Origin of the sequence: Trichococcus sp. (assembly GCF_049684335.1) — a bacterium.
Classification (GTDB): Bacteria; Bacillota; Bacilli; order Lactobacillales; family Aerococcaceae; genus Trichococcus.
On the sequence record NZ_JBAVFV010000051.1, the window covers coordinates 1 to 47,322 of the forward strand.

The 47,322-nt window shown below is 44.7% G+C and carries 57 protein-coding genes and 3 other annotated features; of the genes, 49 read left to right on the top strand and 8 right to left on the bottom strand.

Annotated features, from left to right (window positions below):
* Window positions 1-46: 46 nt before the first annotated feature.
* From WBM30_RS09235 to WBM30_RS09245, 3 genes are all read right to left on the bottom strand, one after another.
* Window positions 47-295: a GlsB/YeaQ/YmgE family stress response membrane protein gene (locus tag WBM30_RS09235; protein ID WP_086985414.1), complete on the bottom strand. Its 249-nt coding sequence runs from the start codon at window positions 293-295 to the stop codon at window positions 47-49.
* Window positions 296-538: 243 nt separating this feature from the next.
* On the bottom strand, window positions 539-1,762 hold the full coding sequence (locus WBM30_RS09240; protein WP_424900444.1) for a toxic anion resistance protein: 1,224 nt from the start codon (window positions 1,760-1,762) through the stop codon (window positions 539-541).
* Window positions 1,763-1,773: 11 nt separating this feature from the next.
* Window positions 1,774-2,493, bottom strand: coding sequence for a 5-bromo-4-chloroindolyl phosphate hydrolysis family protein (locus WBM30_RS09245; protein ID WP_424900445.1), 720 nt, complete (start codon window positions 2,491-2,493; stop codon window positions 1,774-1,776).
* Between the two features lie 211 nt (window positions 2,494-2,704).
* Here WBM30_RS09245 and WBM30_RS09250 point away from each other — a divergent pair, with 211 nt between their 5' ends.
* From WBM30_RS09250 to WBM30_RS09290, 9 genes are all read left to right on the top strand, one after another.
* Window positions 2,705-3,265, top strand: a complete 561-nt coding sequence (locus WBM30_RS09250) for an NUDIX domain-containing protein (RefSeq protein WP_424900446.1) — start codon at window positions 2,705-2,707, stop codon at window positions 3,263-3,265.
* 1 nt (window position 3,266) lies between these two features.
* Complete coding sequence (locus WBM30_RS09255; RefSeq protein ID WP_424900447.1) at window positions 3,267-3,674, top strand: hypothetical protein; 408 nt, start codon at window positions 3,267-3,269, stop codon at window positions 3,672-3,674.
* Between the two features lie 30 nt (window positions 3,675-3,704).
* Window positions 3,705-4,400: a 5'-methylthioadenosine/adenosylhomocysteine nucleosidase gene (locus tag WBM30_RS09260; RefSeq protein WP_424900491.1), complete on the top strand. Its 696-nt coding sequence runs from the start codon at window positions 3,705-3,707 to the stop codon at window positions 4,398-4,400.
* Between the two features lie 245 nt (window positions 4,401-4,645).
* Entirely contained in the window at window positions 4,646-6,154 is a 1,509-nt protein-coding gene (locus WBM30_RS09265) for a helicase HerA-like domain-containing protein (RefSeq protein ID WP_424900448.1), read from the top strand.
* A gap of 242 nt (window positions 6,155-6,396) precedes the next feature.
* Entirely contained in the window at window positions 6,397-7,350 is a 954-nt protein-coding gene (locus tag WBM30_RS09270; protein WP_424900449.1) for an ABC transporter permease, read from the top strand.
* Window positions 7,347-8,309 (top strand): iron chelate uptake ABC transporter family permease subunit, encoded by a 963-nt coding sequence (locus WBM30_RS09275; RefSeq protein WP_424900450.1) that lies wholly within the window; start codon window positions 7,347-7,349, stop codon window positions 8,307-8,309. Before WBM30_RS09270 ends, WBM30_RS09275 begins: the two co-directional genes overlap by 4 nt.
* Window positions 8,306-9,067, top strand: a complete 762-nt coding sequence (locus tag WBM30_RS09280; protein ID WP_424900451.1) for an ABC transporter ATP-binding protein — start codon at window positions 8,306-8,308, stop codon at window positions 9,065-9,067. The genes WBM30_RS09275 and WBM30_RS09280 overlap by 4 nt, the downstream gene beginning before the upstream one ends.
* A gap of 18 nt (window positions 9,068-9,085) precedes the next feature.
* Window positions 9,086-10,054, top strand: coding sequence for a siderophore ABC transporter substrate-binding protein (locus tag WBM30_RS09285; protein WP_424900452.1), 969 nt, complete (start codon window positions 9,086-9,088; stop codon window positions 10,052-10,054).
* Window positions 10,055-10,135: 81 nt separating this feature from the next.
* Window positions 10,136-10,762, top strand: a complete 627-nt coding sequence (locus WBM30_RS09290; RefSeq protein ID WP_424900453.1) for a DUF1054 family protein — start codon at window positions 10,136-10,138, stop codon at window positions 10,760-10,762.
* A 287-nt stretch (window positions 10,763-11,049) separates the two neighbouring features.
* On the opposite strand, the gene WBM30_RS09295 is transcribed toward WBM30_RS09290, so the two are convergent.
* Together WBM30_RS09295 and WBM30_RS09300 are read right to left on the bottom strand one after the other, a co-directional pair.
* Window positions 11,050-12,207 carry a tyrosine-type recombinase/integrase gene (locus tag WBM30_RS09295; protein WP_424900454.1) on the bottom strand — a complete coding sequence of 386 codons (1,158 nt, stop codon included), beginning with the start codon at window positions 12,205-12,207 and terminating at the stop codon, window positions 11,050-11,052.
* Between the two features lie 63 nt (window positions 12,208-12,270).
* Window positions 12,271-12,900 carry a helix-turn-helix domain-containing protein gene (locus WBM30_RS09300; RefSeq protein ID WP_424900455.1) on the bottom strand — a complete coding sequence of 210 codons (630 nt, stop codon included), beginning with the start codon at window positions 12,898-12,900 and terminating at the stop codon, window positions 12,271-12,273.
* Window positions 12,901-13,069: 169 nt separating this feature from the next.
* On the opposite strand from WBM30_RS09300, the gene WBM30_RS09305 reads away from it, so the two are divergent.
* From WBM30_RS09305 to WBM30_RS09395, 19 genes are all read left to right on the top strand, one after another.
* Complete coding sequence (locus tag WBM30_RS09305) at window positions 13,070-13,270, top strand: helix-turn-helix transcriptional regulator (RefSeq protein ID WP_424900456.1); 201 nt, start codon at window positions 13,070-13,072, stop codon at window positions 13,268-13,270.
* A 45-nt stretch (window positions 13,271-13,315) separates the two neighbouring features.
* Window positions 13,316-13,606, top strand: coding sequence for a hypothetical protein (locus tag WBM30_RS09310; RefSeq protein ID WP_424900457.1), 291 nt, complete (start codon window positions 13,316-13,318; stop codon window positions 13,604-13,606).
* A gap of 51 nt (window positions 13,607-13,657) precedes the next feature.
* Window positions 13,658-13,921: a hypothetical protein gene (locus tag WBM30_RS09315; RefSeq protein WP_424900458.1), complete on the top strand. Its 264-nt coding sequence runs from the start codon at window positions 13,658-13,660 to the stop codon at window positions 13,919-13,921.
* 129 nt (window positions 13,922-14,050) lie between these two features.
* On the top strand, window positions 14,051-14,527 hold the full coding sequence (locus WBM30_RS09320; RefSeq protein WP_424900459.1) for a hypothetical protein: 477 nt from the start codon (window positions 14,051-14,053) through the stop codon (window positions 14,525-14,527).
* Window positions 14,528-14,590: 63 nt separating this feature from the next.
* Entirely contained in the window at window positions 14,591-15,193 is a 603-nt protein-coding gene (locus tag WBM30_RS09325; RefSeq protein ID WP_424900460.1) for a hypothetical protein, read from the top strand.
* Window positions 15,194-15,208: 15 nt separating this feature from the next.
* Window positions 15,209-15,403 (top strand): hypothetical protein, encoded by a 195-nt coding sequence (locus WBM30_RS09330; protein ID WP_424900461.1) that lies wholly within the window; start codon window positions 15,209-15,211, stop codon window positions 15,401-15,403.
* A gap of 8 nt (window positions 15,404-15,411) precedes the next feature.
* Complete coding sequence (locus tag WBM30_RS09335; RefSeq protein WP_424900462.1) at window positions 15,412-16,245, top strand: conserved phage C-terminal domain-containing protein; 834 nt, start codon at window positions 15,412-15,414, stop codon at window positions 16,243-16,245.
* Window positions 16,246-16,258: 13 nt separating this feature from the next.
* Complete coding sequence (locus WBM30_RS09340; protein ID WP_424900463.1) at window positions 16,259-17,125, top strand: ATP-binding protein; 867 nt, start codon at window positions 16,259-16,261, stop codon at window positions 17,123-17,125.
* A gap of 119 nt (window positions 17,126-17,244) precedes the next feature.
* Window positions 17,245-18,375 carry a tyrosine-type recombinase/integrase gene (locus WBM30_RS09345; RefSeq protein WP_424900464.1) on the top strand — a complete coding sequence of 377 codons (1,131 nt, stop codon included), beginning with the start codon at window positions 17,245-17,247 and terminating at the stop codon, window positions 18,373-18,375.
* An 8-nt stretch (window positions 18,376-18,383) separates the two neighbouring features.
* Complete coding sequence (locus WBM30_RS09350) at window positions 18,384-18,701, top strand: hypothetical protein (protein WP_424900465.1); 318 nt, start codon at window positions 18,384-18,386, stop codon at window positions 18,699-18,701.
* On the top strand, window positions 18,698-19,024 hold the full coding sequence (locus WBM30_RS09355; protein WP_424900466.1) for a hypothetical protein: 327 nt from the start codon (window positions 18,698-18,700) through the stop codon (window positions 19,022-19,024). Before WBM30_RS09350 ends, WBM30_RS09355 begins: the two co-directional genes overlap by 4 nt.
* Before the next feature lie 200 nt (window positions 19,025-19,224).
* The gene (locus WBM30_RS09360) at window positions 19,225-19,737 is read left to right on the top strand and encodes a hypothetical protein (RefSeq protein ID WP_424900467.1); all 513 of its coding nucleotides are present in this window, start codon (window positions 19,225-19,227) and stop codon (window positions 19,735-19,737) included.
* 38 nt (window positions 19,738-19,775) lie between these two features.
* Window positions 19,776-20,237: a hypothetical protein gene (locus WBM30_RS09365; protein ID WP_424900468.1), complete on the top strand. Its 462-nt coding sequence runs from the start codon at window positions 19,776-19,778 to the stop codon at window positions 20,235-20,237.
* A 122-nt stretch (window positions 20,238-20,359) separates the two neighbouring features.
* Complete coding sequence (locus WBM30_RS09370) at window positions 20,360-20,701, top strand: hypothetical protein (protein ID WP_424900469.1); 342 nt, start codon at window positions 20,360-20,362, stop codon at window positions 20,699-20,701.
* Between the two features lie 62 nt (window positions 20,702-20,763).
* The gene (locus WBM30_RS09375) at window positions 20,764-21,051 is read left to right on the top strand and encodes a hypothetical protein (protein ID WP_424900470.1); all 288 of its coding nucleotides are present in this window, start codon (window positions 20,764-20,766) and stop codon (window positions 21,049-21,051) included.
* Between the two features lie 131 nt (window positions 21,052-21,182).
* Window positions 21,183-21,707 (top strand): hypothetical protein, encoded by a 525-nt coding sequence (locus WBM30_RS09380; RefSeq protein ID WP_424900471.1) that lies wholly within the window; start codon window positions 21,183-21,185, stop codon window positions 21,705-21,707.
* A gap of 16 nt (window positions 21,708-21,723) precedes the next feature.
* Window positions 21,724-22,593 carry a phage major capsid protein gene (locus WBM30_RS09385; protein ID WP_424900472.1) on the top strand — a complete coding sequence of 290 codons (870 nt, stop codon included), beginning with the start codon at window positions 21,724-21,726 and terminating at the stop codon, window positions 22,591-22,593.
* Between the two features lie 353 nt (window positions 22,594-22,946).
* Window positions 22,947-23,120 (top strand): hypothetical protein, encoded by a 174-nt coding sequence (locus WBM30_RS09390; RefSeq protein WP_424900473.1) that lies wholly within the window; start codon window positions 22,947-22,949, stop codon window positions 23,118-23,120.
* 9 nt (window positions 23,121-23,129) lie between these two features.
* Window positions 23,130-23,549, top strand: a complete 420-nt coding sequence (locus WBM30_RS09395) for a hypothetical protein (RefSeq protein ID WP_424900474.1) — start codon at window positions 23,130-23,132, stop codon at window positions 23,547-23,549.
* A 737-nt stretch (window positions 23,550-24,286) separates the two neighbouring features.
* On the opposite strand, the gene rpsD is transcribed toward WBM30_RS09395, so the two are convergent.
* Window positions 24,287-24,898: a 30S ribosomal protein S4 gene (gene rpsD / locus WBM30_RS09400; RefSeq protein ID WP_086985403.1), complete on the bottom strand. Its 612-nt coding sequence runs from the start codon at window positions 24,896-24,898 to the stop codon at window positions 24,287-24,289.
* A 416-nt stretch (window positions 24,899-25,314) separates the two neighbouring features.
* Here rpsD and WBM30_RS09405 point away from each other — a divergent pair, with 416 nt between their 5' ends.
* The 21 genes from WBM30_RS09405 to WBM30_RS09505 all read left to right on the top strand — a co-directional run bounded on the left by WBM30_RS09405 (window position 25,315) and on the right by WBM30_RS09505 (window position 46,129).
* Window positions 25,315-27,033, top strand: coding sequence for a septation ring formation regulator EzrA (locus WBM30_RS09405; protein WP_424900475.1), 1,719 nt, complete (start codon window positions 25,315-25,317; stop codon window positions 27,031-27,033).
* A gap of 161 nt (window positions 27,034-27,194) precedes the next feature.
* Window positions 27,195-28,331, top strand: coding sequence for a cysteine desulfurase family protein (locus WBM30_RS09410; protein ID WP_424900476.1), 1,137 nt, complete (start codon window positions 27,195-27,197; stop codon window positions 28,329-28,331).
* A 29-nt stretch (window positions 28,332-28,360) separates the two neighbouring features.
* The gene (thiI, locus tag WBM30_RS09415) at window positions 28,361-29,575 is read left to right on the top strand and encodes a tRNA uracil 4-sulfurtransferase ThiI (protein ID WP_424900477.1); all 1,215 of its coding nucleotides are present in this window, start codon (window positions 28,361-28,363) and stop codon (window positions 29,573-29,575) included.
* A gap of 84 nt (window positions 29,576-29,659) precedes the next feature.
* A complete protein-coding gene (gene tpx / locus WBM30_RS09420; protein ID WP_424900478.1) occupies window positions 29,660-30,154 on the top strand; it encodes a thiol peroxidase in 495 nt (164 codons plus the stop codon).
* A 44-nt stretch (window positions 30,155-30,198) separates the two neighbouring features.
* Window positions 30,199-30,423: a binding site (T-box leader), on the top strand.
* 65 nt (window positions 30,424-30,488) lie between these two features.
* A complete protein-coding gene (locus WBM30_RS09425) occupies window positions 30,489-33,137 on the top strand; it encodes a valine--tRNA ligase (protein WP_424900479.1) in 2,649 nt (882 codons plus the stop codon).
* A 95-nt stretch (window positions 33,138-33,232) separates the two neighbouring features.
* A complete protein-coding gene (locus WBM30_RS09430) occupies window positions 33,233-34,543 on the top strand; it encodes a bifunctional folylpolyglutamate synthase/dihydrofolate synthase (RefSeq protein WP_424900480.1) in 1,311 nt (436 codons plus the stop codon).
* Between the two features lies 1 nt (window position 34,544).
* Complete coding sequence (locus WBM30_RS09435; RefSeq protein WP_424900481.1) at window positions 34,545-35,204, top strand: HAD family hydrolase; 660 nt, start codon at window positions 34,545-34,547, stop codon at window positions 35,202-35,204.
* A gap of 60 nt (window positions 35,205-35,264) precedes the next feature.
* Window positions 35,265-35,954, top strand: a complete 690-nt coding sequence (radC, locus tag WBM30_RS09440) for a RadC family protein (protein WP_170100137.1) — start codon at window positions 35,265-35,267, stop codon at window positions 35,952-35,954.
* Window positions 35,955-36,144: 190 nt separating this feature from the next.
* A complete protein-coding gene (gene cspD, locus WBM30_RS09445) occupies window positions 36,145-36,345 on the top strand; it encodes a cold-shock protein CspD (RefSeq protein WP_086628303.1) in 201 nt (66 codons plus the stop codon).
* Window positions 36,346-36,635: 290 nt separating this feature from the next.
* On the top strand, window positions 36,636-37,649 hold the full coding sequence (locus tag WBM30_RS09450; RefSeq protein ID WP_424200974.1) for a rod shape-determining protein: 1,014 nt from the start codon (window positions 36,636-36,638) through the stop codon (window positions 37,647-37,649).
* Between the two features lie 46 nt (window positions 37,650-37,695).
* Window positions 37,696-38,550 (top strand): rod shape-determining protein MreC, encoded by an 855-nt coding sequence (gene mreC, locus WBM30_RS09455; RefSeq protein WP_424900482.1) that lies wholly within the window; start codon window positions 37,696-37,698, stop codon window positions 38,548-38,550.
* Entirely contained in the window at window positions 38,550-39,074 is a 525-nt protein-coding gene (gene mreD, locus WBM30_RS09460; protein ID WP_424900483.1) for a rod shape-determining protein MreD, read from the top strand. Before mreC ends, mreD begins: the two co-directional genes overlap by 1 nt.
* 79 nt (window positions 39,075-39,153) lie before the next feature.
* Window positions 39,154-39,404 (top strand) — a binding site (T-box leader).
* A 104-nt stretch (window positions 39,405-39,508) separates the two neighbouring features.
* Complete coding sequence (locus WBM30_RS09465; RefSeq protein ID WP_424900484.1) at window positions 39,509-40,306, top strand: amino acid ABC transporter substrate-binding protein; 798 nt, start codon at window positions 39,509-39,511, stop codon at window positions 40,304-40,306.
* A 30-nt stretch (window positions 40,307-40,336) separates the two neighbouring features.
* The gene (locus WBM30_RS09470; RefSeq protein WP_424900485.1) at window positions 40,337-41,137 is read left to right on the top strand and encodes an amino acid ABC transporter substrate-binding protein; all 801 of its coding nucleotides are present in this window, start codon (window positions 40,337-40,339) and stop codon (window positions 41,135-41,137) included.
* Window positions 41,138-41,169: 32 nt separating this feature from the next.
* A complete protein-coding gene (locus tag WBM30_RS09475; RefSeq protein WP_424900486.1) occupies window positions 41,170-41,805 on the top strand; it encodes an amino acid ABC transporter permease in 636 nt (211 codons plus the stop codon).
* 15 nt (window positions 41,806-41,820) lie between these two features.
* Window positions 41,821-42,501 carry an amino acid ABC transporter ATP-binding protein gene (locus WBM30_RS09480; protein ID WP_424900487.1) on the top strand — a complete coding sequence of 227 codons (681 nt, stop codon included), beginning with the start codon at window positions 41,821-41,823 and terminating at the stop codon, window positions 42,499-42,501.
* Window positions 42,502-42,676: 175 nt separating this feature from the next.
* Window positions 42,677-42,750, top strand: a sequence feature (ribosomal protein L21 leader region).
* 16 nt (window positions 42,751-42,766) lie between these two features.
* The gene (rplU, locus tag WBM30_RS09485; protein ID WP_086628296.1) at window positions 42,767-43,075 is read left to right on the top strand and encodes a 50S ribosomal protein L21; all 309 of its coding nucleotides are present in this window, start codon (window positions 42,767-42,769) and stop codon (window positions 43,073-43,075) included.
* A 14-nt stretch (window positions 43,076-43,089) separates the two neighbouring features.
* Entirely contained in the window at window positions 43,090-43,425 is a 336-nt protein-coding gene (locus WBM30_RS09490) for a ribosomal-processing cysteine protease Prp (RefSeq protein ID WP_086628295.1), read from the top strand.
* A 34-nt stretch (window positions 43,426-43,459) separates the two neighbouring features.
* Window positions 43,460-43,744: a 50S ribosomal protein L27 gene (gene rpmA, locus WBM30_RS09495; protein WP_068560128.1), complete on the top strand. Its 285-nt coding sequence runs from the start codon at window positions 43,460-43,462 to the stop codon at window positions 43,742-43,744.
* A 130-nt stretch (window positions 43,745-43,874) separates the two neighbouring features.
* A complete protein-coding gene (locus WBM30_RS09500) occupies window positions 43,875-44,888 on the top strand; it encodes a class I SAM-dependent methyltransferase (RefSeq protein ID WP_424900488.1) in 1,014 nt (337 codons plus the stop codon).
* Window positions 44,889-44,938: 50 nt separating this feature from the next.
* Complete coding sequence (locus WBM30_RS09505; protein ID WP_424900489.1) at window positions 44,939-46,129, top strand: acetate/propionate family kinase; 1,191 nt, start codon at window positions 44,939-44,941, stop codon at window positions 46,127-46,129.
* A gap of 98 nt (window positions 46,130-46,227) precedes the next feature.
* Here WBM30_RS09505 and WBM30_RS09510 read toward each other — a convergent pair whose 3' ends face one another.
* Both WBM30_RS09510 and WBM30_RS09515 read right to left on the bottom strand, forming a co-directional pair.
* Window positions 46,228-46,695: a universal stress protein gene (locus WBM30_RS09510; protein WP_086985387.1), complete on the bottom strand. Its 468-nt coding sequence runs from the start codon at window positions 46,693-46,695 to the stop codon at window positions 46,228-46,230.
* A gap of 98 nt (window positions 46,696-46,793) precedes the next feature.
* Window positions 46,794-47,096, bottom strand: a complete 303-nt coding sequence (locus WBM30_RS09515; RefSeq protein WP_424900490.1) for a hypothetical protein — start codon at window positions 47,094-47,096, stop codon at window positions 46,794-46,796.
* Window positions 47,097-47,322 lie beyond the last annotated feature (226 nt).

Sequence of the window (47,322 nt, forward strand, 5' to 3'; positions counted from 1 at the left end):
TTATAAGAAAGCAGACAATTGTCTGCTTATGTTTGGTGGGGAAAGGTTACTTTTTCATGCTTCTCATAGCGAAGGATACGATGAAAATCAGGATGACTGCTCCGACCAATGCAGGCACGATATAGAATCCTCCGATTTCAGGACCCCATGCTCCAAATAAAGTTGTTCCTAACCATGAACCGATGAAACCAGCAACGATATTTCCGATAATGCCGCCCGGAATATCTTTACCCATGAACGATCCTGCTAAAGCGCCTAGGATACCTCCAACAATTAAAGACCAAATTAAGCCCATTTCTTTTCCTCCTCTTTCTAATTACAAGTGCGGTAACAATATAGTTATTTCCAATCAACTATACTCTTATTATATATAAAATGAGTCACATTACAAATAATATGCCCTCGAGATGAGAGGTTTTCTGAAAATGGAAAGAAGAGTATTTTAAATTTCGCTCCCGAAAAAAGAAAGTTTCACCGTACGAGGTTGCATTAAGGAGAAAATAAAAGGCCGTCTCAATTTCGAGACAGACCTCTAATATTAGTTGATTTGTTGTTCCTGTTGGTGGATATTCAACAGTTTAACTTTTAGATCATTCTCCATCAGCGAGAGTTCTTTTTCGGCTTCTCTGCGTTTGATTCGGCCTTCTTGCTGAATCTTCAGCGTCTCTTCCAATGTTTCAATCAAATCTTGCTGCGTCTGTTTGAGTGTTTCGATATCGATCACACCCCGTTCATTTTCTTTCGCGGTTTCGATGGCTGATATTTTCAACATTTCGGAGTTCTTGCGCATCAGATCATTCGTAGTCTGCGATACTTGCCTTTGCGCCGTTACAGCATCCTTTTGGCGCAGAAGGGTAAGGGCGATGGCAACTTGGTTTTTCCATAAGGGAATCGCGGTATGGATCGAAGATTGGATTTTTTCCGCCAATGCCTGGTTTGTGTTTTGGATCAAGCGGATCTGTGGCGCTTGTTGGATTGTCATTTGCCTGGTCAAGCGTAAGTCATGTGTCCGTTTTTCGAGGCGGTCAAGGAACTGTTTCAGATCGTTGACGATCTGCACATCCATTTGGCTTTGGGAAACCTCCGCAGTCTGGATCGCTTTCGGGATCGCATTTTTCTGGAGGTCCTCCATTTTCACTTCACCGGCCGCGATGTAGATGTTTAAGGCCTCAAAATAATCCTTGTTTTTTTGGTAAAGCTGTTCCAAGGTGACATTGTCATTGAGCAGGCCATTCTTTTCTTTATCCAGTTTGATTGCGATTTTGTCGATTTGGGCGCCTATCTTCTGGTATTTTGCCGTCATTTCATAGGCGGATTGCTTTACCTTGCCGAAGATTTTGCGGAAGACATTGTTGTCCTCGGCCCGCAGGTCTTCCGGTTTGGCTTCATTGAGCCTGTACATAAGGTCGTTCAAGGAATCGCCGATTTCACCAGTGTCCTGGTTCTGCACATGGTCCAGCATCGAATGGGAGAATTCCCCCAATTGCTTTTGAGCCGCAGCACCATAGCTGATGATGGCTTGCATATTGTTCTCATCGATTTGGCCGGCTAATGCCATCGCTTGTTTTTGTCTTTCTTCCGGCAACCGGTCGATCAGCCGGTCCGGGTTGATCACCTCGGCCGCAGCTGTAGTTTTATCGGCAACCACTATTGGTTGCGCAAATGGATCCGAAAAAGGATTGGCCAGCAAATCGTCCAATTCTTGATTGACATCCTTGCTGTCTGTTTGTTTGTTTAGTCCGGTAGCATCAAATTGGTCCATCAGTATTCCCCCTATATCTCTTCGTCCAAAGCATTTTCGCTGCCTTTTCCCTCATTATCCCTTTTCAAAACTTGCTTGGCAAGTTCCAACTCGATATCCATATCTTCGATATCATTGGACATGAAGCGCACGTAATCTTCAGCGATCAGACGACACATATCATCGATTGTTTTGGAGCAGTTATCCAAGGCTGTATAGGTTTCTTTCGTCTTGGAAACGTGGCCATCGATTGCAATATATTTTTCTGTCAGCTCTTTCAGGTTGGGGAGATTGGTGTATAGGAATTTATCGACTTCGTGTAGTCGGTTAGGCTGACTGACGATATTTTTGAAGAAATCTTTCAGTATGTCCACCGTATCGTTGCGTGCCGCGATAGCTTTTAATTTTGATCGCTGCTGCAGATTCGATTCGATGTCTTGGATCGTATTTTTGGCTTGATCCATCGTGTTGCGGAAATAGGCAATCTGATCCTTGGTCATCCCTTTTGAATGGTAGAAAGCTTCTTTTTCGGTGCTCACTTTTCCAAGTGCACCTCTTTGTTTTGCGGTCTTCCGTGACCATTGCATGCTTCCGCCGCTTTGGACGTAATATAGGAAGATGCCCAAGCCGATGGTCATCCCGATCGAGGTCCAGAAATCGAATTCGAAGATGAAAAAGAATATCACTAATGCAATCAGGCAAACTACGCTGGAAAACGTATATTTCAATATATCCTTGATGTTGCTCCACATAAATTTTTCCTCCTTTAATAACGTGCTGTTCACTTCGTCTGTGCTTATGCTATTATTTTAGCATAAAAGCCTATTGAGCACCTATCGGCCGAAAGGATGATTTTCAACGTCAGCACCCATTTGGGCTGAATCTCTCGCGGCTCTTGTAAATAGCGGAAAAGATAGGTTATGATAATACATGATCCGGATAGTAGATTGGGAGGAACATAAAATGGAATTTGAAGAAAAAACATTGAAAAGTGAAAAAATATTTGACGGTGTCTTGCTGCATTTGGTGAGGGAAGAAGTATTGTTGCCGAACGGAAAAACTTCAGTCAGAGAGATGATCAGGCATCCGGGCGCTGTAGCGATGATACCATTTACCTCGGACGGAAAAATGGTCATGGTCAGACAGTTCCGCAAACCATTGGATCGGACCGTTGTCGAAATACCGGCCGGTAAATTGGAGACATCCGATGCGGAACCTCTTCTGGCAGCGATCCGTGAGCTGGAGGAAGAAACGGATTATCGTGCGGAAAAATGGTCCGAATTGACGGTTTTTTATCCGACACCGGCTTATTTGGATGAGCGGATCACAATCTATTTGGCGGAAGGCTTGACGAAAGTCGATAATTCTTTGCCGATGGATGAGGATGAATTCATTGAGATCTTGGAATTGACATACGATGAAGCAAAAGTTTTGCAGGAATCCGGAGAAATCTGCGATTCGAAAACAATCTATGCCATGCTGTACTGGGAGATGCGTCTTTTGCGTGAAAGAATAGAGGGATAGTATGTCAGAACCAAAGAAACCGCTGATCACCCGGGAACGTTATCGTCAGTACAAAAGGGACCAAACAACAAAACCGGGGACAGATGAAAAGAAAGTCGCTCCTCGGGTAACAGATACAGCGCGTTCCGCTCCGACAACGGAAAAGAACAATAAGCAGCAAACTGTTTCTGCGGGAGAGAAAAGCAGTGTCCCGACCGAAAAGAAAAGGTCGGAGAACGGCAATAAAGCTAAGGCTGCCAAGCCAAAGGCGAAGCTATTCCGGAAAGCAGACAAACCTGCAACTTCAACGAAGGTGGAGCGTTTGACGGACAAAGAAAGAGGCAGAAAATTGGACAACTATCTGAACAAAGCCATCCTGATCGTCATCTTGTTGATCATCTTGGTTTTTGTGATAGCCTTCGTCTTATGACATAACAATGCAGCTACAAGGAAGGAAACAATCATGATCGGAATTATTGGAGCAATGGAAGAAGAAAATCGTATTTTGTTAGAAAATATGACTGAAAAGATAGAGGAAATACATTTTCATCTCGCTTTTACGCGAGGCAAGATCGAAAATCAGGATGTAGTATTGGTGCAGTCCGGCATCGGTAAAGTCAACTCGGCCATAGCGACTGCCTTCATCATTGATCGTTATCGTCCCGATTTCGTCATCAACACCGGTTCGGCTGGGGGATTAAACACAGCCTTGCATGTGGGGGACGTCGTTGTGGCGGATAAAGTTGCGTATCATGATGTGGATGCTACGGCATTTGGTTATTCTATGGGACAAGTGCCTCAGATGCCCCATTATTATACAGCTGATAAAAAAATCGTTGAAAAGATTACGCGGGCAGCTGAAAAAGTCGGTTTGCATGCTGTGCAAGGGACGATTGTTTCCAGCGATTCTTTTATCGCTTCCGAAAGCGGCACAAACCGCATCAAGGAACATTTCCCTGACGCCTATGCGACCGAAATGGAGGGCGCATCAATTGCCCAGGCTTGCTACGTATTGGGCACACCCTTCGCGATCATCCGTGCTATTTCGGACGGAGCAAGCGAGGGGGCGGCGCTGACGTTCGATGAGTTCATCGTCGAAGCCGGAAAGAAATCTGCGGAAATGGTCATCGAATTACTGAAAAATAGCGAAGAATAGAAGCCCGCCGCGAAAGAAGTCCAGTTGTTTACGAATGGACATTGCACCATGTTGCCGGTTCTTTGGGAACTGAAATCATCAAGTAAGCAAGCCTGAACCACTCAACCAAAATGGCGGAGTGGTTTTTGCTGGCTGCGGCACTTTAGGGCGCTATTATTTCAAAAAAAGAAGGGCTTAATGTTTGTAAGGGTTTTTCAAAATATTGTACAATAAAGATGAGATGTCAGGCTAAGGAGGGGTTTTGGATGCGCCAAGAACTGGTGATCGGGAAAGGGGACAAACCGGCAATCATCCATCTGGACAAGCTGAATCGCCACGGCTTGATCGCTGGAGCGACCGGTACGGGGAAAACGGTGACTTTGAAAGTGATAGCGGAACAATTGAGCAAAGCGGGGATTCCGGTATTCCTTGCGGACGTCAAAGGTGATTTGGCAAGCATTGCGGAACCAGGTGAGTTGAGCGGAAAAATAATGGAGCGAGTAACGAAACTGCAGCCGCAGGATTTTGAGCCGCGCGCTTACCCCGTTGAACTTTTGGATATCTTTGGATCGAACGGTGTACCTGTTCGGACAACCATTTCCGATATGGGGCCAATTCTGTTGTCGCGTCTGTTAGGGCTCAATGAAACGCAGGAAGGAATCATGAACATTGCGTTCAAAGTGGCAGATGAGAAACAACTCTTGCTCATCGACATCAAAGATTTGCGGGCGATCCTGAATTTTGTCGGAGACAACGCCACAGAATTACGCCGGGAATACGGAAATATTTCAAAGCAATCGATCGGCGCAATCTTAAGAGGCTTATTGGTGATCGAGGAACAAGGCGGTGATCTATTCTTTGGAGAGCCGATGTTCGATATCCAGGATTTATTGAAAACAGATGCAGCCGGACGCGGTTATGTGAACATTCTGATGGCGAATCGCCTGTTCATGTCTCCCAAACTCTACTCGACATTCCTGCTGTGGTTCCTTTCTGAGCTGTATGAGCAATTGCCGGAAGTCGGAGATCTTGATAGACCTAAGATTGTGTTCTTTTTTGATGAAGCTCATGTCCTTTTCCAAGACATTCCGAATGTTCTTGAGGAAAAAATCGAACTCATCGTCCGGCTGATCCGTTCCAAAGGAGTCGGTATTTATTTTGTGACGCAAAATCCCACCGACCTACCGAATGCTATTCTGAGCCAATTGGGGAACAAAATTCAACATGCTTTGCGTGCTTTTACACCAAAGGAGCAGAAGACAGTCAAAGCGGTCGCCGAAACATTCCGGCAGCTGGATGGTGAAGAAGTGGACAAAAAATTGACGGAACTGAAGATCGGTGAAGCGTTGGTCTCCTTTCTCGATCCGGAAGGAATTCCTGGATATGTTCAGCAAGTCATGATTTATCCTCCGGAGAGCAAAATGGGTATCCTGGATCCACTCGTCAAAGAAGAAAAAATCAACCGTTCCTTGTTATATTATAAATACAGCGAGACAATCGACAGAGAATCCTCTTACGAACAACTACAGCGACTGTCAGAAATTAAGGCGATTGAGTTGGAGGAAAATGAAGAGCTTGCCGCAAGGGACAAGGAAAAAGCCCAACAGTTGAAGCAACTTGAAAAAGAGCGCCAAAAAGAACAAACCCAACAAAAAAGGTCGAGCAGTTCCCGTGATTCGACAATGGACCGATTCACAAAAAACTTGATGTCGCAAGTAGGCAGGGAAGTGGGTCGCGTCATCTCCCGAGGTATTTTGGGCATCCTGAAAAAATGAATACAGTTCAATAAGACCAGTCCCGCAAGGGCTGGTCTTATTTTTCCTTTTTTCCGAAACATGGGCTGAGCGAACCCGTTCCGCTTTTCTTTTTTTCGCTTACTTTTTTTCATGGAAATCTCATATTTGGTATTGTGTTTTATTTCAGTATCCAGTAGAATAGCACCTATACCTTTAATTGAGAATGGTTCTCAATTGGAATTATTATAATTAAGGAGTTGTTTTTGGAAGATGGTGAATAGATGTTGAGAAAAATGCTGCTCGTTCTGACGTTGGTTGGAGCGATTGTGCTGTCCTTGGGTGTAGGAACTGCTGCGTTTTCGGTGGAACAGTTTCTGGTCGGGAGCAACACGGATCGTCTGATACTGTTTTCGTCACGGCTGCCGAGGACGATTACGGTTCTCTTGGCTGGAGCGGGCTTATCCTTATCCGGGCTGATTATGCAATCATTGACGCAGAACCGATTTGCCGCTCCCGATACAGTCGGTACGGTGGATGCGGCGAGAGTGGGCATGCTGTGCGGCATGATTTTCTTTCCGGGCTTATCCGTTGTGGGGAAGATGACTCTTTCTTTCCTCTTTGCAGCGGCAGGAACCTTCCTGTTTTTGGTGGTCGTGAATCGCTTGCCTTTCAAAAGCCAGATGACGATCCCTTTGCTGGGTCTGATGTACGGAAATATTTTGGGAGGAATCGCCAATTTTTTTGCCTTCCGCTTCAACGTCACGCAAAACCTTTCCGCTTGGATGCAAGGGGATTTTTCATTGGTCATCAAAGGACAATATGAGGGGATGTACCTCATTTTTCTGTTATTTATGGCACTTTATTTTTTTGCCGATCACTTTACGATTGCGCGCTTCGGGAAAGACGCGGCCAAAAACCTCGGCTTACCTTTTGAAGCCGTCTTATTCATCGGGACGCTGTTCGTCTCGTTGGCTGTCGCAGTCATCCTGAGTACGATCGGTAATCTGCCGTTTTTGGGAGTCATCATCCCGAATCTCGTCTCGATGCGCTTCGGCGATAATATCCGCAATACACACGGTAAGGTTGCGCTGGTCGGCGCGATTTTCTTGTTGGTTTGTGATGTGTTCGCGCGATCAGTCATTCCTCCATACGAAATACCGGTGGAAACGGTATTGGGTGTTTTCGGCGGTGGTTTATTCTTGTGGCTGTTGCTGAAGGGAGGGCGAACCGCATGAAAAACGTGTTGAAAAACCGCATCATCATGAAACGGTTGGCTATCATTGCGGTGGTTTTGGCTTTTCTTTATTTTTTTTGGAATCAAGGCAACGGAAATGTATTCATTATGAAGTTGCGAAGCACGAAGCTTTTGACGTTTGCAGTCATCAGCATCAGCACTGCCTTTGCAACAGTCAGCTTTCAGACAGTCGTGCACAGCAATTTTTTGACCCCCAGCATCCTTGGGGTTGAATCCTTCTATCGCCTCCTGCAGACAGTGTTGATGTTCTTCAGCTTCTCGCTGCTGGGCAGCCAATTGAATGCTGAATGGCAGTTCATTTTTCTGTTGTTCCTGATGCTTGGCAGTTATTTTTTGCTGTACCGGCTTTCTTGGAGCCGGAAAAATTACGATATGCAGGTCATCCTGATGATTGGGCTCGTCATGGGTACTTTCTTCAACAGCATCAGTTCCTTTATGCAAGTGCTGATGGACCCGAATGAGTACGACAAACTGCAGACGAAACTGTATGCCAGTTTTCAGAACATCAATGATTCCGTACTTATTTTGGCTGTTCCGGTTGCCGTGTTTTCGATCATCAGTTTGTGGCGCAAGCGGAAGGTATTGGAAGTTTTGGGACTGGGTACGCAAACGGCCAAAAATTTAGGGGTCGCCGTCGAAAAAGAGACGAAGCTCACCTTCATGCATGTCATCCTATTGATGACAGTCTCCGCAGCGCTCGTTGGACCGATGATGTTTCTCGGTTTTGTGGCGGCGAACATCGCTTACCGACTGTTCAGGACGTATTGCCTAGACTACCTGTTGCCTGGAGCGAGTCTGCTAAGTTTTGTGATGGTCGTTGCTGGACAATTCCTGGCAGAGGAAGTCTTCAAGCTGCAGACGAATTTGAGCATTCTGGTCGAACTGTTCGGAGGAATCTATTTCTTTTGGTTATTATGGAAGGAAAGGGGTAAATTATGAAAATCAGTCACGTCAGCAAAGCCTATGAGGATGAAAAAGTATTGGATGATATCTCATTGGCGATTGAGAAAGGAAAAATCACAGCTTTTATCGGTCCGAATGGGGCAGGCAAAAGTACGCTCCTTTCGGTCATCAGCCGCCTGCTGACAAAGGACAAGGGCATATTGACGATACACGGGAAAGAAATCGAGGCCTGGCAATCCGATGAGCTGGCGAAGGAGCTTTCGATTCTGAAACAACAGAATGCCTATCAAGTGCGCATGACGGTCCGTGAACTGGTCTCGTTCGGGAGGTTCCCCTATACGAAGGGCAGGCTGAATGATGAAGATCATGCCATGATCGATAAGGTTTTGGGCTATCTTAACCTGATAGAATTCTCAAACCGCTATTTGGATACGTTGTCTGGGGGGCAACTCCAGCGGGCGGCCATCGCGATGATTTTGGTGCAGGATACAGAGTACATCTTGTTGGATGAACCACTGAACAATCTCGACCTGAAACAAAGCATCGTGACGATGCAGACCATCCGGAATTTGGCGGATGAATTGGGTAAAACCATTCTGGTTGTCATCCACGACGTCAATTTTGCTTCCGTTTTTTCGGACAACATTATCGCTATGAAAAACGGAAAAGTCTTCCGGAGCGGCACGGTCGAGGAAGTCATCCGGACACAAGTTTTGCAGGAATTATATGAAGTGCCATTGGCAGTCATCACGACTGCGGATGGGAAAAAACATTGCACCTATCAAGCAATTTAACATAGAGGAGAATGAAAAATGAAAAAATGGCAAAAGGCAATCATCAGTTTGGCTTCAATCCTTACCCTGGCGGCTTGCGGCGCCCAGGAAGGGGCTGCCGATGCAGCAGATTCAACAACAGCAACATCGACTGCGGAAGCAAAAAATACAGTGACCATAGAGGACGCACGCGGCTCCGTAGAAGTGCCCAAAGATCCAGGAAACGTGGTTGTTTTGGATTTCGGACATTTAGACACGCTGATCGCATTGGGTAAAGAGGATGCCGTCACTGGCACGGCAACCGAAAACATGCCGGCTTATCTGGCGGATAAGGCAGATCAATTCGAGAATGTAGGGACGCTTAAGGAACCGAATGTTGAAGCATTGGCTAATTTGGCGCCGGAGCTCATCATCATTTCGAACCGATTAGTGGACTTTGCGGAACAATTGGAGGAAATCGCACCTGTTGTCGTGCTTAGTGTTGATTACACGGATTATTGGGGGTCGGTTCAAAAGAACATCTCTACCTTAGGGACGATCTTCGATGAAGAGGATGCAGCCGATGAAGCCATCGCTACCTTGAACGATGAGATTGAGGCTGTGCAAGCGAAGACAGCGGGGATAAGCGAGAAAACATTGACGTTGCTGTTGAACGACGGCAGCATGTCCGCCTTCAGCACAGGCTCACGCTTCGGACTCATTTATGATACATTGGGCTTCACGCCTGTCGATGCAGCGATTGAGGATTCCGCGCATGGGCAGTCAGTCGGGTATGAAGGGTTGCTGGAAATCAACCCGCAGATTTTGTTTGTCGTCGACCGCACAGCGGCTATCGGCACAGCATCCGATGAAAACGCGGCGTTGTTGGAGAATGATTTCGTCTACCAAACGGATGCTTATAAAAATAATAAAATCATCAACCTGTCTTCTGACTTGTGGTATCTCTCCGGCGGCGGGCTAGAATCGATCCACCTGATGGTCGAAGAGATTGCAGCGGATTTCCAGTAATCAAAAGCGGAATCAAAAGATTGTCCATCTTCTGGTTTTTTCTCTATAATAATGGAAGGAAACCAGAAAGAGGTGCACGGTTTGGCAGAAAATCACTTCAATAAGGAAGATTTCAACGTTTTTGACATTCAGGGACTCGATGAGAGGATGGTAGGCATCCGCGAACGGATCCAACCCAAGTTCCAGCATTTCGCGGCAGCGGGGGCCCGCCTCATCGTTTCGGAAGAGCACGCTGAATCGGTTCCCGTGCATGTCGCCAAGCACCTGCGCCGCACGAAGTATGCACCCGAGAATACTTGGTGCGCCATCGGTGGGGACGCGAGGGGCTACAAGAAGTATCCGCATTTCCAAATCGGGATTGCGAAAGAGGGGGTCAGCTTTTATCTTTGCCTGATCGATCAACCCGTCAAAGAAAAAGAGATGGCTGCTGCTTTATTGGAACGGATTCCTGAATTGGAGCAGTTGCCGCGCGATTATGTCGTTTCGGTCGACCATACCGTGCCGACTGTGCAGCCGATAGAGGCTGTCGACTGGCAGTCTGTCCTGATCCGGCTACGGGATGTGAAGAAGGCTGAACTGCTGATTGGCCGCAAGTTGGCGCCAGCTGATCCGCGGTTAGCGACGGAAGCAGGCACGCTGGCAGTGATGAAGGAAACGCTCCATGAACTGCTGCCGATCTACCGGACCTGCATGGAACACTATCGCTAAATGCGGAACCCAAGACAAACCAAAAAAGGACTGAACAGCAATCCGCTGTTCAGTCCTTTTCCTTATACAAAAAGAAACGGCAAATTGCTTTGCCGTTTCTTTGATGCAGAGCTGATCTCCGGGGAGATTAACCTAATTTGTTGTTGTATTCAAATGGTGTAAGGTGTTGCCTGTAAAGCTTGATGTTAAAGCATTTTGGATGGACTGCCAATCACGGGATATTTTTTTGACTACCAAATTGACTACCATTTGCATGATATCCTATGAAATGCATCCAAAAATATCTTTTACATGTTCATGTATTGCGCGAACCGTTCGGCGGTTGCCTCTTCCTGGTTCTTCGTAACGTGCGCATATACATTCATGGTGATCTCGATGTTGGCATGGCCGAGCCGTTCCTTTACTTCCTGGATGGATGCGCCTGATTCAAATAATAGGCTGCAATGCGTGTGTCGGAACTCGTGTATCTTGATTTCCTTCACAGCGTACTTCTTGACGATGGACCTCATCCAGTAAATGACGGAACCCGGCCGGATATGCCGATTGTATTGATTTGTGAAAACCGGTTGTGTCTTATGGCTGGTATTGAATCCCAGGGCGAAGTACACTTTCTTTTGCTCTATGCGCCATTTCCTGAGGATATCGAGCGTGCGATCATCCAGCGTTATGTTGCGCTTGGACGTTTTTGTTTTGGGTGTATTGACGATCACGCCTTTTTCTCCGATAGCAAGCGTTTTGTAAATGTTCAACCGCTTGTTAGTGAAGTCCACATCTTCCCAATTTAAGGCTAAAACCTCGCTTTTCCGGGCACCAGTGAAGGCTAAAAGACGAAAGAAGGCTATTTTCTTCAATTCGTTTTCTTTTTCCAGGCACCACATGAAGTGCTGCAGCTCATCCCGCGAATAAAAATCAATTTTCTTTTCATCCACACTTGAGACAACTTTCTTTTTGGCCGGAATATTGATTTTGGCCATAGGATTATCGCTGCAGATCCCCAAGGAAATCGCATATTTGAAGATGCTGGATGCGTAATTTTTAATAGTCTTATACATGCCGATCTGACCGGACCAGGTATTCACGGCTTTTTGGCATCGCTGCACGGTTATTTTCTCTATGCGTAACTCGCCCAGGTGCGGTAAAATATAATCACGGAAAGTGTACTTCGTTTGTCTGAAGGTATTTTCTTTTACGTTGTTCTTATACTGATCTAACCACAACAAATACACGTCTTCAAATGTGGCCGTGTCATTCCTGCGAACTAAGGAGCCGTTCTTTTCTATCTCAAGCTGCAAACGCGAGAGGGAAAGGGCGGCTTCTTTTTTTGTCGCGAAACCTCTCCGGGTGGTCCTTTTGGGCTTTCCGGTGAGCGGATCCGTGCCGACGTACAGACTGTACATGTAAGCTTTGGAACCGTCTTTCTTTGAATATTGTTTGATTGCTGGCATAATATCCTCTTTCTACCCTGGCAACGGCTTTAAGAGGCGCCGGACGGATCCGGCATAATAGTATTATTTCAAAGTATCATCGAATTTCTCTTTTAATTTAAAAATTTTATAAGACGCGTATTCTAGGATGTCGGCTATTTCATTGTATAGATTTTCATCAACCCCATTTTCGCTGTATACTCTAATGCCGTCCATGGTCTTAGATAACTCTAAAGTGGTGAAATTACATAACCCTGTATTTGTTAATTGTGTGTTTTTTATTCTCCTATCTCCAGCGTTTGAAACCTCATTGTATATAAGCATATTTAAAACGTTCATATTACCAACTTCGAAGTAATCTTTTACACCCGGTATCTTCAAGACTTGATTCAATGCAATGCCGATGATTTCGTCTCTATTTTCATCTGTTATGTGAAAATGATTTTCCCAGTCTTTGCTATGTGTGATTGTTTCAATTCTGTCATGAGCATAGTTTTCTAGGCTTCCGAATAATAACTTCTCAACTGAAATCCCGCCTTTTTTAGCAATCATTTCTAACCGTTTACGATTAGGCAAATTCATACCGTTTTCCCATCGAGAAACGATACCTTTTTTTGCCCCGTCTATCATTTCGCCGAATTCCTCTTGCGTAAGATCTAATTTGGTGCGAATATCGAAAATTCTTTTGCCTACATCTTTTAGATTCTCCTTCACAAACTCACCTCCTGCTAAAATTATACTATACAAAATTCATAAAATAAACAAAATGTTATAAAAGTTACATTTATCCATTGACTTATCGAAGGGTGAGCTTTATGATAATAGTGTAAGTTACGAAATATGCAAAGCACATAGTTATCGTTTGATAGAGGAGGTGCTAATGATGAACAATAAAATTGCGGGATACCGCCGAATGATTAATAAAAATCAAAGCGAAATGGCTAAAGAGTTCGGAATCTCTACACAAGCCTATTCAGCAAAAGAAAGGGGTATTACTCAGTTTAAGGACTCTGAAAAGGTGATTTTCAAAGAAATGTTAAAACCGGTGTTCCCAGATATTAAAATTGATGACATATTTTTTTAAACTAAGGTTACGAAAGTTTCGAAAAAACGCGAAAGGGTGATGAATATGGCAAGCAAGCTACTTATAAGCATATCTGAAGATTCTCAAGATACTCTTGATGAACATATTGCAATCAAGGTTAAAGAAGGGATCAAAAAAGGATTTGAGGAGTTTTTCAATAATCCTATCGAAAGGAAGATGTACCTAACTAAGAAAGAGGCTTGCATTTATCTGTCGGTTTCATACGCGACACTGCAAAAGCTTATCGCTCAGGGGATGCCGGTGATTCAGATTGACGGAAAGATTCTTTTATCAAAAGTCAGCATAAACGAGTATTTAAAATCCATCGAGAAATAATACAAATCCCTGGCAACGGAATTTTAATGATTGATGGATGCAGAAAGGAAAGTGAGACCAATGTTGAAAGAGTTCTATTTGAATCATGAGGGCACAGGGCAGCCCGTGATGGTTGGTTACAAGGTCAAGAGCATCGCTGCATTAGAAAAGATGAACTATCGTATAGGGCGCATGTATGAGGACGACTTTATCGAGGCGCGGAAACGTGGAACGGTGTACGCGCAGCGCGAAGGGTTCGACCGCAGGGAAGACCTGGTATATCTCTTCGATCGAAAAGGGATGTGGATCGGTGAAGCGTACAAAATAGGGCAATGAAAGGGGGTGAGGCGGATGAACGGCATACAAGAAGCATATATAGCGGGCTTGTTGGTAGGGTTTTTGACTTACATAACACTTAGAACGGTTTGGAAGTGTATTACTGAAGATTGAAAGGAGAATTGAACGATGGAAAGCGAAAATGAACTAACAAATGTTTCGGTTGTTTTACATGATCTAAACAGAATGTCCATAAATACGTTTCTAAAGGCTAGCGGCTATGAAATCAAGGGGATGGATTGGGGTAAAAAGATCAAATGCGTCTTGCTTGTCATAGATACGATGCAGATGCGACAAAAAAACAAAGGAGCGAACAATATGGGAAAAATTAAGCAAGCATATTTACAAGAAATTGGTTCGGTGGATGCGGTAATAGAATCTCTTAATAATGCGCTGCAGGGAGAAGGTAAAAAATATCAAATTACCACCAACGCAGGTCAATCGGATGAAAGAACTGAATGGATCAATCGAGAAAAATTTCTTGAATTCATGATTGAAAACGCGATTAACGTCTTGTCCGGAAACGTAGGGTATTTGTTCCAGGATGATGAGAAAGAGCAAAAAAAAGACCTTATAGCAAGAGTTGGACGCTCATGGATGCTATAAGGCAAGTGGGTATAAAGCTAGGCGCTTTTGCCCTTATCATACACGATATAAGGGAGATATACTATGAAATTCGTACAAAAAACAGCTGAATTTGAGCAAAAAATGATAAAAATTAACGAAACTATCGAAAAAATTGACAATCAGTTTGGAAGTATAGAATACCTTCAAGCGGTAATCGAGCAGCTGTTGGATAATCACACAGACCTGAAAAGGTTGAGCGATCGAGCCGATGAAGATCCAGGGGAAGCGCGCTGGGTTAAGTTTGAGTTTGACCGCGTTGCCGGGCGCACAGAAACGTTTTTCAACCTCGCTCATGGGCTCATCCGTAAGATTGAAAAATCTTCATATGAAACGCTAACCATCCTTACTGAAATAGCTAATCAAGAAGCGCCCAACGCATTAAGCGGTATTAGTTGTGAGCTAAACGCGTTTGATAAGGCGCTCTTAACTCAGCTATGCAATGCTGCAGATGAAACGGGGGTTACCGTTTTTGATCCGGATAAGCATGCGAAGAAATTCGGCCAGGAAGTGGCTTATATCAGGAATTCGATTTACAGGTTGGAACATTGCCGCTTGATTAACAGAGAAACTTCGTTAGACGGCAACACGTACCAGATACAGATTTGCAATTTTTCAGAGGACATGAGAGAGCCTTTGAACCAATAAAAAGGGGGATGCTGCATGATTGCCAGTAACCTAAAAAAGAAAGTGCGCCAAGGGACAGTGTTTTATGAACTGAAAGATATAAGCGCTGCTGAATGGAATGAGAAGGCCATGCTGCAGCGACAAAGAATCTTTTTAAAAATGTTTGGGTTTGATCCCGAGAACGATATAGAAGCCCAAGAAGGCATAGATAGATATTTAAAAAAGAAGTAGGTGATTAAATGGCCGGATGGGTAAAGATCCACCGTTCTATTCAAGATCATTGGATATGGGAAGATCCAGTAAAACTAAAATGGTGGCTAGACCTTATCATGATGGCTAATCACCAAGAAAATAAAATTTTAATTAATGGTGAATTGGTAATAGTTTCATCAGGAGAAAGGCACACTTCAGAGGATAAGCTTGCTACTAGGTGGGGTGTGAGTAGAAATACCGTAAGAAAATTCCTTTCGTTGTTAGAAAAAGATGGAATGATTTCTATGAAGAAAAGCCGTCAAACTGGAACAACGTACAAAGTCCTAAACTACAACGTTTATCAGGGTTTTTCCGAAGAAAAAAAACATCAAACTGCACAACGGATTGAGCATCAAACTGCACAACAAAAGGACAACGACCTGAACAATGAACTGCACATAAACAAGAATGAGAAGAATGAAAAGAATGAAAAGAAAAAGGATATTGTCGAGCAAGAGCCCGACCCCATCCCATACCGGGAAATAGTCGACTATCTGAATCAAAAAACCGGGAAGAGCTTCAAGCACTCAGCAGCAGGCAATAAGAAAGTAATCAAAGCGCGCTGGAATGAAGGATATAAACTTGATCAGTTTAAGCGAGTAATTGATAACAAATGCCAGGACTGGCTAAACGATGAAAAAATGAGTCAGTACCTACGGCCGGAAACGTTGTTCGGAAACAAATTTGATCAATATCTAAATCAACGCAAAGGCAACAGCAATGGAGCACCTCAGAAATCAGAGGAAGCCCTGATGATGGATGAGTTATCAAGGCGGCGCATGGCTGATATGCCCAAAGTAGATCCATCAGAATTTTTCTAAGGGGTGAGTAAAAATGATAAGCACCAACAAAATAATGAGCAACAGAAAAAAATTCGAGCGGCTGGCCATAGAGAAAGCCGGATTGCTGCCAACAGGGGAACTAAGTACATGTGAATGGCACGGGAAATTCGAATTATTTCATATCCTGGCCACCGATGAGATTGTATGTCCTAAGTGCTATCTGGAAGCCAAAAACAAGCGGTTTGAGGTGGAGGAGACAACAGGCAGCTTGCAATACAAGGACAAAGAGAAAAAACGTTTCTTAAAACGGTATTCAATCTATGGCGGGCGGTCATTCCTGGATAAAGGTTTCAAGGGCTTCGATGCAAAGTCAAAGCAGGAACTGGAAGCAAGAGACGCCGCAATGGTCATCAGCAAAGAGATTGCAGGCGGCAAAGTATTGAATGCCATCCTTACGGGCCCGGCCGGAACCGGCAAGAGCCATCTAGCCCATGCGATTGTATTCAATATCAATGAAATGTCAGCGGATTACAGTAACCAGCTATCCTGCCTTTTCATAGATTTTACCAGCATGATGGAACTGATCATTGCATCTTATAGCAACAATGCCAGCGACAAGAAAACGGCTGAGTACTACATAAACCTGATGAAAACAGCCGATGTGCTGGTGTTGGATGATTTAGGTACAGACGTTGGTAAAACCGATACGAATAAGATGGCGAGCGATCACACCTACAAAACACTTTTTAAAGTCTTGAATGCCAGAGAAGGCACAAAAAGCACGATCATAAGCACAAATCTTACTTATGATCAGCTGAAAAGCGCTTATGATTCCCGAATTTCTTCCCGGCTCTCCATGAATCTGAAAATACTCTATTTTTCAGATATCAACGATAAGCGTCCAGGGTTCGGTTTCTAGTGGGGATAATAAAAAACAAAAATGGATGGATGCATCCAAAATCTAAATAAATCTTCATCCAACCTCTAAAATAAAAACATGGGATATATTCTACCAGCCCATTAGAAAGGATGATAGAAATGGCGAGTTTAAAAAAATTACAAACAGGTTGGCAGTTCCGCGTATCGTTCAAAGACGGCAGCAAGTACAAAACTAAATCAGGCAACGGCTATCCGACAAAAAAGGATGCACAGGCAGCCGCCGCTGAGATCGAGCAAAGACTTCATAAGGGATTGGATATAAAAGCCGGAGACGTGTCTTTTATTGAGTATTACAAGGAGTGGGTAGAGGTCTACAAGCTAGGTAAGTTCAGCTTCGAGACAGACCGCAACTATCAAACGGCCATGAACCTGGTAAACAAACACTTTGCCGGCTACCGGCTGAAGGACGTTTCTAAGCGCGTGTATCAGACATTCATCAATGCATACGCAGAAACCCACTCAAAAGCGACTGTCCGGAAGATCCACAACAAAATAGCCCCATGCCTTCGAGAAGCGTTCCGGAGCGGTGACATTGCGCGGGACGTGGCCTATAAGATTCTAATCACCGGATCCGAGGGGAAAAAGGAAAGCGATAAATATCTGAACCAGCATCAAACAGAAAAATTGCTGGATGCGCTTATGGATGGTCTGCAGCCGAGCGACACCGCAAAGCACGCATGCATCCTACAACTGGCAACCGGCGCCCGAATCGGTGAAATCATGGCTATAACCTTCGATTCCCTGGACTTCAAGCAAAATATGATGATCATTAACAAGTCTTGGGATTATAAGGACTCATTCGGCTTCAAATCGACCAAAAACAAGGAGAACCGGACCATTTCCGTTAATGACAATACAATGGCCCTCATGAAGACATTCGTTGACCAGGTGAAGCGGAACACCCTCAAGAACGGTGTAAAGAATCGGCATCATTTGATATTCGTCGGGGAAGGCGTGAACCCGCTCACGGTGGAGACGGTGAACAAGTGTTTGAAAGGCGCATGCATCAAAGCCGGCATTCCTGCGATTACAAGCCATGGTCTGAGGCATACGCATGCATCCGTACTCTTACATAACAACTTGGATATGCACTATGTTTCGGAACGGTTGGGGCACAAGTCACAGCTCACCACCGCATCCATCTATGCACACGTCATCAAGGAAGCAAAGGAGAAGGGCGACCAGCAAGCGGCGGCCATTACAAACGCGCTATTTGCCAGGGCTAAATGATCAGGTGGATGCATCCAGAATTACAAAACAAAAATATAGGATGGATGCGCGGACAGATTTCGCGCACTATCGAAAGGACAACCAACATGAAAATGAACATTGAATTTATAGACCCATCAAACGCAGCTGTCGAGATCCCCAAAACGGATGCCTATCTAAAATCAGCACAGATTATAGGCGAGAAATTGAACGCTTTAAACCTACCGAACCAACAGCATAATAGTTTTGTGAAGGACTTGGTAGAGCATACAGAGGTAACGCGGCAAGAAGCATTTATGAGCGGCTTTTCAATGGCGTTAGATTTAGTAAAGGGGGCAAAAAAATGAAAGAGCCAAACAAGAATAACGTTACCAAAATAGATAAGTGGGGCTGCTGTTATAACGAGCGCGGCGAAGATGAGGGAAGCTTTGAGCCGATGCCGCTAAGCAATGATGAAATAATCCAGTTATTTACCGAGTACGTAGCGGAGAAATTGCCCGCTTTGGTAGATCAGGAACCAAACGGAACAACCTACACGAATACCACAATCATATTCAGGGATGTTGCAGGGCGGCTACAGGATAAAGGGCTGCGGTTAGTTGAGATCAGCAACAGCATCCATGAAAATTTTGAACTAAGAACCGAAATAACAGGCCTGATCTATTGTTGAAATTCTGGGTGTGTGCCAATTGACACGCACCTAGATTTATCGTGAAGCGCGACACCCTTCAGGAAACTCAATAACGAATCGTTACCGAGCATAGAAAAAAAACAGTGCATGGATGCAAGTTATTCCGTTCGGCAATCGAAGGGATGTGATGATTATCAGATGACAATAAAGAAACGTTGCTTTAGATCGGGGTGCTGTAGGTGATTGATTGCAGTTTAATAGCGTATTACATGAATCTGGCCAAAAGTATTTATCGGCACAAGAAACTGCTGAGGAAATCCCGGATTGGCTTTTTTAATCAAACGATGAGTTCTTATGTCACATCAAACGAACATGAACTTTTCTCTAAAGGGTTCAACGTTGAAAATAATGTTATAGATTTCGTCGATGCCCAAAGGCGGTTGGGTGAAACAATAGAGATATGCGAATTCAAACACAAACATTTTACCGAGTTCCTCCACACGCTGCCGCATGATGATCGGATGTATCTGAAGGAGCGTTACCTGCAGGAAGAGGAAATAATAAATGATCGTGTTGATCGGGAATGCTTCGATATGATCCAGGAGATAGAGGAAGCCGTGTCCTATCGGTTCCTTGGAAATGAGCCGGCCACTTATATAGACGATGCGCCGGACATAGACCAGGTATCCGAGGAAGAATTTGAGGAAGCTTTTGACAATGCGTTTTTAAAAATGATAAGCAGGTTGGGGTGATCAAGGAAAACCAACCAGGAAAAGGGAGCGGCGTATAAATGAGATTTGACCAACCAATGAAGAATCATACAGCAAGGTTTCTTTTGAATAACTGGGTACATTACGAAAAAAACATAGAGGAATTACGGCCGCATGATCTGGAAAACGCCAAAATCTTCTTTGCAGGGTTGCAGATGCTGACAGAAGAGGAGCAAATCTTCCTTGCCAGTAAGCACCGGACGGCGAGAGGTACGCGAATACCCGATAAATACATGGCATTTAACAAACGCATACCACTTGATGCATATAAGCAGCGCAAGGTGGAGTGTGAAACAGCCTTACAGAATGCCATTATGAAATATTGCGAAGAGAACGAAAACATAGCGAATGAAGTGATAGCCGCCATGAGGTACTCTCACGAGATGTTGGCCAAAGATCGATTGTTACGCAAGGCCGTTAAAAGATATTGCACAGAGAACAACAATCGGCCGGATAAGTACAAATATCTATGGGCTAAATAAAACGAATTTCAGGGTGTTTTGCATCCAGATGTGCAAATCATGCGGGGTGGTTGAAATAAGGGGGAATTGTTATCAAATACAATCAGCTGGATGAATATTCAAAACTTACGGAAGATATCGAATTGTTGAAGTGGAAAATCAAGAAGTTGGAAACAGATCTGAGGTTTGAACAACTGTCAAATCCCAACGAGCTGGGAGAAGTCAAAGGGATTAATAACTCTATTGCTTTACGCTTAGAGAATAAAATTAAACAATCCGCGGCCGATCTCGAAGAAAAAGAGCAGGCTATGGAATCCCTGGTAATGATTATTGACCGCTTCGAAGGGCTGGATAATCAACTGTTAAAGATGAAATATATTGATGGAATGACATTAAAGCAAATAGCGGAAAAACTCACTTATAGTTATCAATACATCGTTTATTCACACACTTCGATAATTAAAGCGATAGGGTTAATCGAGTAGAGAGCTGTAGGTGATTGAGTATCTATGGGCTAAATAAAATGGATGAAAAGGGAGCAAAATACATGTCTAGAAGAAGAGCGCTGGATTTAATCGGAACGTTTGAAGAGGAAATCTATACCGGAGAAGTAACGCGGCTTTATATGTTCAAAGATTTATCTTTCGGAAATCATCCGATTGGCATCAAACTAAGACGCGAGTTTATTGATCAGATCGAACTTGGCCAACTTTGCCATATCAAGGTTGAGGTGAGAGTGACCACCAAACCGCTTGAAGATGGTTCTATCAGCCATAGAGTTGTATTGGATGCATTCACACACGAATTGCTGAGATCATTGCCAGAAGAAGCATAGGTGGTGCTGGATGCAGCATAAGCCGAAACGCATAAGGGCCGAACCACTATCGTTTTAACCGAGAGTGGATGCAAAAGAACAGCTGATGCACTGAATCCGTGCATCAGATCAAACCAAAGGGAGATAACCAAATGAGAACTAACATTTCATTATTACCAATCAAGGGTATCAAAACACCGGACTTCAAAGAGCCTAAGGGTGACGAGTTTCAAAAAGTCATGGATGAAATCAAGTGCAAAGTTGAAGAGAAGCGCATAATCAAAAATACATCCGTTGAAAAAATCAATCAAGTAACTGCCGAACTGAACAAGGTTAAAAATGCCATTATCATGGCCGAAGATAAATTTGAGGAGATCGATCTCAAGAAGAAGCGGAAAGCCTTACAGGACAAACTGGAAGGCATTGAGGATTATTCTGGCTTGGATGTAGAAGCCTTTGCCCGGAAACTTATCGAGAATCCAGAGGTTCAACAACTTCAGGAGGAAGCAACGGCTGAACGGATCACGAACAGGGAAGTACTGAGTATCTATGAACAGGCCTTCAAAGAAAATTATGAACGTCTTACCAGAGAAAGTAACCGATATACAGCAGCAGTAAGGAATGATTCCAGTTATTCCGCAGCAAACCATCTTTTCAGCTTATACAAAAACAATTAAAAGGGGACAAACCAACATGGCAAAATTAACAAAGAGATCAGCAGAATACATCGGATTAGAAGAGTTCTTACACTCACAAAAACAATCACGCGCAGGCTTCACTACTACAGACGGTGCAGGGATTATCGCAGAAGAACTATTGCAACCAGCAGAACAACTATCAAACCGCGTTGACCTTACGAAATATGTAACTGAGATTCCAGTCAATACTACATCCGGGAAATATCCATTCGTGAAGGGTACGGATTCTAAACTCGTATCAGTCGCAGAGCTGGAAGGGAATCCCGAACTGCCACAACCGGAAGTCATTCCGATCAGCTACTCTATTGCAACCTACCGTGGAGCATTACCGATCGCGCAGGAAGTCGTTGAAGATGCTGACTATGATGTGGTTGAAGTGGTGGTAACGAATGCCAAGCATGCCGATGTGAACACCAAGAATGACAAGATTGAAACGCTATTCAAGACGGCAACGGCACAAGCAGTTACTGGATTAGATGGCCTAACAACATTGGTCAATGGCTTCAAATCAGCCTATGATGTGAAGTTGTTCCTATCCTCAAGCCTATTCGATACGTTGGATAAGATGAAAGATACTACCGGGAAATACCATGTATTCAATCATGAGAGCAGCTTCCCATCCGGAGTAAGCTTCAAGGGCCATGAGGTTATCAAGATTGACGATACTGAGATCGGCACACTAGCAGGAGACTTAAAAGGATTCATTGGTGATAGCAAGCAATTCATTGCATTGTTTAACCGTAAGCTAGTCACGGTCAAATGGAATGGTAACAAGGACTTCTCAACACCGCTGCTATGTTCATCACGGTTCGATACAAAGGTAGCAGATGCTGAAGCAGGTTACTACATTACCTATACTGCTTAAGGTTAAGTCGTTCAGAAATTACTGTAATATATTTGTGTCAGAATTATTTTAAAAAAATAATGTGATCAAATATAACAGGCTATCTGAAAGCCCCCCCTCTAATAAAATTATTTTTTTTAAATCCTAAAGCCCGGTGGTTTTAACTTTTTCCCTCCACAGGACCATCTCAGAGATAAGGGGGTGTCGAGCATTTGGACAGTGTGAGAAATCGGCTCAAATTGCCGGCACAGCGCTTTTTCAATGAAACGAGACAGATCCGGGCACCTTGCCGAAACTAGTCAAAAAGGCCCCAAAAAACAGCGGGAATATTTGGGTTTTTGATAGCATCCGGATCCGGAAAGGGGGTGATGATAATGTTATCCAGATCCAATGAGCCAACAAATGGGCAGCTTCGATATTTAGATCCAGCCCATCTTGAAAAGCGCCATGCTCAATATAACGAGTTAAAGCGCAAAAGAGATATGCCTCTCAGCGAAAGGAAAGCGGAACAGCTTCAAAAGCTTCGCGAAATAGGAAAAAGAAAATGAGGTGATAGCATGGCACGAAAACCGAAAGAACCATTTACGTTTGAATCGAACATTGAAGAAATTTCTCAGAAGATTCACGAAGCCCCCCACCTTGTAATGGGTAAAATAGGCGGTGCCCTAGTAAAGGAAATCAAGCAAACTACTATGAAATCGCTATTTCACAGACGCTATAATATGGTAGCTGGTTTGGGTACTGGAAAAGGCAAAAAGAATAAGAGCGGAATCCAATGGGCGTATGGTTGGGATAACAAATCCGGAAAAAAAGACAAAGCCAGTTTACAAATTGGTTGGAAAGTCGCCATCCCTGGATTACTGGGGAAAATAATTACCGGAGCTGAGAATGATCCTATTAAACCAGTCGTAATGAAAAATGCGGAACTTATCAAAAGTTCGATTGCTGAAGCAATCAACGAGATCGGTAAGAAGTAGCTTATGGTTATAACTTCTGGCGGTGTGTTCCTGATATTCTTTATCGGTTTTTTTCTCGGATATATCGCATATATAGTTAGCTGGTGTGTAGCTCAATTTGTAGCTTATGCCTACGATTACGCGAAAGACAAAATAGATAACAAATCTCAAAAAAAGAAATAACGCCCTCAGCGTCTACTCTCAAAGTAAATAGCAAAAACTGAACGAACGTAGCGTGATCTTCAAACCACGCAACAATATGCATATACCTGCAGTCGCTAACCACGACACCAGGTATATGTATTTTTTATTTTGTCCGGAGTTGCACCCCGAAAAAGACGACGTCATTTTAAATGACGGCAGGCCATGACCTAACGAATCGTTACCCCGCCGCGAATGACATTCTGCGTACCTAATTTGAGTACGCAGATATTAGGCTCATAATTGCACTCTAAGAGATTTTATAAGCGGGTAGTATAAACACTCGAAAATAAAAAGAAACGATGGCATATATCAAGCGTTTTGCATAGCCGTTAAGAAACGTTCGCCCGGATCATCCACCATGAATATATAAAATTTACCTGGATGCAACAAAAAAGCCGCTCTCAATTAAGAAAGCGGCTCAGCCGTTGCCGTGGTTTTTGACTACCATTTGACTACCAAAGCACTCAATAAATTGAATGATCAATGAAAGAGGCAACAGGTAAAAGGTTGATATATCAGCAGTTTTAAACGCTATAAAACTGTATGAAATGCTATTAACCTAATTTGTTGTAGTATTCTACTACGAATGACTCATCGATTTCAGCTGGCAATTCTTCGCGAACTGGCAGACGGTTCAATGAACCTTCGAATGTTTCTGTGTCGAAGGTGATGAAGTCTGGACGTCCGAACAAAGCTTCAGCAGCAGCTTTAACAACTACCAAGTTTTTAGATTTTTCGCGCAAGCCGATTACTTGGCCGACAGCCACTTCGTATGAAGGGATATCAACACGTTTGCCATCGACAGTTACGTGACCGTGGTTAACTAATTGACGTGCTTGACGACGAGTAGAAGCTAAACCTAAACGGTAAACTACGTTATCCAAACGTTGTTCCAATAAGATCATGAAGTTAACACCTTGTTTACCTTCTTTGATTTTACCAGCTTTTTTGAATAAAGTTGCGAATTGACGTTCGTTCATGCCGTACATGTGACGCAATTTTTGTTTTTCTTGCAATTGCATAGCATATTCAGATAATTTTTTACGGTTGTTAGGGCCGTGTTGACCTGGAACGTATGGACGACGCTCCAATTCTTTACCTGTTCCCAATAGGGAGATGCCTAAACGACGAGCCTGTTTCCAACTTGGTCCTGTATAACGTGACATAATAAAATTCCTCCAATAAATGTTTGATTTTTGGAGTAAAATAAGAATGATAAGTCAGCAATGCGTGCAGTTGATCCTTCAATCTTCACCTTATGCAGCCGCAAGGGTACACAATTGAACCATCTAAACGATGGCGATGAACTGTTGACGCGGGTGCTTCTTTCTCGCTGCATTATTTTACACAAAGGTTATTGTACCAAACAACAGAAGTTAATGCAATGAAAAGGTGATATTTGACGGACTTTTCCCAGCAGCGAAACGCTTTCACTGTTCCAAGGAAAGGAATTCTGTTCCCTTATTATTTTCTGGTTTCTGATTGGTTCTTTCTATGTTATACTAAAAAATGAGATATATTGGGCGTTTTCAATTTTAAGATCAAATAAACGAAATTGTCGGAATAGGTGGAGGATTTATTGATGGAGTTTATATACTGGTTAGTAGCGATAATATTGTTAGTATTGATCGGGTACGGTGCGATCATGTATTTGACGAGGCAACAAGCGAATCGGATCAAGGCGATCGATGAGAAGAAACAAAAAGCGATGGCCATACCTGTGGCCGATAACCTGTTCACATTGAAAAATATGAATTTAACAGGGCAAACGAAGCGTACATATGAAAGTTGGCAAGCTACATGGCAGACCATCACGCGTTTTCAGTATCCTGAAATTGAGGCGGCGCTTGTCAGTGCTGAACAATACATCCAACGCATGAACTTCATCAAGGCGAAGCAAGCCATTTCACAAGCGGATCAACTGATCGACGAAACAAAAAACAGTGTTGAAAAAGTGAACAAGGCACTCGAAAAACTATTGGAAAGTGCACAGGAAAACCGCAAAGAGTTGGAAGAAATCCAGGAACGCTACAATAAGATCCGCAAACAATTATTGGCGCACAGCTTTACATTCGGCCCAGCCATTGAAACGCTGGAGAAGAACCTGAATTACATGGAGCTGGATTTCACGAAATTCAATTCATTGACGAATGAGGGCGACCATATGGAAGCCAAAGAAATTTTGTCGCGTATCGAGCAGGATCTGCTTGTGATGGAAGAAGTCGTTGAAAAGATTCCTGAGCTGAACGAAAAAATCAAATCCGAGTACGAAGAACAAGTGAATGATCTGAAAGACGGCTACCAACGCTTGTTGGATGAAAAGTACATTTTCGAAGGTGTGGATGTCTCCGTTGAGATAGCTGCTGTTGAAAAAGAAATTCAGGAAGCAAAAGATTCCATCGGCCTTGCCGATATCAATGAAGCAGGCAAGAAGATGGATAAGGTAGAACGCGATATCGAAGCGGTCTATGCCATCATGGAAAAAGAAATGGAAGCCAAGGAATTTGTGGGCCGTCATACGGCAAATCTGCAAAAGAAAATGGATCATGTCCTGCAGAGCAACCGTTATGTGCTGCTTGAAATCGACCGTGTTTCCCAGAATTACTTCTTGAACAAGAATGAATTGGGCCGTGCGCAAGAGTTCGAAGAGCAGTTGCTGAAGGAAAATGAAGCCTTGCGTTACTACGATAAGATGATGAAGGAACATGAAATTTCCTATTCGGTTGTCCGCGAATATTATGAGAAAATCAGCCAACGCCTTTCAGAAATCGACAAGGAACAGTCTGAATTGGTAAGCAACCTCAGTGACTTGCGCAACCGCGAAAAGGAAATCAAGGACAGCATCGATTTGTACGAGTTGGACATGCGCAACATGAAACGGACAATCGAGAAATACCATCTGCCGGGATTGCCGAAAATCTATTTGGATCTTTTCTTCTCGGTCACGGATCGCATCGAGGATTTGGCTTCCAAGCTTAACCGTGTGAAGATCGACATGGACGAAATCGATGCCATTTCCAAGATGTGCGAAGAAGACATTGAAATGTTGGATAATCAAACGCAAACGATTGTGGACAACGCGATGCTCACGGAGTATATGATCCAGTACGCAAACCGATTCCGTCATTCGCATGTGGAGATCGAAAATGCCATCAACAAAGCTTTGGTGCTTTTCCATCGCGAATATGACTACGAAGGCGCGTTGGAGGCTGTCAAAATTCCGCTGAATCGCGTCGAAGCAGGTGCTGCCCGCAAAGTGGAAGAATCCTACCAGGAAGAAAAAAATCGTCGCTACTATTAAATGCAGAACAAACAAAGCAGGGGTCGGGACATTGTCTCGGCTCTTTTTTTAGGGGAATAGAATAAAATTCAGTCGTATGCTTTAAATGGTCAGGCATTTTCTATATAATAGATAGGATGTCCCGACGAGAGTGCAAAGTTATTAAGGAAGTGTAGATAAAGATGATTTATTTTGACAACAGTGCAACAACAAAAATGTATCCGGAAGCTTTGGATACTTACCGGAAGGTCAATGAACAATTTTTTGGCAATCCTTCCAGTCTGCACAGATTAGGCAACGAAGCCGATGCTTTGCTTCAGCAATCGCGCAAACAGATTGCACACTTACTGGGCGCCCAGCCGGATGAAATTTTCTTCACGAGCGGCGGTACGGAGAGCGACAATTGGGCGATCAAAGGCACAGCGATGGAGAAATTTGCAGTAGGGAAACACATGATCGCTTCTTCCGTTGAGCATCCTGCTGTATCAAAGTCGTTGGAGCAACTGGAAAAGCTAGGCTTTGAAATCAGCTACTTGCCTGTCGACGCGAATGGAATCGTATCCGTTGAGGAGCTTGAGAAAGCCATAAGGAAAGATACGATCCTGCTGAGTGTCATGGCTATCAATAATGAAGTCGGCAGCATCCAGCCGATCGAGGCTATCGGCGAGCTGCTTGAAAATTATCCTTGGGTCCATTTCCATGTGGATGCCGTGCAGGCAGTCGGTGAATGCGAGCCGCTGATCCGACACCCACGAGTGGATCTCCTGTCGCTTTCAGCGCATAAATTCCACGGACCCAAAGGCGTAGGCATTCTCTACAAGAAACATGGCAAGCGGATTGCGCCGTTGTTGACGGGAGGCGGGCAAGAATCCGGCATGCGCAGCACGACGGAGAATGTTGGGGGAGTCGCAGCGATGGCGAAAGCCCTGCGCATGACTCTTGAGGGCAGCGAATCCAGCCGAAAACAAGAACGGCTGGTCCGGAGTAAGTTGGTTGCGGCCCTTTCGGAATATGAAGATGTCCGGATTTTTTCACCTGAAGATGGCGCCGGCCATATCCTTTGTTTTGCCATGAAAGGCGTCAGGGGAGAAGTGATGGTCCATGCTTTCGAAAGTCAGGATATCTTCATTTCAACTACCAGCGCCTGCTCAAGCCGAAAGAAAGGCACGCCCTATACGTTGGGATCGATGGGCATACCCGTTTCCTGGAGCCAGTGTGCGGTCAGGATAAGCCTTTCCGGCGAGAATACGGAGTCGGAAGCGGAAACCTTCATTGAACATTTCCGGACGCTGCATGAACAATTCAAAAAGATACAATAGAATAACTAACAGATAGGAAGAGAACATAAATGGAAACGCACATTCAAATCCGCTTTGGCGAATTGTCGACCAAAGGGAAAAATAAAAAACGTTTTGTCCAACAGTTGGCGCAAAATGTCAGGATGGTCACAAAGGATTATCCGCAGATCAAAATCAAACCCGAGCACGATTTTATGCTGTTGGACCTGAACGGAGCTGACGAGGCCGTCATTATTGAACGCCTGCAGCATGTGTTCGGTATCCAAAACTATTCACCGGTCTATTTGGTTTCGCGTGATCTCGATGAAGTGAAACGGGTTTTGGTGGAGTTGCTTGCCAAAATGGAGACTGCCGGAAAGACATTCAAGATAGCTACGCGTCGCGCGGATCACGCCTACGAGCATGACACCACCTTCATGAATGCCGAGCTGGGAGCCACTGTGCTGGATGCTTTCCCAGGTATTTCAGTCAAGATGAAGCAACCGGACATCCTTGTGCGTGTAGACATCAAAACCAACGGCATCATGCTGAGCACGCAAACCTATCAAGGGCCTGGCGGATTGCCTGTCGGCTCCAGCGGCAGAGGCATGCTTATGCTTTCCGGAGGCATCGATTCACCGGTAGCCGGTTATCTTGCCATGAAGCGCGGCGTGAAGATTGAGGCGGTGCATTTCCACAGCCCACCTTACACAAGTCCGCAAGCGTTGCAGAAAGCCAAAGATTTGGCTGCCAAATTGACTAAATTCGGCGGTGAAATCCAGTTCATCGAAGTGCCGTTCACGGAGATCCAGGAAGAAATCAAAGAGAAGATTCCTGCGGATTATCTGATGACGATCACGCGCCGAATGATGCTGCGCATCACCGATGCCATCAGAGCCGAACGCAAAGGTCTGGCTATCTTTAATGGGGAATCTTTGGCCCAAGTCGCTTCCCAGACGCTGGAGAGTATGATTGCCATCAACGATGTCACAACGACACCGATCATTCGTCCTGTCGCAACGATGGATAAATTGGAAATCATCGATTTGGCACAGAAAATCGATACCTTTGATCTGTCGGTGCAACCTTTCGAAGACTGCTGCACGATTTTTGCGCCACCGTCACCCAAAACGAAACCGCATTTGGATAAAGCCAGACGATTTGAAGCGATCCTTGATGTGGAACCGCTCGTGGCACGCGCGGTTGCAGGCATTGTCATATCAAGCATAACCGGCAGAGAGGATACCGCCAGTCAAGACGAGGCTCTCTTTTCGGATTTGCTGTAACCCGTCCGGCAAGAGCGTATCCTTACCATAAATCACCACTTATCTGTATAATGAAAGTACTATCGGATAAGGGGGAATGTTTTCATGCAAGTGACATTAAAAGGTGAAATTGTTGAAGTTTTAGGGAGTCAACCCGTAGTTGGGGAGAAGGCACCGGCATTTTCGTTGTACAATACAGAAGACGAAAAGGTATCTTTGGATGATTTGCGCGGTTCGGTTGTCTTAATCAGCGTATTCCCGGACATCAACACGAGCGTTTGCGACAAACAAACACGCAAATTCAACGAGACGGCAGCAAATATCGAAGGCTTGACCTTGTTGTCGGTTTCGAAAAATACAAAAGAAGAATTGATCAACTGGTGCTCGGCAAACGGCATCGATATGCAGATGTTGCATGACGATGCAGGCGAGTTTGGGGAAGCTTATGGACTGAAAGTGCCCAAATTAGGCGACAAGTTGGCACGCAGCGTATTCGTCATCGACAAAGAAGGCGTTCTTTCCTACATGGAGATCGTCCCTGAAATCGCGACGGAACCGGATGAAGCGGCAGCGTTGGCAGCTGCAAAAAATTTACTTTAATCGCATTGAGATTTCAATCAAAAGATGCTAAACTAGTGAAGTATAAATAAGCGTCGATCAAGAAGAGTAGCTTAGCCGGAACCACATAAGAGAGAAAAGCGTTTGCTGAAAGCTTTTTTGGGGAAGGAAAGTGAAGTAGCTTGTGAGCAAGCTGTGTGAAGGTCTGTGGACTGGGTAGCGCAGCTCGGAGTATTCTCCGTTATCAAAAAGAGAGACAGGGATTTGATTCCTGTAATTTAGGTGGTACCGCGATTCATATCGTCCTGCATATTCGTATGCAGGACGTTTTTTTTTCGCAAAAAATCGATGTAAAAAAGAGAGAGGAAGTGGCTGAATGTCTAAAGCAGACGCAATGCCGACAAAGTATCAACCCCAGCAAGTAGAAGCAGGGAAATATCAAAAATGGGTGGAAGCGGGGCTATTCAAGCCGAGCGGCGACAAAAGTAAAAAACCGTATTCGATCGTGATTCCGCCTCCGAACGTAACGGGCAGACTGCACTTGGGCCATGCTTGGGATGTGACGCTGCAGGATATGTTGATCCGCCAAAAACGCATGCAAGGATTCGATACATTATGGTTGCCTGGGATGGACCACGCCGGCATCGCCACCCAAGCCAAGGTTGAAGCAAAATTAGCCGAGGATGGCCTTACCCGGTATGACCTGGGCCGAGAAGCCTTTGTCGAAAAGGTTTGGGAATGGAAAGAGGATTATGCTAGCGTCATCCGTGAGCAATGGGGGAAAATGGGCATTTCCGTTGATTATGACCGCGAGCGGTTCACTCTCGATGAAGGACTGTCGGATGCGGTTCGCAAAGTCTTTGTTGGATTGTATGAAAAAGACTTGATTTATCGCGGAGCCTACATCATCAACTGGGATCCTAAAGCGAAAACAGCCTTATCTGATATTGAAGTTATCCACAAGGACGTTCAGGGTGCCTTCTATCACTTCCGCTATCCGATGACGGATGGCTCAGGCTACCTAGAGTTGGCGACTACCCGTCCCGAAACCATGTTGGGCGATACTGCCATCGCGGTTCACCCGGAAGATGAAAGATATCAGCAGTTCATCGGCAAGACCGTGAAGCTACCGCTGGTGAATCGGGAAATCCCCGTGATCGCTGATGATTATGTTGAGATGGACTTCGGGACTGGTGTCGTTAAGATCACACCTGCGCATGACCCGAATGACTTTGAAGTCGGGTTGCGCCATGATTTGCCGCAAGTGAATGTCATGAACGATGATGCGACGATGAACGAAGCGGCCGGAAAATATGCAGGGATGGATCGGTTTGCAGCGCGCAAAGCGATCGTAAAAGATATGGAAGAACTGGGCTATTTGGTCAAAATTGAGGAAATGACCCACAGTGTCGGACATTCGGAACGCACAAACGTTATTGTGGAACCGCGCATCTCGACGCAATGGTTCGTCAAAATGCAACCGTTGGCTGAGCGTGCGGTCGAAAATCAATCCGCAGAAGAAAAAGTTTCCTTCTATCCGGAACGATTTGAGAATACCTTCCTGACTTGGATGGGCAACGTCCATGACTGGGTCATTTCTCGCCAATTATGGTGGGGACATCAAATCCCAGCTTGGTATCATAAGGAAACCGGCGAAATGTACGTAGGCATGGAAGCTCCGAGCGACAGCGAAAACTGGACGCAGGATGAGGATGTTCTGGATACGTGGTTCAGCTCAGCGCTTTGGCCGTTCTCGACAATGGGCTGGCCGGATGAAGATGCGGAAGATTTCAAACGTTATTTCCCAACCAGCACGTTGGTTACCGGCTATGATATCATCTTCTTCTGGGTAAGCCGGATGATCTTCCAGAGTCTGGAGTTCACTGAAAAGCGTCCGTTTGAGAATGTGCTGATCCATGGTCTGATCCGTGATGAGCAGGGCCGCAAAATGAGCAAATCGCTCGGAAACGGAATCGATCCGATGGAAGTCGTCGAAAAATACGGAGCGGATGCTTTGCGTTGGTTCTTGGCTAACGGTTCCGCACCTGGACAGGACGTGCGCTTCAGCTATGAGAAGATGGATGCATCCTGGAACTTCATCAACAAAATCTGGAATGCCAGCCGTTACGTGCTGCTTAATTTGGAAGATCTGACTTTCGACGACATCGACATCTCAGGGGAAAAGACTATCGCCGATAAATGGATCCTTTCCAGCCTGAACAAGACCATCACAAAAGTGACGGATCTGTTCGAGAAATTTGAATTCGGTGAAGCCGGCCGATTGTTGTACCGTTTCATCTGGGATGATTACTGTGACTGGTATATCGAAATGTCCAAAGAAGTTCTGCAAGGGGAAAATGAAGAGGCAAAACGCACAACCCGCAGCATCTTGGCGTATGTTTTGGATAATGTCTTGCGCTTATTGCATCCGGTCATGCCGTTCGTCACCGAAGAAATCTGGCAGAATGTACCGCATCAAGGCGATTCTATCGTGACGGCAGCCTATCCGGAAGCAAGGGACAGCTATATCGATGAGGCAGCTGAGGAAGCGATGGAAAAACTGATCGAATTGATCCGCGGCGTCCGCAATGTCCGCGCTGAAATGAACACACCGTTGTCCAAGAAAGTTCCGATGCAGCTGAAAGTGAATGACGAGGCGACCGAAGCGATTTTCCGCGCCAACGAATCCTACATCTTCCGTTTCTGCAATCCGGATACGCTGGAAATCGGTCTACACATCCAGGCAGCCAGCGATGCTGTCACCGCCGTATTCTCAGGCGGAGAAGTGTACATGCCTTTAGCGGGTCTGATCAAATTGGAAGATGAGATTTCCCGTCTCGAAAAGGAAGCGGAGAAATTGACAAAAGAAGTCGACCGTGTGGAAAGCAAATTGAATAATGAAAAATTCGTCAGCAAAGCTCCGCAGGCTGTAATTGATGGGGAGAAACAAAAAGGAACGGAATACCGAGAAAAATTGGCGGCTGTGAAAGAACGCATCGCTGCTCTGAAAGAACAGTTGGCTTGACCATAGAATTAAATTGAATTGAACAGGAAGAACCCTATTAGCAAGCACCTTTGTGGATAGGGTTCTTCTTAAATGGAAATGGAGTGAAGCGGTAGATGTTTGCAACTTATGAAGAAGCGATGGAATGGATCCATACCCGCAAAGGCATGGGTCCTAAACCGGGAATAGTCCGGATGAAATGGTTGATGGAAAAACTGGATCATCCGGAACGTAAATTCAGATCCATCCATATTGCCGGAACAAATGGAAAAGGGTCGAATGTTGCTTACTTAAGAAGCCTGTTCATGGCGGCTGGCTATACGGTGGGAACCTTCACCTCGCCGCATATCGTCAGTTTCAATGAAAGGATTGGCGTGAATGGAGCGAACATTTCGGATGAGGACGTATTGGAACAAGCGAACATTCTGTACGCACTCTATGAGGAAATCGGCCTGACGGATATGGGCCCGCTGACGGAATTCGAAGTAGTGACCGCCATGATGTTCTCCTATTTTGGCTCCCACCCGTGCGATGTCGTATTGTTGGAAGTCGGCCTGGGCGGTCTTTACGACAGCACGAATGTTGCCGAGCCGGATTTGTCGCTCATCACGACGATAGGCAAAGATCACAGCAATATTCTCGGAAATACAATTGAGAAAATCGCCTATCAAAAAGCGGGCATCATCAAGAAAGGGACACCGGTCGTCATTGGAAGATTGCCAGAAGAGGCTTTGTCGGTGATGCGGGACACTGCGGAAAAGCAGGCTGCGCCCTTGCATGTATTCGGCCCGGATTTCAGCGTCTCCAATTGGCATGAGGGTTCTGATTACCATGAGCTCTTTGACTTTTTCTCTCCGTTTGGGACTTTTGAAAACCTGGAAATTGCCTTGATGGGTGGCCATCAAGTCGATAATGCGGCCACTGCGCTGCAAGCTTTCTTGCTGTTCTGCCAAAAATACGCTTTAGACTATTCAGAAACCACGATAAAAGCAGGGCTTCTGGGGACAGCTTGGCCAGTTCGGATGGAAATCGTTTCGCAAGAACCGTTTGTCATGCTGGATGGGGCCCATAATATTCCGGCTATGGAAGTTCTGACTGAAGCGGTCAAGAAGAAGTTTTCGGATAAGGACATCACCATTCTGTTGGCGGCGTTGGCGGATAAGGACCTGGAGGAAATGGGCCAGTTGATCAAGTCAATCCCTGACAGCAAGCTTTACGTGACCAGTTTTGATTTCCCCAGAGCTGCATCGGTCAAGGAGCTGTGCGAGCGGATGGGCGTATCCGAAACTGCGGCCTATGAAGATTGGCGCATTGCAATCGATGATCTGAAGGCGAAGCAATCCGAAGAGGGCCTGTTATTGATCACAGGCTCACTGTATTTTCTTTCTGAAGTAAGACATTATTTATTAAAGAATAAGGAGTTTTGAGATGCGTAAAAAAGCGGTCATTTTTGATATGGATGGATTGATGTTCGATACGGAAACGTTGGGATACCAGGCGCAAGGCGAATTGGCTGAAGAGCTGGCTTTGCCGATAGCATTCGACTTCGATTATTACCTGAAACAAGTAGGACGATCCGATAGGGATGTGATGCCTGAATTAGCCTCCGACTTCGGCGACGCTGAACTGGCGGAGCGATTCCTGAGAAAAATGAAGAAGAGGCAGACGGACATCGCTTCCGAGAAGGGGCTTCCGATCAAAAAAGGGCTTTATGATCTGCTGGCCTTTCTGAAAGAGGAAGGCGTGGTGTGCGTCGTTGCTTCCAGCAGCCGGAGGAGAGAGGTCAGCTTTTACCTCGAATTGGCTGATATTTCGCAGTACTTCCGTTACCAGGTCTGCGGGGATGAAGTATCCTTCGCCAAACCGGATCCGGAAATTTTCTTGAGCGCCTGGGAACCCCTCGACATTCCGAAAGAGGACTGTCTGATCCTGGAAGATTCGCTTAACGGCATCCGTGCGGCCTACGATGCGGGCATTGAAGTGATCATGATCCCGGATCTGATCGTTCCGGATGGCGAAGCGAAAGCAAAAACGACGGCCATTTTACCGGACCTGCACGCGGTCATGGATTGGTTGAAAGAGAAATAACCTGTTTTCGCCCCTTCCTGCGTATCTATTGAGTAGACAGAAAGAAAGGGGTAAAACAGGATGGTGCAAGAAACAAATCTGCTGATGGAGGTTCCGAAAGCCTCGCGCCCGCGTGAAAGATTGGATCAATTCGGAGAAAAAGCCTTAGCGACGCATGAATTATTGGCGATCATTCTGCGTACAGGGCCCAGGGACAGCAATGTTATGCAGTTGGCTTTGCGGGTTCTGAATGAGTTCGAGGATTTGCATTCTTTAAAGATGGCCTCGCTGGAAGAATTGACTTCGATCCACGGAATCGGCCGAACCAAAGCGATCGAAATAAAGGCCTGTGTCGAATTGGGAGTCCGTGTAGCCAATGCCACGCAATTGAAGAGCGGTACGATCACCTCGACGCAAAGCGCAGGAACACTTTTGCAGAAAGAGATGCGCGACCTCCAGCAGGAACACGTGGTGGCTGTCTATCTGAACACAAAGAACGAAATCATCAAGAAGAAGACGATATTCATAGGCAGTCTGAACAGTTCGGTTGCGCATCCGCGCGAAATTTTTCGTGAGGCGGTAAGGTTTGCCGCGGCGCGGATCATCCTCGCGCACAACCATCCTTCCGGGAATCCCGATCCCTCTGAAGCTGATTTGGTGTTTACCCGCCGAATGGTGGAATGCGGAGAAATGATGGGTATTGAGATTCTCGATCATTTCATCATCGGGGTCGATGATTATCTCAGCCTGCGGGAATACGGGATCATTTAGGCGCTTATTCCGCAATTATTTCCGTTAGCTGAAATGAAAATTTGATGGCAAAAAACTTGCAATATCGGAAAACCTGATATATCATTATATTAGTGTTTTTGTTTGGTAAAGAGAAGGTTGTCTTGAACATTCCTATCGTACCTAAAGCAAGAATCACATTTTGAGTGCTTTGCACGAGGAGGAATTTTTCATGGAAAAAGGAACAGTAAAATGGTTTAACGCAGAAAAAGGTTTTGGATTTATCGAACGCGAAAGCGGAGACGATGTATTCGTACATTTCTCAGCTATCTTAGGCGACGGATTCAAATCATTAGAAGAGGGACAAGCAGTTTCATTCGAAATCGTTGATGGAAACCGTGGACCGCAAGCTTCTAACGTAGAAAAAATCTAATTTTCCTTAACTTAAACGATCAAAGGGTCCGGGACACTGTCTCGGGCCCTTTTTAAATGCCAAGCCGCTTTCTGATTCACTGTGATTCATGTAATATATTGTGTCAACTATAATGAATTACTTGCGTCAGTATTACCGATTGACGGCATTCCTGTCAAATAGATTAATTCTTTCTTTTGTTTGTTACATTGATGTTTTTCTTGTTCCGGTTTGTGGTAAAATAGAAAAGAATTTGTTTGTGGGAGAGTTTGTAGTCAATCAGACGGAAGGATGAGAAGTACTTGGTAAGTTTGAATTTTAAGGGTAAAAACATCGGAATTGATTTAGGTACGGCCAATACGATCGTCTTCATAGCCGGCAAGGGCATCGTAATCAGAGAACCTTCTGTCGTCGCCAAAAATATCCATACGGGGGAGATTCTGTCCGTTGGGGAAGAGGCTTTCCAGATGCTTGGCAGGACACCCGGCACTATTGTGGCATCCCGTCCGATGAAGGAAGGCGTCATTGCGGATTATGATACAACCGTCGCAATGATGAAATATTTCATCAAAAAAGCGACTGGTAATGCATTCATAAAACCATATGTGATGGTCTGCGTACCGAGTGGTGTGACGGAAGTCGAGAAACGGGCAGTCCTGGATGCTACCCGGACAGCAGGCGCCAAAGAAGCATTCATCATAGAAGAGCCTTTCGCTGCTGCGGTGGGCGCGGGACTTCCCGTGCATGCACCTACAGGCAATATGGTGGTGGACATCGGTGGCGGGACGACGGACGTCGCGACGATTTCCCTTGGTGGAATCGTTACAAGCCGCTCGAGCACAGCTGGGGGTGATCGTATGGATGAGGCGATCATTCAATTCATACGCAAAAAATACGGTCTGCTGATCGGTGAGCGCACTGCCGAAAACATCAAAATAACAATCGGCTGTGCCGACATCGAAAAGGCAGCTTCTTACGGCTCCATGGAAATAAGAGGCCGGGATATGGTGAACGGTCTGCCCAAAACTTTGGAGATCCATGCTGAGGATGTAGCGGTTGCGATTCATGATGTGGTCGAGAATATCATCCTTTCCGTGAGGGAAGTGCTGGAAGAAACCCCTCCCGAAATATCTGCTGATGTCATTGACCATGGCATCGTTCTGACAGGCGGCGGCGCTTTGTTGAAAAACATTGCTGAAGTCATTTCAGCGGAAGCGGAAGTTCCTGTATTTATCGCCAACGACCCATTGGATTGCGTTTCCATCGGGACAGGTGAAACATTGAAGAATATTAACGTGTACAAGCGTAAAAATTTAAGGCATTAAGCATAATGAATGTAATTGAAAGTGATGTACGAAATGAGGTGTCAATGTGAATCAGTTTTTTAACAATAAAAAATTGATCATCCTATTGATCAGTGTAATCACCTTTATCAGCTTGATAGCATATTCTCTCACCAACAAAAGAGAAGATACATCGATACCGCAACAAGTAGGGAACGATGTGACAGGCTCCATTGCGAGAATATTTTCTAAGCCTGCGGAAGTAGTGGCGAATTTTGTTGATTCAGTCGATAACCTGATGAATACGTATGAAGAAAATCAATCTTTAAAAAGTAAAATTGATACCGTTTATGAGCTGCAAGTGAAAGTCTATAATCTGGAGCAAGAAAATGCACGGATGCAGGAAGAGCTTGAATTAAAAAGCACTTTATCAGAGTATGAACAAATCAATGCTTCTGTAGTATCCCGCAACCCGGATAGTTGGCTGAACCAAATCGTCATCGACAAAGGATCACAGGACGGGGTAGAGGTCGACATGTCGGTGATGGCCGGAAACGGTCTGATCGGCCGTGTATCCGAAGTCAATTCAAGCAGCGCGAAAGTTCTCTTGTTGACTACTTCGAACGATACGACTAACCGGGTGTCAGCTGAAATCCAAACGGAATCCGGTCCCGTTCATGGCATCGTCAATGGCTATGATGAGAACACGAAGATGCTTTCCATGTCCCAGATTGCCCCTGATGCGGTTATCAATCCGGGCGACAGTGTGATCACTTCAGGCTTAGGAGGCGTTTCGCCAAGCGCCTTGTTGATCGGAACCGTTAAAGAAGTATCCATGGACAGCTACGGCCTGTTCAAGCAGGTGACGATTGAGCCTGCCGGAGAGGTTTATAATATCCGCTTCGTGACGGTCATCAAACGGCTGAGCGGGAGTGGTGAGTGATGGTGCAGAACAGATCTTTGCATCACACTTATTTCATCCCCGTGATGCTATACTTGCTTATCATTTTGGATGGCTTTTTGATTAATGCCTTCCCGGGCCAGTTCGTCAGTGAAGAGTATATCCTCGTGCCGCACCTGGCACTGTTCGGGTTCGTGCTTTTTTCCTACTATTTCCCAAAGCAGCCGATGCAGATGTACGCGGTTCTGTTCGGGCTGCTGTTCGACAGTTATTACAGCGGCATATTGGGTGTATACGCAGTGGCTTTTGCGGTAATCGTGTATTTTGTGAAGAAAATGCAAAAATATCTGACGGAAAATGTTTTCGTGTTGGCCTTGTTGTTCATCATGGCAATTGTAGCGGTAGATTCATTTGTTTTTGGCTTTTACAGCTTAATGGACATTACGCAGCTTGATTTCAGCGCCTTCGCTTCAGAACGTCTAGGACCGACAATCGTGTTGAACATTGTGTTGTTCATTGTAATATATTATCCCTTGTTTAAGCTTGTATCTTGGATGTATGATTAAACAGGATGAGAAATGAATGAGACTTTTTTTAATGAAATACTTGCATTTAACGAACGCTGTGGTATTATTGTCTTAAATTCTAAATGCAATGAAGAGAAAAAGTAACTTTTGCCTATTTTCAGAGAGTTTGCGGGTGGTGCGAGCAAACAATAGCGATCAGTGAAATCACATCTCTGAGCAAGAATGCCGAAAAGACAGCATCCGCTGCCCTCATTAGGTTGACTCGGTTGTGCCCGTTACAGCACTGACGTTTCAAATGGAACGTTATGAGGCGGTTTCTGTGAAGATGCCGCAAAAAAAGGTGGAACCACGACTTCAATCGTCCTTTAACTTTCAGCCGGAAGTTAGAGGGCTTTTTTTATTGGAAATGGCTTGATGAGGGGCCACCACAAAATACGGTAATAAAAAAGTACACATATATGGAGGAGAAGAATATGAAAAAATTAGCATTAATGTTGTTGGCGTCTACAAGTTTATTGGCTGCATGCGGTGGAGGAGCTGCTGAAGATTCTTCTGCAACCGGATCGGAAGCTTCAGGAATCAAAGAAACATTGGTGATGGGGCTGGACGATACCTTTGCACCGATGGGCTTTAAAGATGAGAGCGGCGAAATCGTCGGTTTCGATGTCGACTTGGCGAAAGAGGTTGCTGAACGCTTGGATGTAGAAATCACTTTCCAACCGATTGATTGGGCAATGAAGGAAACCGAATTGGCTTCCGGGAATATCGACATGATCTGGAATGGCTATACCATCACGGAAGAGCGCAAAGAGAAAGTACTTTTCACAGAACCTTATCTGAACAATAGCCAAATCATCGTCACAATGGCTGACAGTGATATCAAGACAAAAGCCGATTTGGTTGGTAAAGTAGTCGCGACGCAACAAGGGTCTGCAGCATTCGATGCCATCAATGCCGACGAAACAGGAATTGCTGCTAAGTTTGATGGGGGCACACCAATCTTGTACCCTACTTTCAATGACGTCTTCAACGACCTGGAAAGCGGACGCAGTGATGCAATCGTCGTTGATGAAGTATTGGGACGTTACACTATGAAGCAAAAAGGTGAAGAAAAGTATACCGTTCTTACCGATAATTTTGGCGAGGAAGAATATGGTGTGGGTGTCCGCAAGGAAGATGTCGCACTGAAAGAAGCGATTGATGGAGCGTTGAACGACATGCGTGAAGATGGAACGTACGATGAAATCTACACAACTTGGTTCGCTGAATAACATAATTGTTTTTTGAAGGAGGAAATCCGCATGTTGGACAAACTAAAAAAAGCTGCTTTTATCGGAACGGGTTTATTGTTGTTGGCTGGATGTAACGGCGAAACTGCTGAGGACGATTCCGCCAGCTCGAAAGCGGATGCTGAGGAAACGTTGGTCGTGGGTTTGGATGACACGTTTGCGCCGATGGGATTCCGTGATGACAACAATGAAATCATCGGATTCGATGTCGATCTGGCGAAAGAGGTCGGTGAACGGATCGGAGCCAAAATGGTTTTTCAACCGATTGATTGGGCAATGAAGGAAACTGAATTGGAATCCGGGAACATCGACATGATCTGGAATGGCTATGCGATCACGCCGGAACGGGCTGAAAAGGTCCTCTTGAGCGAACCGTACATCGTGGATGCGCAATCCATCATCGTTTTGAAGGACAGCGAGATCCAAACGAAAGCAGACCTGGAAGGGAAGTTGGTTTCGACACAACAATCTTCCAGTTCTGTGGACAAAATCATGGACGATGCATCAGGGATATTTGAAAAGTTGGGCGGAGATCTGGTGCTTTATCCTTCCAATAACAATTCCTTCAGCGACCTGGAATCGGGCCGCGTGGATGCCATCGTCGTCGGTGAAGTCTACGGACGTTACTACATGAAACAGTCCGGTAAAGACATCTACCGTGTCCTGGATGATAACTTTGGGGAAGACGAGATGGCGGTTGCCTTCAAAAAGGATAACACGGACTTGCAGGAGCGTATCGATGCTGCTTTGGCCGACATGAAAGACGACGGAACTTTCGATGAAATATACGACAAATGGTTCTATAATGAATAACGAAAATATAGGGTAAGAAAGAGGTTTATGAAATGGACTTGATACAGATGATACTGCCATCATTGCTTGACGGCTTGAAGATGACACTTACGTTGTTCTTCATCATAGGGATCTCCAGCATTCCGTTAGGATTTCTGATTGCCGTCATCCGGGTTTACGGACCGAAGTGGCTGGGTTTTCTGATCCAGATATATGTCTTCATCATGAGAGGGACGCCATTGCTGTTGCAATTGATGTTTGTTTTCTTCGGTTTGCCACTGATAGGCATTACGTTGGATCGTTTTTCGGCAGCAATTTTGGCATATATGATCAATTACGCTGCCTATTATGCGGAAATCTTCCGTGGAGGTATCACTGCAGTTCCGAAAGGACAGTTCGAGGCCATTTCGGTGTTGGGTATCGGTAAGGTCAGAGGGTTTTTCAAAATCATCATTCCGCAGGTCACTAAGATTGTATTGCCATCTGTAGGGAATGAAGTGATTGCGCTAGTAAAAGATACATCTTTGGTTTATGTCATCGGTCTCGGGGAACTGTTGCGCGCGGGGCAAATTGCCGCGAATACATATGCCTCGTTAGTGCCTTTCTTGGCAGTAGGTATCGTCTATCTATCCGTTACGGCTGTCATTACGGTGCTGCTGAATAAACTTGAATCCAAAGGGAACTTTTAGGGGGGAGCGGCAATCATGCTATTAAATGCGATGAATTTAAAAAAGTCTTATCATGACATAACCGTTATCGATGATTTTTCTTTCCACATCGATTCCAACGAGATCGTTGTGCTTGTGGGGCGTTCCGGAACGGGTAAAACAACATTGATGCGTTTGCTTAACAATCTTGAAAAAGCAGACCAAGGCACCATTTCAATCGAGGATGCCGTCTTGTGCAAACAAGGTTTGAAGGGCGCGGAGTATGTAGACCGCAAAAAAAGGCGCCTTTACCAAAACAAAATCGGTATGGTGTTTCAGGATTATGCTTTGTTCCCGAACCTTACTGTGCTGGACAATCTGCTGGAGGCGCCGCTTGCGCAAAAGTTGGGCAGCCGTGAAGTGTTGGCGGCGAAGGCAGCCGGATTATTGGAGCAAATGGGATTGGAAGACAAACTGGAGGCGATGCCTTCGACTTTGTCTGGAGGCCAGAAGCAAAGGGTCGCAATCGCTCGGGCGATGATGCTGAATCCACGCGTACTTTGTTTTGACGAACCCACGTCTGCGCTCGATCGCGAATCCTCCGACAGCATCGGCAAGCTGATACAGGAAATTGCAGCAGGAGGAACTGGCATCCTGATTGTCACACATGATACCGAGTTCGGACAACAATACGGCACCCGGATTGTATCCTCAAGCGAATTCGTAAGAAATCATTGATCATGATGCAAAAAATCGGACAGTCCGAACAAGAAACAGGGCAGCTGCCCTGTTTTTTTGTTTAATCATTTTTGATCCTCAGGGAGACAAAAGGTATCTTATTTGACGAATGTTTTGATTTAGGTTGACTTGAGGCTTAAATTTTGATAAGCTATTAATGTTGTAAATGTGCGCACCACGGCTACAACCGCACGAATGGGAGTCATAAGACCTTAAAGGGCACTTCGTTTGGCGAGTCTAAGTAAAATAAGGAGGTGCAGAGAATATGTACGCAATTATCGTAACAGGTGGTAAACAATTAAAAGTTGAAGTTGGACAAGCGATCTACATTGAAAAATTAGATGCTGAAGCTGGTGATAAAGTAACTTTTGATGAAATCGTATTTGTAGGTGGAGAAGAAACCAAAATTGGCGCTCCATTCGTAACAGGTGCTTCTGTAGAAGGCACTGTTGAAAAACAGGGCAAAGAAAAGAAAGTAACTACTTTCAAATACAAGAGAAGAAAAGATACACACCGCAAGCAAGGTCATCGTCAACCTTATACAAAAGTAATCATTGACGCAATCAAAGCATAAGAGTGTGAATAACCATGATTGAAGTGAAATTTAAAGAAGATGACCATGGCAACCTGCTTTCTTTCGAGATTACGGGACATGCCGGGTATGGAGTAGCAGGTGAAGATATTATCTGTGCCGCTGTTTCTGTACTGGCCATCGAAACTGTGAATAGCGTTGAACGTTTAGCCGGTTACCAGATGCTTGTTGATGAAGCTGATGATGAAGGCGGGTATCTCTATGCAGAAATACTTTCCGAAAGGGAAGCGGAACAGCAATACATTACGCAGATTTTACTGAAGCATCTATTCTATTCACTGGAAGATGTCGCTCAGACATATCCAGATTATGTGACCATAAAAATGCAATAAAAACTGTACTACTTAATAAGGAGGTGCAAACCACATGTTGAAATTGAATCTACAATTGTTCGCCCACAAAAAAGGGGGCGGATCTACTACCAACGGACGTGAGTCCCAATCTAAACGTTTAGGCGCTAAACGTGCAGACGGACAAACAGTAACTGGCGGATCGATTTTGTACCGTCAACGCGGAACAAAAATCCATCCAGGTACTAACGTCGGTATCGGTGGAGATGACACTCTATTTGCAAAAGTTGACGGTGTCGTTCGTTTCGAACGTTTAGGCCGTGACAAAAAACAAGTTTCTGTATACCCTACAGCTAAATAATACTTGTACTTTTGCCGATCAACCAATTACATACACACAAAAAACCTTGCGGGGGCAAATGATCATTCACTTCCTTCGCAGGTTTTTTTGTATTTTATAAAACAACAAAAAGTAAGGGACGGTGAACGACTTGAAAGCAACAAATGTTGAGAGTCTTTTCGGTTTAATGGATGAAGCCATCAAATTACTTCAAACGGAAGCTGAACTTTCATATGTAGAAGCGTTGTCCGAAACGCTGGAAAATCTTTCCTTTGAAGGGAAAGCACAACAAGTGGAAGGTTTGCCTTCAAATGAGGCAATCGAACGCCTGAATAGCCTCTACAAAAAGATGAATTTGGAAGCATTGGACAAAGAAATCATCCGCAAGAGCATACAACTGACTTTCATCAAAGCAACGAAAGAAGACAAGCTCCAGATGAATCATCAAATGACTCCGGACACGATTGCGTATCTGATCGCTTATTTCATCGGAGAAATAAAAAAAGATAAGACAGAAAAACTGCATGTTTCAGACTTGGCAGCAGGAACAGGGAATCTTCTCAATATCGTTCTGGCGCATTTGGCAAGCAGAGGCAATGAAGTGACTGCGGAAGCAGTTGACAACGATGACCTGTTGATCAGTGTCGCGGCCAACAGCGGATCCTTGATGGGATTGTCCGAAAAAATCCATTACACCCATTCAGACAGCCTGCAGGAACTGTTGATTGAACCTTCGGATATCATGGTATCGGATTTTCCAATCGGCTATTATCCAGTAAACGACCGCGCAAAAAACTACAAAACAGCTTTTTCAGAAGGGAATTCTTTTGCGCATTTCTTAATGTTTGAACAAAATGTGAACTATCTGAAAGAATCCGGCTGGGGGATTTTTATCGTTCCTTCGGATATTTTTGAAACAGATAAAACATCTGTATTAATGGGGTGGCTAAAGGAAAACGTTCATATACAGGCATTTTTAAGCCTTCCGGCAGATCTGTTCCACAAAAATGGAATGAAAAAATCAATCATTATTGTTCAAAAAAATGGTGAAAAATCGATTCAAGCCGAACAAGTGCTTTTGGGGGAAATTCCAGATCTTAAAAACGCACAAAAGATGCAATCTTTCCTAGATATTTTCCACAATTGGAGCGCAAAGATGATATAATATTTATTAGAGATATAAGAAAAATCAGTCAATTTAAAGGGGAGAAAAAAATGTCAAAAATCATCGCTATCAATGCTGGTAGCTCAAGCTTGAAATTTACATTATACGCTATGCCTGATCAGGAAGTACTTGCAACCGGAATTATCGAAAGAATCGGTTTGAACGATTCCGTCTTCACAATCAAACACGGAGAAGGCAAAAAATTCCAAGTAACGGAAGATATTGCGAACCATGAGATTGCAGTGCATAACTTACTGGATCAATTATTAGCACTAAACATCATTTCAAGCTACGATGAGATCACAGGCGTCGGACACCGTGTCGTTGCCGGCGGAGAAATCTTCAAAGATTCTGCACGAGTGGATGATCTTGTTCTGGAACAAATCGAAGAATTGGCTGAATTGGCGCCATTGCATAACCCAGCGAACGCTACTGGAATCCGTGCATTTAAAAAATTGTTGCCTGACATCACAAGTGTTGCTGTCTTCGATACATCTTTCCATACAACAATGCCGAAAGTAAATTACCTTTACAGCATTCCGATGGATTACTATGAAAAATATGCTGCAAGAAAATACGGCGCACATGGAACAAGCCACAAATACGTTGCGGAACGCGCTGCTGAAATGTTGGGAAGACCGATCGAAGAATTGAAGATTGTTACTTGCCATATCGGTAACGGCGGTTCCATCACTGCTGTCCAGGGCGGAAAATCAATCGACACATCCATGGGCTTCACGCCATTGGCAGGTATCACAATGGGAACACGCTCAGGTGACATCGATGCATCTTTGATCGCCTATTTGATGGGCAAACTGGGTATCTCGGATATCAATGAATTCGTTGACATCCTGAACAAAAAATCAGGACTGTTAGGACTTTCCGGCGTATCAAGTGATATGCGCGATGTTGAGACTGCCGCAGAAAACGGCAATGACCAAGCTCAAATCGCATTGGATGTCTTCTACAACCGTATCCAAAAATACATCGGACAATACGTTGCAATCATGAACGGTGTGGATGCGATCGTCTTCACTGCCGGCGTTGGTGAAAATTCTGCGCCTACCCGTAAAATCATCATCGATGGCATTTCTTGGTTCGGTTGCGAAATCGACGATGAAAAGAACAATGTCCGCGGCGTTGAAAGAATCATTTCAACTGACGATTCAAAAGTTAAAGTATTGTTGATCCCTACGGACGAAGAGGCAATGATCGCTCGTGATGTTGTGCGTTTCAGCTAAAAATATTCATACAAAATAAAAATTCCGTTATGCCAATTGCTGGTATAACGGAATTTTTTTGTTGAATTTTTTTAAGCGGAAGGCTAGGCTGTTGCTTGTCATTTTTTAGGTTTTGGTTTATTCTCCAGGTCGGTCCGGACGACCAGCACATCGCAGGGTGCGTTGCGGATGACATACTCGGAAACGGAGCCGATGAACAGTCTTTCGACGGCATTAAGGCCGGTCGCGCCGATCATGATCAGATCCACGCCGTATTCGGCAGGCAAATCTTTTGCGATGATGGCTTTTGGTGAACCATATTCGATGACGGTTTGAACATCCGTTATGCCTTCGTTCGTGGCATAGGTTTTGTATTCTTCCATCAACGTTTTGGATTGGCGGACAATTTCATCCGTGAAGCTACCTTCAAAACCTGTAGGGGTTTGTATAGCTCTTGTATCGATAATATGAGTGATGATGATGGCTGCTTTATTCCGTTTGGCCACTTCCACTGCTTTACGGAAGGATAATTCTGATTCTCTCGATCCGTCAACAGGTATCAAAATTTTCTTATACTCTTGAAACATATTAACCACTCCTCTAAACTAGTATCGCTTACAAGTATATTTTACTTCACTTTCCGTAAAAATGAAAGCGTATGCGATTCTTACCGGAAATTTATTGGTCAGTGGCCCTGATCTTTCATCATGCCCGCCAGCCGGATGCTGAATAGTGCTGTATACCCTGAAGCGATCAGCACAGAAAATGCATAAAGCAGGGTACTCCTGAAGAAAATCGTCAGCAGGCAGAGAAACCCGATCAACATGTACAGGGCTCCACCGTTACGGAAAAAGAGCCAGATCTGCTGGCGTTGCTGTTCGGTGATCCGATCCGGAGCCAACACGAAGACGGTGGGGCCTTTCAATGTCATGAAAAGTCCGGTCGAAACCAATAATAATGAAAAAAGGGCAATCAACAATTCAACCAAAGTGCGTCCTCCTCAAGGAAATGACGGGATATTTGCTGAAGAAATGCTATCCCGTATATTTCAGTCTGCAAAAAAAGCTGCTCAAAGAGCAGCTCCAAAAGTATAAAACTTTATTAGAAATCCGATGGTGCCGGTGAGTATATTCTACTAGTTTTGAACCCGCATATAAGCAGGTGGGCTCCAATATCCAGTCTCTAACTACCAAATGATAAGGCGTGTTATCCAC

Bases quoted from the DNA above. Each gene is read 5' to 3' on its own strand.
- WBM30_RS09380 (WP_424900471.1), top strand. From the start codon at position 21,183: ATGAGAACTAACATTTCATTATTACCAATCAAGGGTATCAAAACACCG.
- WBM30_RS09235 (WP_086985414.1), bottom strand. From the start codon at position 295: ATGGGCTTAATTTGGTCTTTAATTGTTGGAGGTATCCTAGGCGCTTTA.
- WBM30_RS09270 (WP_424900449.1), top strand. From the start codon at position 6,397: ATGTTGAGAAAAATGCTGCTCGTTCTGACGTTGGTTGGAGCGATTGTG.
- WBM30_RS09425 (WP_424900479.1), top strand. From the start codon at position 30,489: ATGTCTAAAGCAGACGCAATGCCGACAAAGTATCAACCCCAGCAAGTA.
- WBM30_RS09510 (WP_086985387.1), bottom strand. From the start codon at position 46,695: ATGTTTCAAGAGTATAAGAAAATTTTGATACCTGTTGACGGATCGAGA.
- thiI (WP_424900477.1), top strand. From the start codon at position 28,361: ATGGAAACGCACATTCAAATCCGCTTTGGCGAATTGTCGACCAAAGGG.
- WBM30_RS09310 (WP_424900457.1), top strand. From the start codon at position 13,316: ATGGCAAGCAAGCTACTTATAAGCATATCTGAAGATTCTCAAGATACT.
- WBM30_RS09295 (WP_424900454.1), bottom strand. From the start codon at position 12,207: ATGCCAGCAATCAAACAATATTCAAAGAAAGACGGTTCCAAAGCTTAC.
- WBM30_RS09410 (WP_424900476.1), top strand. From the start codon at position 27,195: ATGATTTATTTTGACAACAGTGCAACAACAAAAATGTATCCGGAAGCT.
- tpx (WP_424900478.1), top strand. From the start codon at position 29,660: ATGCAAGTGACATTAAAAGGTGAAATTGTTGAAGTTTTAGGGAGTCAA.
- WBM30_RS09335 (WP_424900462.1), top strand. From the start codon at position 15,412: ATGGCCGGATGGGTAAAGATCCACCGTTCTATTCAAGATCATTGGATA.
- WBM30_RS09430 (WP_424900480.1), top strand. From the start codon at position 33,233: ATGTTTGCAACTTATGAAGAAGCGATGGAATGGATCCATACCCGCAAA.
- WBM30_RS09475 (WP_424900486.1), top strand. From the start codon at position 41,170: ATGGACTTGATACAGATGATACTGCCATCATTGCTTGACGGCTTGAAG.
- WBM30_RS09285 (WP_424900452.1), top strand. From the start codon at position 9,086: ATGAAAAAATGGCAAAAGGCAATCATCAGTTTGGCTTCAATCCTTACC.
- WBM30_RS09320 (WP_424900459.1), top strand. From the start codon at position 14,051: ATGGAAAGCGAAAATGAACTAACAAATGTTTCGGTTGTTTTACATGAT.
- WBM30_RS09340 (WP_424900463.1), top strand. From the start codon at position 16,259: ATGATAAGCACCAACAAAATAATGAGCAACAGAAAAAAATTCGAGCGG.
- WBM30_RS09350 (WP_424900465.1), top strand. From the start codon at position 18,384: ATGCATCCAGAATTACAAAACAAAAATATAGGATGGATGCGCGGACAG.
- WBM30_RS09470 (WP_424900485.1), top strand. From the start codon at position 40,337: ATGTTGGACAAACTAAAAAAAGCTGCTTTTATCGGAACGGGTTTATTG.
- WBM30_RS09240 (WP_424900444.1), bottom strand. From the start codon at position 1,762: ATGGACCAATTTGATGCTACCGGACTAAACAAACAAACAGACAGCAAG.
- WBM30_RS09465 (WP_424900484.1), top strand. From the start codon at position 39,509: ATGAAAAAATTAGCATTAATGTTGTTGGCGTCTACAAGTTTATTGGCT.
- WBM30_RS09265 (WP_424900448.1), top strand. From the start codon at position 4,646: ATGCGCCAAGAACTGGTGATCGGGAAAGGGGACAAACCGGCAATCATC.
- WBM30_RS09395 (WP_424900474.1), top strand. From the start codon at position 23,130: ATGGCACGAAAACCGAAAGAACCATTTACGTTTGAATCGAACATTGAA.
- WBM30_RS09330 (WP_424900461.1), top strand. From the start codon at position 15,209: ATGATTGCCAGTAACCTAAAAAAGAAAGTGCGCCAAGGGACAGTGTTT.
- WBM30_RS09280 (WP_424900451.1), top strand. From the start codon at position 8,306: ATGAAAATCAGTCACGTCAGCAAAGCCTATGAGGATGAAAAAGTATTG.
- WBM30_RS09385 (WP_424900472.1), top strand. From the start codon at position 21,724: ATGGCAAAATTAACAAAGAGATCAGCAGAATACATCGGATTAGAAGAG.
- WBM30_RS09345 (WP_424900464.1), top strand. From the start codon at position 17,245: ATGGCGAGTTTAAAAAAATTACAAACAGGTTGGCAGTTCCGCGTATCG.
- WBM30_RS09255 (WP_424900447.1), top strand. From the start codon at position 3,267: ATGTCAGAACCAAAGAAACCGCTGATCACCCGGGAACGTTATCGTCAG.
- rplU (WP_086628296.1), top strand. From the start codon at position 42,767: ATGTACGCAATTATCGTAACAGGTGGTAAACAATTAAAAGTTGAAGTT.
- cspD (WP_086628303.1), top strand. From the start codon at position 36,145: ATGGAAAAAGGAACAGTAAAATGGTTTAACGCAGAAAAAGGTTTTGGA.
- mreD (WP_424900483.1), top strand. From the start codon at position 38,550: ATGGTGCAGAACAGATCTTTGCATCACACTTATTTCATCCCCGTGATG.
- radC (WP_170100137.1), top strand. From the start codon at position 35,265: ATGGTGCAAGAAACAAATCTGCTGATGGAGGTTCCGAAAGCCTCGCGC.
- WBM30_RS09480 (WP_424900487.1), top strand. From the start codon at position 41,821: ATGCTATTAAATGCGATGAATTTAAAAAAGTCTTATCATGACATAACC.
- WBM30_RS09245 (WP_424900445.1), bottom strand. From the start codon at position 2,493: ATGTGGAGCAACATCAAGGATATATTGAAATATACGTTTTCCAGCGTA.
- WBM30_RS09250 (WP_424900446.1), top strand. From the start codon at position 2,705: ATGGAATTTGAAGAAAAAACATTGAAAAGTGAAAAAATATTTGACGGT.
- rpmA (WP_068560128.1), top strand. From the start codon at position 43,460: ATGTTGAAATTGAATCTACAATTGTTCGCCCACAAAAAAGGGGGCGGA.
- WBM30_RS09390 (WP_424900473.1), top strand. From the start codon at position 22,947: ATGTTATCCAGATCCAATGAGCCAACAAATGGGCAGCTTCGATATTTA.
- WBM30_RS09305 (WP_424900456.1), top strand. From the start codon at position 13,070: ATGAACAATAAAATTGCGGGATACCGCCGAATGATTAATAAAAATCAA.
- WBM30_RS09405 (WP_424900475.1), top strand. From the start codon at position 25,315: ATGGAGTTTATATACTGGTTAGTAGCGATAATATTGTTAGTATTGATC.
- WBM30_RS09490 (WP_086628295.1), top strand. From the start codon at position 43,090: ATGATTGAAGTGAAATTTAAAGAAGATGACCATGGCAACCTGCTTTCT.
- WBM30_RS09275 (WP_424900450.1), top strand. From the start codon at position 7,347: ATGAAAAACGTGTTGAAAAACCGCATCATCATGAAACGGTTGGCTATC.
- WBM30_RS09325 (WP_424900460.1), top strand. From the start codon at position 14,591: ATGAAATTCGTACAAAAAACAGCTGAATTTGAGCAAAAAATGATAAAA.
- rpsD (WP_086985403.1), bottom strand. From the start codon at position 24,898: ATGTCACGTTATACAGGACCAAGTTGGAAACAGGCTCGTCGTTTAGGC.
- WBM30_RS09505 (WP_424900489.1), top strand. From the start codon at position 44,939: ATGTCAAAAATCATCGCTATCAATGCTGGTAGCTCAAGCTTGAAATTT.
- WBM30_RS09365 (WP_424900468.1), top strand. From the start codon at position 19,776: ATGAGATTTGACCAACCAATGAAGAATCATACAGCAAGGTTTCTTTTG.
- WBM30_RS09375 (WP_424900470.1), top strand. From the start codon at position 20,764: ATGTCTAGAAGAAGAGCGCTGGATTTAATCGGAACGTTTGAAGAGGAA.
- WBM30_RS09435 (WP_424900481.1), top strand. From the start codon at position 34,545: ATGCGTAAAAAAGCGGTCATTTTTGATATGGATGGATTGATGTTCGAT.
- WBM30_RS09355 (WP_424900466.1), top strand. From the start codon at position 18,698: ATGAAAGAGCCAAACAAGAATAACGTTACCAAAATAGATAAGTGGGGC.